This is a genomic window from Streptomyces sp. NPDC006368 (assembly GCF_040612535.1).
Classification (GTDB): domain Bacteria; phylum Actinomycetota; class Actinomycetes; order Streptomycetales; family Streptomycetaceae; genus Streptomyces.
The window spans coordinates 1-56,450 of record NZ_JBEXQK010000014.1; the positions used below are offsets into that span (position 1 = coordinate 1).

At 72.3% G+C, this 56,450-nt stretch carries 53 protein-coding genes; 36 read left to right on the forward strand and 17 right to left on the reverse strand.

Translation table 11 applies throughout. The features are described 5' to 3' along the window. Positions 1-312: 312 nt before the first annotated feature. The 4 genes from ABZZ38_RS13420 to ABZZ38_RS13435 all read left to right on the forward strand — a co-directional run bounded on the left by ABZZ38_RS13420 (position 313) and on the right by ABZZ38_RS13435 (position 4,682). Positions 313-2,163: a hypothetical protein gene (locus tag ABZZ38_RS13420; protein WP_356738945.1), complete on the forward strand. Its 1,851-nt coding sequence runs from the start codon at positions 313-315 to the stop codon at positions 2,161-2,163. Beyond that, positions 2,160-3,452: an MFS transporter gene (locus ABZZ38_RS13425; protein WP_356738947.1), complete on the forward strand. Its 1,293-nt coding sequence runs from the start codon at positions 2,160-2,162 to the stop codon at positions 3,450-3,452. Before ABZZ38_RS13420 ends, ABZZ38_RS13425 begins: the two co-directional genes overlap by 4 nt. A gap of 14 nt (positions 3,453-3,466) precedes the next feature. Continuing rightward, positions 3,467-4,324 (forward strand): class I SAM-dependent methyltransferase, encoded by an 858-nt coding sequence (locus tag ABZZ38_RS13430; RefSeq protein WP_356738949.1) that lies wholly within the window; start codon positions 3,467-3,469, stop codon positions 4,322-4,324. A gap of 79 nt (positions 4,325-4,403) precedes the next feature. After that, positions 4,404-4,682: a hypothetical protein gene (locus tag ABZZ38_RS13435; RefSeq protein ID WP_356738951.1), complete on the forward strand. Its 279-nt coding sequence runs from the start codon at positions 4,404-4,406 to the stop codon at positions 4,680-4,682. A 327-nt stretch (positions 4,683-5,009) separates the two neighbouring features. Here ABZZ38_RS13435 and ABZZ38_RS13440 read toward each other — a convergent pair whose 3' ends face one another. Both ABZZ38_RS13440 and ABZZ38_RS13445 read right to left on the reverse strand, forming a co-directional pair. Next, positions 5,010-6,107 (reverse strand): lactonase family protein, encoded by a 1,098-nt coding sequence (locus tag ABZZ38_RS13440; protein ID WP_356738953.1) that lies wholly within the window; start codon positions 6,105-6,107, stop codon positions 5,010-5,012. Between the two features lie 220 nt (positions 6,108-6,327). Next, positions 6,328-7,041: a GAF and ANTAR domain-containing protein gene (locus tag ABZZ38_RS13445; protein WP_356738956.1), complete on the reverse strand. Its 714-nt coding sequence runs from the start codon at positions 7,039-7,041 to the stop codon at positions 6,328-6,330. A 572-nt stretch (positions 7,042-7,613) separates the two neighbouring features. Here ABZZ38_RS13445 and ABZZ38_RS13450 point away from each other — a divergent pair. From ABZZ38_RS13450 to ABZZ38_RS13480, 7 genes are all read left to right on the forward strand, one after another. Beyond that, a complete protein-coding gene (locus ABZZ38_RS13450; RefSeq protein WP_356738958.1) occupies positions 7,614-8,036 on the forward strand; it encodes a hypothetical protein in 423 nt (140 codons plus the stop codon). A gap of 256 nt (positions 8,037-8,292) precedes the next feature. Then, positions 8,293-10,020 (forward strand): cytochrome c oxidase subunit I, encoded by a 1,728-nt coding sequence (gene ctaD / locus ABZZ38_RS13455; protein WP_356738960.1) that lies wholly within the window; start codon positions 8,293-8,295, stop codon positions 10,018-10,020. A 17-nt stretch (positions 10,021-10,037) separates the two neighbouring features. Next, on the forward strand, positions 10,038-10,373 hold the full coding sequence (locus ABZZ38_RS13460; RefSeq protein ID WP_356738962.1) for a hypothetical protein: 336 nt from the start codon (positions 10,038-10,040) through the stop codon (positions 10,371-10,373). A 604-nt stretch (positions 10,374-10,977) separates the two neighbouring features. Continuing rightward, the gene (locus ABZZ38_RS13465; protein WP_356738964.1) at positions 10,978-11,475 is read left to right on the forward strand and encodes a DUF2975 domain-containing protein; all 498 of its coding nucleotides are present in this window, start codon (positions 10,978-10,980) and stop codon (positions 11,473-11,475) included. Beyond that, a complete protein-coding gene (locus ABZZ38_RS13470) occupies positions 11,475-11,723 on the forward strand; it encodes a helix-turn-helix transcriptional regulator (RefSeq protein WP_356738966.1) in 249 nt (82 codons plus the stop codon). Before ABZZ38_RS13465 ends, ABZZ38_RS13470 begins: the two co-directional genes overlap by 1 nt. A 350-nt stretch (positions 11,724-12,073) precedes the next feature. After that, a complete protein-coding gene (locus ABZZ38_RS13475; protein WP_356738968.1) occupies positions 12,074-13,132 on the forward strand; it encodes a hypothetical protein in 1,059 nt (352 codons plus the stop codon). Positions 13,133-13,358: 226 nt separating this feature from the next. Then, positions 13,359-13,625: a hypothetical protein gene (locus ABZZ38_RS13480; RefSeq protein WP_356738970.1), complete on the forward strand. Its 267-nt coding sequence runs from the start codon at positions 13,359-13,361 to the stop codon at positions 13,623-13,625. Between the two features lie 26 nt (positions 13,626-13,651). Here ABZZ38_RS13480 and ABZZ38_RS13485 read toward each other — a convergent pair whose 3' ends face one another. Further along, positions 13,652-13,885, reverse strand: a complete 234-nt coding sequence (locus ABZZ38_RS13485) for a hypothetical protein (protein ID WP_356738972.1) — start codon at positions 13,883-13,885, stop codon at positions 13,652-13,654. A 397-nt stretch (positions 13,886-14,282) separates the two neighbouring features. Continuing rightward, positions 14,283-14,834 carry an EF-hand domain-containing protein gene (locus tag ABZZ38_RS13490; protein WP_356738974.1) on the reverse strand — a complete coding sequence of 184 codons (552 nt, stop codon included), beginning with the start codon at positions 14,832-14,834 and terminating at the stop codon, positions 14,283-14,285. A gap of 184 nt (positions 14,835-15,018) precedes the next feature. On the opposite strand from ABZZ38_RS13490, the gene ABZZ38_RS13495 reads away from it, so the two are divergent. Further along, positions 15,019-15,171, forward strand: a complete 153-nt coding sequence (locus tag ABZZ38_RS13495) for a hypothetical protein (protein ID WP_356738976.1) — start codon at positions 15,019-15,021, stop codon at positions 15,169-15,171. A 189-nt stretch (positions 15,172-15,360) separates the two neighbouring features. On the opposite strand, the gene ABZZ38_RS13500 is transcribed toward ABZZ38_RS13495, so the two are convergent. Then, on the reverse strand, positions 15,361-16,170 hold the full coding sequence (locus ABZZ38_RS13500; RefSeq protein WP_356738978.1) for a shikimate dehydrogenase: 810 nt from the start codon (positions 16,168-16,170) through the stop codon (positions 15,361-15,363). A 157-nt stretch (positions 16,171-16,327) separates the two neighbouring features. Between ABZZ38_RS13500 and ABZZ38_RS13505 the strand changes: the two genes are divergently transcribed. From ABZZ38_RS13505 to ABZZ38_RS13515, 3 genes are read left to right on the forward strand one after another with little or no spacing between them, the layout of a single operon-like run. Continuing rightward, positions 16,328-17,080: a siderophore-interacting protein gene (locus ABZZ38_RS13505; protein ID WP_356738980.1), complete on the forward strand. Its 753-nt coding sequence runs from the start codon at positions 16,328-16,330 to the stop codon at positions 17,078-17,080. A 60-nt stretch (positions 17,081-17,140) separates the two neighbouring features. Further along, positions 17,141-18,202 carry a 3-dehydroquinate synthase family protein gene (locus ABZZ38_RS13510; RefSeq protein WP_356738982.1) on the forward strand — a complete coding sequence of 354 codons (1,062 nt, stop codon included), beginning with the start codon at positions 17,141-17,143 and terminating at the stop codon, positions 18,200-18,202. A gap of 34 nt (positions 18,203-18,236) precedes the next feature. Next, positions 18,237-19,286 carry an aldo/keto reductase gene (locus ABZZ38_RS13515; RefSeq protein ID WP_356738985.1) on the forward strand — a complete coding sequence of 350 codons (1,050 nt, stop codon included), beginning with the start codon at positions 18,237-18,239 and terminating at the stop codon, positions 19,284-19,286. A gap of 58 nt (positions 19,287-19,344) precedes the next feature. Here ABZZ38_RS13515 and ABZZ38_RS13520 read toward each other — a convergent pair whose 3' ends face one another. The 7 genes from ABZZ38_RS13520 to ABZZ38_RS13550 all read right to left on the reverse strand — a co-directional run bounded on the left by ABZZ38_RS13520 (position 19,345) and on the right by ABZZ38_RS13550 (position 28,059). Continuing rightward, the gene (locus tag ABZZ38_RS13520; protein ID WP_356738987.1) at positions 19,345-20,373 is read right to left on the reverse strand and encodes a methyltransferase; all 1,029 of its coding nucleotides are present in this window, start codon (positions 20,371-20,373) and stop codon (positions 19,345-19,347) included. Positions 20,374-20,522: 149 nt separating this feature from the next. Beyond that, positions 20,523-21,947, reverse strand: coding sequence for an FAD-binding oxidoreductase (locus ABZZ38_RS13525; protein WP_356738989.1), 1,425 nt, complete (start codon positions 21,945-21,947; stop codon positions 20,523-20,525). Further along, positions 21,944-23,293: a GTP-binding protein gene (locus ABZZ38_RS13530; RefSeq protein ID WP_356738991.1), complete on the reverse strand. Its 1,350-nt coding sequence runs from the start codon at positions 23,291-23,293 to the stop codon at positions 21,944-21,946. Before ABZZ38_RS13530 ends, ABZZ38_RS13525 begins: the two co-directional genes overlap by 4 nt. A gap of 2 nt (positions 23,294-23,295) precedes the next feature. Then, positions 23,296-24,183, reverse strand: coding sequence for a sulfate adenylyltransferase subunit CysD (gene cysD, locus ABZZ38_RS13535; protein ID WP_356738993.1), 888 nt, complete (start codon positions 24,181-24,183; stop codon positions 23,296-23,298). Next, entirely contained in the window at positions 24,180-24,743 is a 564-nt protein-coding gene (gene cysC, locus ABZZ38_RS13540; protein WP_356738995.1) for an adenylyl-sulfate kinase, read from the reverse strand. The genes cysD and cysC overlap by 4 nt, the downstream gene beginning before the upstream one ends. Then, positions 24,740-26,401 carry an FAD-dependent oxidoreductase gene (locus tag ABZZ38_RS13545; protein ID WP_356738997.1) on the reverse strand — a complete coding sequence of 554 codons (1,662 nt, stop codon included), beginning with the start codon at positions 26,399-26,401 and terminating at the stop codon, positions 24,740-24,742. Before ABZZ38_RS13545 ends, cysC begins: the two co-directional genes overlap by 4 nt. A gap of 17 nt (positions 26,402-26,418) precedes the next feature. Continuing rightward, positions 26,419-28,059, reverse strand: coding sequence for a carbamoyltransferase C-terminal domain-containing protein (locus tag ABZZ38_RS13550; protein WP_356738999.1), 1,641 nt, complete (start codon positions 28,057-28,059; stop codon positions 26,419-26,421). A gap of 635 nt (positions 28,060-28,694) precedes the next feature. On the opposite strand from ABZZ38_RS13550, the gene ABZZ38_RS13555 reads away from it, so the two are divergent. The 9 genes from ABZZ38_RS13555 to ABZZ38_RS13595 all read left to right on the forward strand — a co-directional run bounded on the left by ABZZ38_RS13555 (position 28,695) and on the right by ABZZ38_RS13595 (position 37,668). After that, on the forward strand, positions 28,695-30,011 hold the full coding sequence (locus tag ABZZ38_RS13555; RefSeq protein ID WP_356739001.1) for an alkaline phosphatase family protein: 1,317 nt from the start codon (positions 28,695-28,697) through the stop codon (positions 30,009-30,011). A 75-nt stretch (positions 30,012-30,086) separates the two neighbouring features. Next, complete coding sequence (locus ABZZ38_RS13560; protein ID WP_356739003.1) at positions 30,087-30,440, forward strand: hypothetical protein; 354 nt, start codon at positions 30,087-30,089, stop codon at positions 30,438-30,440. Then, on the forward strand, positions 30,437-31,879 hold the full coding sequence (locus ABZZ38_RS13565; RefSeq protein ID WP_356739005.1) for a hypothetical protein: 1,443 nt from the start codon (positions 30,437-30,439) through the stop codon (positions 31,877-31,879). Before ABZZ38_RS13560 ends, ABZZ38_RS13565 begins: the two co-directional genes overlap by 4 nt. Next, positions 31,876-33,108: a cytochrome P450 gene (locus ABZZ38_RS13570; protein WP_356739007.1), complete on the forward strand. Its 1,233-nt coding sequence runs from the start codon at positions 31,876-31,878 to the stop codon at positions 33,106-33,108. Before ABZZ38_RS13565 ends, ABZZ38_RS13570 begins: the two co-directional genes overlap by 4 nt. Continuing rightward, positions 33,105-33,863 (forward strand): 4'-phosphopantetheinyl transferase superfamily protein, encoded by a 759-nt coding sequence (locus ABZZ38_RS13575; RefSeq protein WP_356739009.1) that lies wholly within the window; start codon positions 33,105-33,107, stop codon positions 33,861-33,863. Before ABZZ38_RS13570 ends, ABZZ38_RS13575 begins: the two co-directional genes overlap by 4 nt. A 41-nt stretch (positions 33,864-33,904) precedes the next feature. Further along, positions 33,905-35,461 carry an aldehyde dehydrogenase family protein gene (locus ABZZ38_RS13580; RefSeq protein WP_356739011.1) on the forward strand — a complete coding sequence of 519 codons (1,557 nt, stop codon included), beginning with the start codon at positions 33,905-33,907 and terminating at the stop codon, positions 35,459-35,461. Beyond that, the gene (locus tag ABZZ38_RS13585; RefSeq protein ID WP_356739013.1) at positions 35,458-36,297 is read left to right on the forward strand and encodes an LLM class flavin-dependent oxidoreductase; all 840 of its coding nucleotides are present in this window, start codon (positions 35,458-35,460) and stop codon (positions 36,295-36,297) included. Before ABZZ38_RS13580 ends, ABZZ38_RS13585 begins: the two co-directional genes overlap by 4 nt. A 52-nt stretch (positions 36,298-36,349) precedes the next feature. Beyond that, a complete protein-coding gene (locus ABZZ38_RS13590) occupies positions 36,350-37,114 on the forward strand; it encodes a phytanoyl-CoA dioxygenase family protein (protein WP_356739015.1) in 765 nt (254 codons plus the stop codon). Further along, positions 37,111-37,668, forward strand: coding sequence for a hypothetical protein (locus tag ABZZ38_RS13595; RefSeq protein WP_356739017.1), 558 nt, complete (start codon positions 37,111-37,113; stop codon positions 37,666-37,668). Before ABZZ38_RS13590 ends, ABZZ38_RS13595 begins: the two co-directional genes overlap by 4 nt. 159 nt (positions 37,669-37,827) lie before the next feature. Here ABZZ38_RS13595 and ABZZ38_RS13600 read toward each other — a convergent pair whose 3' ends face one another. Genes ABZZ38_RS13600 through ABZZ38_RS13615 form a run of 4 tightly spaced genes read right to left on the reverse strand, consistent with a single transcriptional unit; the run spans position 37,828 to position 42,654 of the window. Further along, positions 37,828-38,943, reverse strand: a complete 1,116-nt coding sequence (locus ABZZ38_RS13600; RefSeq protein ID WP_356739019.1) for a hypothetical protein — start codon at positions 38,941-38,943, stop codon at positions 37,828-37,830. Then, on the reverse strand, positions 38,930-40,771 hold the full coding sequence (locus tag ABZZ38_RS13605) for a radical SAM protein (protein ID WP_356739021.1): 1,842 nt from the start codon (positions 40,769-40,771) through the stop codon (positions 38,930-38,932). Before ABZZ38_RS13605 ends, ABZZ38_RS13600 begins: the two co-directional genes overlap by 14 nt. A 30-nt stretch (positions 40,772-40,801) precedes the next feature. Continuing rightward, complete coding sequence (locus tag ABZZ38_RS13610) at positions 40,802-41,080, reverse strand: phosphopantetheine-binding protein (RefSeq protein WP_356739023.1); 279 nt, start codon at positions 41,078-41,080, stop codon at positions 40,802-40,804. A 29-nt stretch (positions 41,081-41,109) separates the two neighbouring features. Beyond that, positions 41,110-42,654, reverse strand: coding sequence for an alkaline phosphatase family protein (locus ABZZ38_RS13615; RefSeq protein WP_356739025.1), 1,545 nt, complete (start codon positions 42,652-42,654; stop codon positions 41,110-41,112). A gap of 505 nt (positions 42,655-43,159) precedes the next feature. Here ABZZ38_RS13615 and ABZZ38_RS13620 point away from each other — a divergent pair. The 12 genes from ABZZ38_RS13620 (at position 43,160) to ABZZ38_RS13675 (ending at position 55,022) form a co-directional block, all read left to right on the forward strand. Beyond that, positions 43,160-44,098: a glycosyltransferase family 2 protein gene (locus tag ABZZ38_RS13620; RefSeq protein ID WP_356739027.1), complete on the forward strand. Its 939-nt coding sequence runs from the start codon at positions 43,160-43,162 to the stop codon at positions 44,096-44,098. Continuing rightward, a complete protein-coding gene (locus ABZZ38_RS13625) occupies positions 44,095-45,066 on the forward strand; it encodes a PIG-L family deacetylase (RefSeq protein ID WP_356739029.1) in 972 nt (323 codons plus the stop codon). The genes ABZZ38_RS13620 and ABZZ38_RS13625 overlap by 4 nt, the downstream gene beginning before the upstream one ends. Before the next feature lie 79 nt (positions 45,067-45,145). Next, positions 45,146-46,258 (forward strand): radical SAM protein, encoded by a 1,113-nt coding sequence (locus ABZZ38_RS13630; RefSeq protein ID WP_356739031.1) that lies wholly within the window; start codon positions 45,146-45,148, stop codon positions 46,256-46,258. Further along, entirely contained in the window at positions 46,251-48,581 is a 2,331-nt protein-coding gene (locus ABZZ38_RS13635; RefSeq protein WP_356739033.1) for an AMP-binding protein, read from the forward strand. The genes ABZZ38_RS13630 and ABZZ38_RS13635 overlap by 8 nt, the downstream gene beginning before the upstream one ends. Beyond that, positions 48,581-49,354 (forward strand): SDR family oxidoreductase, encoded by a 774-nt coding sequence (locus ABZZ38_RS13640; protein WP_356739035.1) that lies wholly within the window; start codon positions 48,581-48,583, stop codon positions 49,352-49,354. Before ABZZ38_RS13635 ends, ABZZ38_RS13640 begins: the two co-directional genes overlap by 1 nt. After that, positions 49,354-50,586: a Gfo/Idh/MocA family oxidoreductase gene (locus ABZZ38_RS13645; RefSeq protein WP_356739037.1), complete on the forward strand. Its 1,233-nt coding sequence runs from the start codon at positions 49,354-49,356 to the stop codon at positions 50,584-50,586. The genes ABZZ38_RS13640 and ABZZ38_RS13645 overlap by 1 nt, the downstream gene beginning before the upstream one ends. Next, a complete protein-coding gene (locus ABZZ38_RS13650; protein ID WP_356739039.1) occupies positions 50,583-51,686 on the forward strand; it encodes an LLM class flavin-dependent oxidoreductase in 1,104 nt (367 codons plus the stop codon). Before ABZZ38_RS13645 ends, ABZZ38_RS13650 begins: the two co-directional genes overlap by 4 nt. A gap of 27 nt (positions 51,687-51,713) precedes the next feature. Then, a complete protein-coding gene (locus ABZZ38_RS13655; protein ID WP_356739041.1) occupies positions 51,714-52,067 on the forward strand; it encodes a hypothetical protein in 354 nt (117 codons plus the stop codon). A gap of 13 nt (positions 52,068-52,080) precedes the next feature. Then, positions 52,081-53,013, forward strand: coding sequence for a transglutaminase domain-containing protein (locus tag ABZZ38_RS13660; RefSeq protein ID WP_356739043.1), 933 nt, complete (start codon positions 52,081-52,083; stop codon positions 53,011-53,013). A 210-nt stretch (positions 53,014-53,223) separates the two neighbouring features. Beyond that, on the forward strand, positions 53,224-53,592 hold the full coding sequence (locus tag ABZZ38_RS13665) for an MmcQ/YjbR family DNA-binding protein (RefSeq protein ID WP_356739045.1): 369 nt from the start codon (positions 53,224-53,226) through the stop codon (positions 53,590-53,592). Positions 53,593-53,653: 61 nt separating this feature from the next. After that, entirely contained in the window at positions 53,654-54,052 is a 399-nt protein-coding gene (locus tag ABZZ38_RS13670; protein ID WP_356739047.1) for a VOC family protein, read from the forward strand. A 28-nt stretch (positions 54,053-54,080) separates the two neighbouring features. Further along, entirely contained in the window at positions 54,081-55,022 is a 942-nt protein-coding gene (locus ABZZ38_RS13675; protein WP_356739049.1) for an ROK family protein, read from the forward strand. A 27-nt stretch (positions 55,023-55,049) separates the two neighbouring features. Here the strand turns inward: ABZZ38_RS13675 and ABZZ38_RS13680 are convergent, their stop codons facing one another. After that, positions 55,050-56,423 (reverse strand): alkaline phosphatase family protein, encoded by a 1,374-nt coding sequence (locus tag ABZZ38_RS13680; protein ID WP_356739051.1) that lies wholly within the window; start codon positions 56,421-56,423, stop codon positions 55,050-55,052. Positions 56,424-56,450 lie beyond the last annotated feature (27 nt).

Here is a 56,450-nt window from a genome sequence, read left to right on the forward strand (position 1 = left end):
TTGTTAGGTTTGTTCTAAGGTTTTAAATAACGCTGGGGCCGGGGCCGGGCCCCGGCGGCCCGGCCGGCCACGCCGTCGAAAGACCCGAGAGGAACCGAGAGGAGGGACAGCACATGGAGCTCACCGTTGAGGAGATGCAGGAACTCGAGGACATCGTCGTGCGCACTGAAGAGGCCGCCGACGGTATCCGCCCGGGTGTGGTCGAGTAATCCGGGCCCAACCCACCGGTGGTGGCGGAAGGCTTCCGGCCCTCCGCCACCACCCCCCTCGTGCGCAGGCAGCGGAATCCAACACCTACGGAGAATCATGAGGTTGCGACGAACTGTTCCCCTGCTGGGACGGAGCACGTCGGACGGGCGTCCGGTGCTGCTGCTGGACAGGGTCGAGGCGAGACTCGAAGCCGCCGGCAACTCCGCCTTCTTCGACAAGGTCCGGTCGAGCCTCGTGGTGGGCGCCCCCGGTGACTGCCTGACCGCCGCGCAGGTGGAGGAGCTGGTCCAGCGGCAGTACGAGGCGTGCCTGGAGTACGTGTACTCGCACCCGGTGTGGCGGAAGGTCCGCAAGGACGGCGACGGCCGGTTCATCCGGGCCTACCTGCTGGAGACCCGGCACTATCTGTCCGCCGCGCCGTTCCGCATGGCCAGTGGGGTCGGCTGTGGACCGCGGCCCGCCAGGCTCATCGAGCTTCAGGCCCGCCACGTCGTCGAGGAGGCGGACCACGACACCTTCTTCGAGAACGCGCTGGCGGAACTGGGCTGCGACCGGGACCTGGTCCGCGCCACCCGCCCCGCGCCGGCCACGGTCGAGTGGATCCACCTGATGCGGACGGTGGCCGAATCCGGTCCCCTGACGGCCGCGATATGTTCCGGACTGCTGGAGTTCACCGCCGGCAACCGCGACGCGGTGGTCGGCTGGCACGACCACCTGGCCGCCAGTGACCAGCTCGCGCCCGAGGCCGTCGAGGCCATCTTCGAACATGTGAAGACCGATCTCGGGCTGGGGCACGGCTCCAACTGGCGCCACGCGTTGGAAGCCGCGGTCGTGATCCCGGCCGAACACGTCGCGGACATGCTCAACGAGGTCACCACCGTCGCCGAGATGATCGTGCGCTGGATCGACTCCCTGGCCCAGGGGCCGCAGGGCGAGCTCGTCGCCCGTCTGCCTGTTCTGACGCCGGGCCCGGGCCTGTCACGACCGCGCCTGGGCGGGGAGACCGACGGTCTGCCGGTATGGCCGGCCACGGTGTACGACATCGTGACGCACGGCTCCGACAGCGGGGGCGAGGCGCTGCGCACCGCGCTGGCCGAGGCGTACGCCTTCCGCCCCGGCAGCACCCCCGCGCAGATGCGGAAGGGCGCGGCCCCCGAAGGGTCCCCCGAAAAGGCCGCCGCGGAGCTCACGGCGCGGCTGACGGAACCGGTCGGCAGGCCGGCTGACGCGGACGCACTGGAGTCCCTGGTGCGCGGCTGGATGCGCGCCATCGACGGCCACAGCCTGTGGGACGACATGAGGGAACGCCCGACCTATGCCCTTGTGTACGGCTGGCTCGTCGAGAACCAGCACTATGTGGCCGCCATCTGGCAGCACTGCGGCGCCGCCGTCGCCTCCTGCCCGGATCCGCGGCTGCGCCTGGAGCTGGTCCGCCACCTGGAGGAGGAGTTCGACCACGGCGCGATGTTCCGCAAGGGCATCGAAGAGGGGCGGGCCCACCACTACGCGCACCTCCCGGTGGACCGCATGCGTCCGCTGCCCACCACCCGCGCGTTCGTCGGGGCGCTGCGGGGGCTGGCGCAACGCGACTGGAAGGCGTACGTCCTGGCGGTCGCCTTCCTGCAGCTGACCCTCGGCGCGGGCGAGTCCGGCGTGGCGGAACGGCATGTGTCCTTCTACCGGCGGGTGGCCGAGCGGCTGAGCGACGCCGCCCCGCTGCTGGACGTCATGCGCCGGCACGACGCCGAGGACAGCGAGCTGGGCCACGCCGACGACGTGGCCACGATGCTCGGCCTGCTGGCCGAGCACGCCGTTGGGGAGGAGTCGATCGCCGCCGCGGCGCTCATTCCCCAGCTCACCTGGAGCTTCCTCGACGGTGTCCGTGAGCACTACGCGCACGGGGACGCCGCCGTCCTGCAGCGGGTCGGCTGGCACGTCGAGGGCGCCCGGTGACGAGCTTGTCGAAGACGGCGAGCGGGCACCCGGCACCGCGCGGAGAGGCCACGGTCCGCGGTCGGCCGTTCCGGCTGCTGTGGGGCGGGCAGACCGTGTCCGTACTCGGGGACGGCATCGCGCTGCTCGCCTTGCCGCTGCTGGTCCTGGACCACTCCGGAGGACCGGTGCTGGTCGCCCTCGCCGCGGCTCCCCAGCCCGTCGCCTACGCCCTGGCGGGGCTGTTGGCGGGACCCCTCGTCGACCGGCTCGACGTCCGGCGGACCATGGTGGTCTGCGACTGCGCGCGGGCCGCGTTGTTCGCCCTGCTGACCTGGCTGGTGTGGACGGGGCAGGGTCAGATCTGGTCCGTACTCGGTCTGGCCGTGCTGGCCGCCGTCTTCGGGGTCATCTTCGATACGGCGCACGCCGCCCTCGTCCAGGAACTCCTGGACGAGGACAACCTGGTGGCGGGTAGTTCACGTCTGGAGGTGAGCAGCCAGACGGGACTCCTCCTGGGGCCGGTCCTCGCCGGTCTGCTGACGGCTCTGGTCGGTCTCGAAGCCTGCCTGCTCGCCAATACGGTCTCGTACGCGGCCTCGATCGCCGCCGTCGTGGCCATCTCGGGGAGACGGCGTGGGACGGCGCAGGCCGTGGGCCTGAGCTGGGAGACGGTCCGCACCGACCTGAAACAGGGGCTGCGCCACCTCTGGTCGCACCGTCTGATCCGGTCCGTCTCCGGCCTGCAGATGATCATCAACTTCGCCGTGGCGGTCGAGGCGCTCATCGTCTTCTTCGCCGCGCGGACCCTGCACGGCAGCTCGTCGGCGGTCAGCTTCGTGGTCTGCACGGCAGCGGTCGGTGGGATCGCGGGGGCCGCGGTGGCGGAGATGGCCGGCCGCCGATGGGACTCCCTGAAAATCATCCCCGCGGCGGTCCTGGCCCTCGGCTGCGCGCTGGTGCTGGCCGCCACGGCGACGCGTATCGCCTGGCTGGCGGCAGCCAACCTGGCTGTCGGGCTCGCGACGGTGCTGTGCACCGTACACATCCGGGCGCTACGGCTGCGAATCGTCCCCCCCGAGTTCATCGGCAGGGTGACGAGCGCGGCCCGGACAGCCGCTGTCATCGCCTACCCGCTCGGTGTCCTGCTCGCGGGCGCGCTCACCGAGGCCCTGCACAACGATCCCCGCTACGCCTTCGCCGCGGCGGGCGTGCTGATGGCCGGGTGCGCGCTCACGGCGCACCGGGTGCTCGGCCGCACCGCCGCCCGGGGTTCGTCCGCATCGCCGATCCCGGGGCAACCGTCATGACGGAAGGAAGCACCGTGAGCACCGTGGTCGGACCGGACGGGACGACGCAGACCGAGAGCCTCCGCTTCTTCGGCGTGTTCGAACTGCTGCGGACGATGAATCTGCCGCGCACGCGCGTCCTGCCCGTGTACTCCGGTTATTTCGCGGCGCTCTACGACGCCCTGTCGCAGGAGTACGTCTGGGACTTTCCCCTGGTACGGGAGCTCACCTCCGACGGGCCGAAGGACATCCTGGAGCTGGGCTGTGGCAGCGGACGGATCGCCCTGCCGCTGGCCCGGGCCGGTCACCGCGTGGTCGGTGTGGACCGTTCCACCGACATGCTCACCCTGTTCCGGCGCAAACTGTCCGCGGAGGACCAGCGGGTGGCCGACAGGGTGGAGCTGCTCCAGCAGGACATGCGAGCTGTCACGGCCGGCCGTACCTTCGACCTCGTCCTGTTGCCGGCCAACAACGTGAGCCTGCTCGCCTCGGCGGCCGACCGCCTCGCCGTCTTCACCAAGGCCCGTGAACACCTGGCGCCGCACGGCCGGTTCGTGTTCGACAACGCGCTCCTGGAGCCCGAGAGGCTGTTGCGGCAGAACCAGGACCTGTCGGTCGTCCCCGCGTCGACGGCCTCCGCCCAGCAGTTCGTCATCTCCGCGCACCGGTACTTCCCCGACGAGCGCGCGCAGGTGATGAACTTCTACGCCGAGTCGGTCGCGCCGGACGGCATGACCGAGCGGCACCTCGGCAGTTGGACGAAGGCCGTGCTCGACGAGGAGCAGGTACTCGACCTCGTCGGTGCTGCGGGAATGCGCGTGGTCGACTGCCGGGTGTGCGAGGTGGACCACGACCACCGGCGCATGAAGCTCTACGTGTGCGCACCTGCTTGACACGACGGAAACCTTCCCCGCCCCCCCCACGCTCGCGGGCCCACCGGTGAGCGACCTCGTGAACGCAAGGAGGAATACCGTGCAGTCAGGTCCCCGCCCTCCCCGGCTGTCCCCGCACGCCGCCGAACTGCGGGAGCGCGTCCGCCGACTACTCGGCCTCGACGACGACATCGCCGTGGTGATCCGAGAGTTCGCCGGCGTGAACAGGGCGGAACCGGGCCGCTCGTCGGCGGAGACGAGCGTGACCATCATGCCCATGGACGGCCCGGCCCGGCGCTGGGTCGTCCACAGACGTCCGGACCAGATCACGGAGAAGGACCTGCACACCGCGTTCGCGACCCACTCGGACGGAGCCTGACTCACCTCGCCCCCGGATACCGGCACCGGCAGACACCGCTCGGGCCGCTCACGAGGCTCCCAGGTGACGGGGAGCCCAGGAGGAGCCTGTGCCCCGCAGGGAAAATGGCCGCCGCCTTCTCGACGAAGTCCTTCTCCGCGTGCCCGCCCCACCGCGGGTCGCTCGCGATCTTGTACAGGCGACTCGCGATCGTGTAGAGCTGACACGTTGTGAGCGGGGGTGAGGGGCGGTCGGCGGGGCCGAGCGCCCCGCAGTGCCCGTCACACGCGACTGCTTGTGCCCGCACGCCGTCGGGGCGCAGGATGCCGACCGAGTTGTGTACGCCCCTTACTTCACGCGTGTCGCGGATCGGGAGAAGACCACACAGGCGGCGGCCGGCACCGGCACCGCGCCGGCGCGGCGCAGTTGCCCGCTCTCCGGGTCCACGTCGAACCACGTCACGTCCCCGGACCACTCGTTGGCGACGTACAGGCGGCGCCCCGTGGGATCGGACACGAGATCGCGCGGCCAGCTGCCACCGCACTCCACGCTGTCCGTGAGCCGCGGCTTGTCGGGTCCGTCGGCGAGGGAGAACGTGAGGAGCGTGTTGCTGCCGCGCACCGCCGCCCAGACGAACCGTCCCTGGGGTGCGACGCAGACGACCGAGGGGTAGAGCCGTACGCCGTCCGGAACACCGTCGGAGCCGATCGCGATTTCCGAGAGGGGGTCGAGACGACCGGACGCCGGGTCCCAGCGGCAGACGGTCAGCTGCGGTTCCAGCTCGTGCAGTACGTAGACCGTCTCGCCGTCCGGGTGGAAGGCGAGATGACGAGGCCCGGACCCGGCACGCAGCACGGTCTCGGCGTGGCCCCGCAGCTCCCCGGTGGCCCCGTCCGGAGCGCAGACCCGCACCGAATCGGTACCCAGGTCCACGCTGAGCACCCACTGGCCGCTGGGGTCGGGCAGCACCTGATGGGCGTGCGGACCTTCCTGCCTGTCGGCATCGGGACCGGAACCCCGGTGCGCGAAGACGGTCGCGGGCCCCGCCGGGCTGCCGTCGGCTGCCACCCGCAGGCTGCCGACGCTGCCCGAGGTGTAGTTGGCGGTCAGCAGCAGGTTCCCGGCGACGCTGAGGTGGGTGGGGCCGGAAGCACCCACCTCGACGACCGGGCCGAGAGCGGTCAGGCCCTCGTCGCCGTGCCGGAACGCACCGACCGCACCCTGTTCCGTCTCGCTCACCGCGTAGAGCACCCCGGTGTCCGGGGCGAGGGTGAGACATGAAGGGTTCACGAGCGGATCGATGGCTGAGTCCGGCACCAGTGCTCCGGTCACCGGGTCCACGGCCGCGACAGTGATGCCGCGGCCGCCGCCCGAGGTGAACGAGCCGATGTACGCCCACTGACCGCCGCTCCGGTCCGTCCGGTTACCACGCTGCGTGCCGCTCACAGGATGCCCTCTTCGCCGTCTGATGCGCTGGATTCATCGGGTCGGGTTCGATGCGCTGGTTGCATTGATTGCATTGGATGCGTTGGATGCTGGGACGCACAACGATCGGCTGGGCCCTGCGGTCACCGTCCCCTTACGCCACTCGGCGCCCGGCTCCGCGCGAAGCGGACGGGCGGCGGTGGTCGTTCCGGCCGGTCAGTGGGTGACGCGTCCGGTGCCGTTATGACGCCTCACGCGGATGGCCGAGGATGTCGGCGGTGATGTCGGCCAGGGTCCGCCCCGTGCCGAAGGCCCGGGCGCGCATGAGCGCCAGGGCGTCCTCGGCATTGACGCCCTGGCGCGAGGCCACGATTCCGATGGCGCGGTGGGTGTCGAACCAGTGGGCGCGGGTTTCGTCCGCCGGCTCCCAAGTGGGCGCCTCCTTCCCCGTGAGCAGGTGTTCCCGGGCCGGTACGAGGGCGGCCGCGACGGCGTCGGTCACCTCCGGCGCCTGCTGCAGGGCGTCCTCGGACAGGGCGTCGTGCCGCAGACCGAGGAGGTCCATCGACCCGAGCACGTAGTCACCGAAGTACACCGGGAAGGCGTACACGGCTTTGACGCGGGGCAGCTTCTCCCGCATGCTCGCGCCGAACAGAGGCCATGGCGTGGGCGTACGGTCCAGGTCCTCCACGATCACGGGCTCGCCGTCGGCCGCCGCACTGATGCAGGGCCCCTCCAACACGGTGAACTGGATTTCCTCCAGCAGCAGCGCGGTGGAGTCCGAGGCTGCCAGAAGCTGGCGGGAGGGGGTGTCGGTCAGCAGCGACAGCGTTGCCCCGTCCGCCCCGAGCGCATCGCGGGCCGCGGCGCACAGGCGTCGCGGAAGCTCCTCCGGCGCGGCACCCGCGGCGGCCTCCGCCACCAGGCGCGCGGCCCGCACCTCGTCGGCCGTCACCGGATGCTCCCGGGCTGCGCTGGCACAGCCCTGGACGGGCTGCGGGGGGCGGCGGCTGAGCGCGCGTTCACGTTGGACCTCTCCCGGTGGTGCCGGGGCGGGAGCAACGCGATGTTGTGATCGTCTGCCATGCGTTGCGGATACCCGTCAGAAGCGACGCGAGTCGTCGGTTCGGCACCCGTCCGTCACGAAGGGGGCGGTGGTGCGCCGCGGTGTGTGAGCGCCCGGAGGCGGGCTGCTGCGGTGCCGGTGTCCGCCGGTGGCACAGTCGTGCAGGGCCCGGCCGTCCGGTAGCTCGAGCCCCGCCGGCTGCCCACCGACGTCGAGGACGGCGACGGGTCCGCGGAGTGGGCGCGGTACGGGCTTCGCCGCCATGGGAAACGCCGCACGGGTCGTACTTCGGCGTTTCCCCGTAGCCGGTAGGGCTACTCGCTGCTCCAGGGGCGCGGACCGCGTCCGGCATCCGGTCGATGTCACGACCACGGCGCTGCGACGTCGGCGTCCGCGCACCGGAGCAGGGAAGGGAGCGGATCGGCATGGTTGGCAAAGCGATGTCGAGGTGGCAGGCCCCCGTGGCCCCCGAGACACGTCGGATACTGCGGGAGGGGCAGCGGGACCAGATCATCAGCCTGCTGATGCTGCTCACGGCGATCGCCCTGTTCGTCGCGCCGTGGATCAACGGTGAACCGGACAGCGCCAAGGACGGTCACCGCAATGAGCTGGGCGTGGGCATGATCGTGTTGTTCGTGGCGATGGCCAGGTTCAAGTGGCACCTGGGCAGGTGGTCGGATCTCACTGTCCTGGCGGCCGGCGCCTGGCTCGTCGCCGCGCCCTGGCTGCTGGGGCTCCGTGACACCGTCGTCTTCGCCGACGGGTCCCACGTGTTCCACGTGGCGGCGGGGAGCGTCCTGATCGTCCTCTCCATCGCCTCCCTGCTGCTGTACAACGCCTCCCTGCAGGAGGGCACCAGCAGAGGGCAACACCGCAAACAGTGAGTCCCGGTACCGCGTAGGGCACGCGAGTGCGGCCGTTCGGCCGGGCTGAAATCGCGACGGGCGCGGACCGGGCCGAGTGGTCGCAGGCGTGCGGCCGGGACGGTCCGGTCGGTCAGAGAAGTCGCATGAGATGTCTGTTCCCGAAACGCCTCATTAACCGCGTCATCGCGTGCGTCTCTCTGTAGCGTTGGCCATGTCGCGACGGGGGTGCGCAGTCGCGCGTGTTCACCTGCCCATCGCCCGGATGAGGTTTCCCATGGCCATCACCACCGAGCCGACCACAATCGTCCCTGTGAAAGGGCGAGGCTTGGGGCGGATTGCCGTCGACTGGCTGACCACTACGGACCACAAGAAGATCGGGCACCTGTACCTGATCACGTCATTCGCGTTCTTCCTCTTCGGCGGTGCGCTGGCTCTGATGCTCCGCGCGGAGCTCGCCCGGCCCGGTATCCAGCTCATCTCGAATGAGCAGTACAACCAGACCTTCACGCTGCACGGCACCATCATGCTGCTCCTGTTCGCCACGCCGACGTTCGCCGGCTTCGCGAACGCGATCATGCCGCTGCAGATCGGCGCCCCGGATGTGGCTTTCCCGCGGCTGAACATGTTCTCGTACTGGCTGTTCCTCTTCGGCGGCCTCATCGTCGTCAGCGGCCTGCTGACCACCCAGGGGACGGCGGACTTCGGCTGGACCGCCTATACGCCGCTCAGCGGCGGTGAACGCACACCGTACCTGGGCGGCGATATGTGGATCATGGGCCTCGCCCTCTCCGGTTTCGGCACCATCCTCGGCGCGGTGAACTTCATGACGACGATCATCTGCATGCGCGCCCCGGGTATGACGATGTTCCGGATGCCGATCTTCACCTGGAACGTCCTGCTCACCTCCGTCCTGGTCCTGCTCGCGTTTCCCGTCCTCGCCGCCGCTCTCTTCGCCCTGGAGGCGGACCGCCGCTTCGGCGCGCAGGTGTTCGCGCCAGAAAACGGTGGGGCGATGCTGTGGCAGCACCTGTTCTGGTTCTTCGGCCATCCCGAGGTGTACATCCTGGCGCTGCCGTTCTTCGGGGTGGTCACCGAAATCCTGCCGGTCTTTTCCCGGAAGCCGCTCTTCGGCTATATCGGCCTTGTGGGTGCCACCATCGCCATCACCGGCCTCTCGGTAACCGTGTGGGCGCACCACATGTTCGCCACCGGTGGTGTCCTGCTGCCGTTCTTCTCCTTCATGACTTTCCTCATCGCCGTGCCGACGGGAGTCAAGTTCTTCAACTGGATCGGCACCATGTGGAAAGGGTCCCTCAGCTTCGAGACCCCGATGCTGTGGGCGGTGGGATTCCTCGTCACCTTCCTCTTCGGGGGGCTGACCGGGGTGATCCTCGGCTCACCGCCCCTGGATTTCCACGTCACCGATACGTACTTCGTCGTCGCCCATTTCCACTACGTTCTGTTCGGGACGATCGTGTTCGCGATGTTCGCGGGCTTCCATTTCTGGTGGCCAAAGATGACCGGCACCATGCTCGACGAACGCCTGGGGAAGATCCACTTCTGGACGCTGTTCGTCGGCTTCCACATGACCTTCCTCGTGCAGCACTGGCTGGGCGCGGAAGGCATGCCCCGCCGTTACGCCGACTACCTCGCCGCCGACGGGTTCACCGCACTCAACACCCTGTCGTCCGTCGGTTCCTTCGTCCTCGGCCTGTCCACCCTGCCGTTCCTCTACAACGTGTGGAAGACCGCCAAGGTCGGCAAGCGGATCGACGTCGACGACCCGTGGGGTTACGGCCGCTCCCTGGAGTGGGCAACGTCCTGCCCGCCGCCGCGGCACAACTTCCTCACCATGCCGCAGATCCGCTCCGAATCCCCCGCCTTCGACCTGCACCACCCGGTGATCGCCGCCTTGACGGAGTCCGAGACGGGCGGCCGCCGGGACGTCGTCGAACCGGGTAAGGGCGTGGCCCCCATGTCGGGCGGCGAGGACGACCGGTGACGAGGGCCCACTCCGCCATGGACAGCCAAACGGCCGCCGACATCAATCGCGTCGAGGGCTATCTCCTCCGCCAGGCGGAACTGCGCAACGCCCGCGAGGAGGGCGAGGCGTTCGCCGGCCGTATGCCATGGCTTACCACCGCCCAGCACGAGGAGGTCGCGCGCCTCTACGCACAGGACCGTGTCGAGCTGTCGAAGAAGGTGCTGAGGGCGATCGCGCACCGCTGCGAGGAGCTGCGCGGCGAGTACACCGCGCGCTACGCCCACCTGCGGCAGCGGCTCCTCTGTATGAGCGTCGCCTCGCTCATCAGCTCGGTCTCCCTGTGCGTGGTGGCCTGGCTCGTCCTCCGGTGACGGGCCAGCCTCCGCGAGAGTGTCGATGACGCGGCTCAGCGGCCCCGTCGGCGACCAGGCCGGCCCGAATGGCCACGGACGTGGCTCGCTCTTCCATCCCCGGGCCGGGCCGGCAACCGGTCATGGCCGAGCATCCCCAGCCGTTGCACACCGTATTGGACACAACCGGGCCCAGGGAGCTCGCCGAGTCCTACCGCGTTTCCCGGGATGTCGTACCGGCCCGGTGACGAACCGCCCGCGGACGGGGCTCCTGGCGACCGGCCGGACCGGCTCGTACTCCCGAGCTCCGATGGCGTCAACACGCTGGATTCGAGCAGGTCGACCGGCTGCCTCGTGCGACGTGGCCCACGCATGGCATCCCGATGCGATCGCGCGTCGATTCCGCGGCTCCGAGCGAAGTCACGGGGCGCCGAGCTCCTTCCCGACCGGCACGACGACGCCGGCAAACCGTTGTACGTGCTCGCGGATCCTTCAGGTCGCCCCTCCCGCCTCTTCGTCGCCTGACGAACCCCGGCGGTCCACGTCTTCCACCCAGGCCTCTCCTTCTTGCCGTACCTATCGAATCTCGATAGGTTTCCATCGTGGCTCGATCGAAGGAGAGGCAATGGGAAAGCTGACCGTTAATGCGTTGCGCGCCGTGCTGGTCGCACTGCTCGCCGGCTCGCTGTTCGTGCAGGCGGTGATGGTGCCGCTGCTGGCCGCCGACCTGAAGGGGCTCGACCCGGACTTCGCGTACCTGCGCACCCCGTTCCTCGTGATCACCGTCCTGGGCATCGTGACAGTGCAGGTCGTGCTGGTCTGCGTGTGGCGGCTGGTGACCATGGTGCGACGCGGAACCGTCTTCTCCCACGCCGCCTTCCGGTACGTGCACATCGTGATCGGCGCGATGGTGGCAGCCGCCCTCCTGGTGTTCGCGCTCGGGGTCGTCCTGGCTCCGGGCGAAGCCGTCGCCCCGGGCGTGGTCCTCCTGCTGGGCGGGGTTGGTCTGGCGATCCTGGGGGTCGCGCTCATCGTGCTCGTGCTGCGGATGCTGCTCGCTCAGGCTGTCGCGCGCGACGTCGAGGCGGCGCGGATGCGGGCCGAGCTCGAAGAGGTGATCTGATGCCGATCGTCGTCGACATCGACGTGATGCTGGCCAGGCGGAAGATGTCCGTGGGTGAGCTCGCGGACCGCGTCGGGATCACGCCCGCCAACCTGGCGGTGCTCAAGAACGGCCGTGCCAAGGCGGTGCGCTTCGCGACGCTCGCCGCGCTCTGTGAAGCGCTCGCATGCCAGCCGGGGGACCTGCTGCGCTGGGAGCCCGAGGGTGCTGCGGCGCCGTCGGCCCCGGCCGCCGTCGCCGAGAGCTGACGCCACCCGTTCACGCCCGTGGGGGACAGGGTGATGTCGGGCAGCGGTGGCGGCTGGGAGATCACTGCCCGGGTGTACGGCGCAAGGGGGTCGTCTCGGCCACCGTGTCTCAGCCGCACGCGGGTCCGGCGCCCGGACATCGGGTGCCGTCCGCCGTCACCGTCGGCGCCGGGCCCGGCCGGCTTGGGCGCGAGTCCCGCGAGCCGGGGTGTCGGTCAGGGGAATGCGGGCATCCGGATCAAGCCGTCATGCTTCCCTCGACAGAGCGTTATGGGTGATGTTTGGCCAATGATCCATTATGTGAAGTGTGTCCTACTGGCCAGTAGGCCTTGCGGCTAACTTCTGGGGCCATGACCAAAGCCAAGAAGACAACAGCGGGCACACGTCGGGTGCTGGTCGCGGCGGCCGCGGCCATCGGTGTGGCCACGATGGTTCCGGGCGCGGGCGAGGCGCACGCCGCGGCGGCTCAGCGCCTCGTGGTCGACAGCGTGATTGATGCGCCGGACGCGTCCACCCGGGATGGGAAGTGCCTGTCGACCAAGGGGGGATGCACCCTGCGTGCGGCAGTCATGGAGGCCAACGCGCACCCGGGTTCGACGATCACCCTCCCCGCGGGCCGCTACAGCCTCGGCATCCCGCCCCTCCTCGGCCGGGCCTTCACCGACTACACGGCGGCCGATACGGCGCACGGCAACCTGAAGATCTTCGCGCCCACCACGATCACCGGGGCCGGGGCGGACACCACCGTCATCGACGGACGCGGGATCGACCGGGTGTTCACCGTCATGCGACCGGCGACGATCTCGGACCTCACCATCACCCGCGGCCGCTCCGAACCCACGGCGTCCCTCTACAACTACTACGGCGGCGGTGCCGCGCTGAACTCCTCGCAGCTGACCATGGAGCGGGTGCACCTCACCAGGAACACCGGCAGGATCGGCGGCGCCGTACAGAACATCCCCTTCAGCTCCTTCACCCTGCGCGACAGCCTCGTCGACCACAACGAGGCCGGCGAAGCCGGCGGCATCCGGTTCGACTCGGCGGGCCTGGTCGAACGGTCCACGATCACCGGCAACCGGGTCGTCGACCCTTACGACCCCACCCGGCCGGGCGAACTCGCGGGCTACGGCGGCGGTATCGACGTACGAGGAGTCAGGGACGTCACCCTCGTGGACACGAAGGTGACCGGCAACTACGCCGAGAAGGGCGGGGGTGGCATCAACATCACCCTCGGCTACACCCCCGCCCCTCCGGTTCGGATCGGCCCCGGCAGCGTCCGGCTGAAGAACTCCACCGTCACCGACAACTCCCGCCTGGAGGGCGCGGACAACTGCCGTGCCGTCCTCGCGAGGTTCGTCGACCTCGGCGGCAACACCGACTCCGACGGCACCTGCGGGCTGAACCCCTGACCGTCGCCACTCGGCTCGGTGCGGTCGTCGCGCTCGATGTCCATGTGCAGCAGCCTCGCGCTGTCCGGACGATCGGTGCGGGTGCGGGTGCGGGTGCGGGTGCGGGTGCGGGCCAGGGCGCTGTGGGCGTGGTCCGGCGTCCGCCCCGTACCCCTTGCTGTAAAGGCGTGCGAGGGTGCGACGGCCGCGTTCGGTGAACCTCATGGGATCCGCTGCCGTCCCGAGTATGCCGTCGAGTTCCTTCACGACGGAGGCCGCGGTGCTGGTCGTCGACGAGACCGGGGGCATGAAGGACGCCGGGACGGTCGGGGTTGAGCGCCGGTCCGCCGGCGCCCGGGGACACGCGGCGGTGGACGGAAGCGGCGAGCAAGGCATGCGCATGATCAGGGTGCCAGATGAGACGGGCACCAAGTCCACTTCTCTCGCCGCCCTCCGCGACCTTTTGGACGGTGGCTCCTCGGCTCACAGGGTGATCAACGGAACCGAGCCGTAACGTTTCCTTCTTGGCCTTACGGCTGCTTATTTCTCGGGCGGATGCCAGATGCCCAGCCGTTGAAGACGCTGCTGTCGAACACGTTCCCCGTAAGCCGTCAGACCGAAAGCGAAGTACACGGCGACGCATGTGGCGAGCACGAAGAAGAAATCGCCGATTGTGTTGATGGTTCGCCAACTCGCAAGAAGGACGATGAGTCCGACAGGTGTCCCTGAGAACAGAGCCAGGAGGACGGGGTGACGAGCGGCGAACTGCTGCACGGAAGTGGGTGGTTTCCTGCCCCTGGCCCCATTCATGGTCTGATATGTCCGGGCTATGAGTTCAAGGGCCTGCCCAGCCGTGTGACGTAAGGAAGCCATGCCCACACTCTAGTGGCGCGGGTAACGCAATTCTGGATGTCCTCGGCGCCCATGTATCCGATGTCGGCCATGCGCAGGCAGTCCCGAATGGAGATGGGCAATGCCAGCAGTACCAGCCGTCGGGTGACAGTCGGGTCGTGGGCAAGATGGCCGGTCAACTCGCCCTGCAGAGCGGACTCCAGCAGCCGCTTCGTCAGCTGCTGGAGTCCCCCCGCCCTCGCCCGTCAGCCGCAGGCCCTCGGCTGAGCCCGGGTCACGAGCTCGTGCACGAACTGGTCATCGACAGCCGGCGGCGGTCTTAGAGGGGGCCGAGGAGCTTGGATCCGGCGGCGCTGTTGTCGCTGGAGTGGTAGTACTCGCGGATGGCCCGGAGGAACTCCTGCCGGGAGATGGACCCGTCTCCGTCCGTGTCCAGCTGTGTGAAGGAGTCCATGGCGTCGGGGGCGGTGACCTGCCAGATGTCCTTGATGTAGCGGGCGTACTCGTCCTTGCTGATCTCGTCGTCCCCGTCGGTGTCGATGCAGTCGAAGACCGCGTGGGCGGAGCCCTCGACGATGTTGAGCCTGCTGGTGTCGATAGTGGTCAGGCGCGCGGCCACGATGTACTGCTCGCGGTTGAGGCGGTCACCTTCGACGCCCGCGTGACGGAGCAGCTCGAGCCACTGCATCTGGTAGATGGCCTGCAGCGCCCGGGCGCGGCGGTCGTCTTTGCTCAAGTTGTAGACGTTGAGGAAACGGTCGATCAGGGCCTGGAGGTCGGCCCACTCCAGGCTGCCGTTGCCATTGCTGTCCAGGCCGTCGAAGGCCTGTCCGAACTTTTCGCTGATGAGGTCGTTCGCTGCGTTGGCCATGCCGGACTCTCTTTCAACGTGCATACCGGATCGGTCAGAAGCATGCTCGTCGATCTTCACGTCGAAGAAAAGCTAATCTCCTTGAAACCGCCCGTTAGGGTGGTCTGCAGTACGTCACTGAGCCACAGGATGCAGTTGAGGTTTTCCCGTAATTCCTTATCGCCATGTGCTGTTGAGGACGAGGGTGGCTTCGCTGATCGCGCCGATGCGGCTGAAAATGAGCGTGATGTGCCGGAGGGGTGCGGCAGTGGCCTTTCGGTTCGGCCATGGCGCGCTCGCCGCGGCAGCGGATTCCGCGCCGAAGTTTGTTGTGGGCGCGGTTGTCGTCCGCCAGTGACTGCGACAGGTCGGGATGTCTCCTGAAGGGGATGTGGACGCCTTCGCTTCACGATCTGACCGGCAACCGTCGTCACCCACTGCCCGCGCTCTAGGCGGCAGCCCGCCAGGGCCTGCCCACCCTTGCTGACATCGGATACGTCGGCGCCGAGGCACCGTCCTCCAAGCGGGGCGCACCCCTGTACCCGGGTCAGGCAAGCCGCGTGCCGAGGCCGAAAAAGTCCACGTACAGGTCCAGTTGGTGGGCCAACATCGCGGCACCATGGTGCACGACGAGGCCGTGCTTCTCGGCCCTTCGGAGGAGCGCGGTGCGCCGGGGCTTCATCACGATGTCGACCACCACCGTGCTGCTGGGAAGGAGCGCGGGATCGAAGGGCAGGGGATCCTCGGGGCGCATGCCCAGCGGGGTCGCGTTCACCACCAGATCCGCCGCCCCGGGGCCCGCGGCGCTGTGGAGACGCCCCGGGAAGTGCGGTGACAGCCGCTCGATGAGAGTGCGCACCCGGCGCTCGTCCCGGTCGGTGACCGTGAGTTCGGCACCGGCCGACAACAGGGAAACGGCGATGGCGCTGCCCGCCCCGCCCGCGCCGACAAGCCGGACGTGCCGGCCCGCCGGTTCGTGTCCGGCCGCGCGCAACCCCCGCACGAAGCCCTCACCATCGAAGTTGTCGGCCCGCCACCGGCCGCCCGGGGCCCGGCGCATCGCATTCGCGCCGTTGCTGAGCGCCGCCGTGGGACTCACCTCGTCGGCCAGGTCCAGGACGGCCCTCTTGTGCGGCACGGTGACGAGCAGTCCGTCGACGTTTCCGGTGCTCTGCAGTCCCCGGACCACGGCGGCGAGGCGTGCTGGTGTGGCGTGCGCCGGCACCAGCACCGCGTCGATGCCGAGCCGGGCGAACAGCGGGTTCATCATCGAGGGCGCCTGCACCTGCTCGACCGGATCTCCGATCACGGCGAACAATCGGGTACTGCCGGTGATGCGCTGCTGTTCCGTTGTCATACCGAACTCTCCGACATCCTTGGCCAGGTTCCGGTGCACCCCGAAGCCCGGAAACCATAACCGTGAGTGGTGGAGGGATCAACGGGGCCTCGTCCACGGGCATACTGAACGGCGGCGGGTGTCCGACCGGTCGAGGGAACCAAGGAGGGCAGGACGGGTGAGTCTCTCTGACGAGCCCCGGCGCGGCGCGGGGCAGGGCCGGCGGTTCCATGACACCCGGATGCTGGATGTGAAGGTCGCCGGCGTGCGCGACGTCACCCCGGGCATGCGGGAGCTGACTCTCACGGGGCCCGCGCTCGCGGTCGTGCGCAGCAAACCGGGCGCGCACCTGCCCCTGGAGGTGCCGGACGCGGACGGCGTGCCGCGGCTGCGGACGTACTCCGTGTGGGCGCACAGTCCGTCGCGCGCCACGCTGACGCTGCGGATCGCACTCCACCGGCCGGGCGGGCCGGGCAGCCGGTGGGCGGGTTCCGCGGTGACGGGGGACCGGACGCGCGTAGGTGTGCCGCGCAATCGGATCACGCTGGACCCCCGGGCCCGCCACCACGTCTTCATCGGTGAGGAGACCGGCGCCGTACCGCTGCTGACCATGCTGGCCGCGCTGCCCGCCGGGGCGGCGGCCTGCGGGGTACTGGAGACGACCGGGCCGGACGGTGAGTTCTCCGCCCCGTACGGTCCGCGCGGTCTTCCCTGGGTGCACCGGGGCCGGACCTCCGCCGTGGGGTCGCGGGTGCTGCTGGAGGCCGTACGGCGGCTGAGGTTGCCGCCCGAGCCGGGCATCGCCTATGTCGCGGGTGAGGCGACGACCTGCCGGGCCGTGGTGCGTCATCTGTGCGGTGAGCGGGCCTGGCCGCGTTACGCGGTGAAGACCCAGGTCCACTGGGCGGCGGGGCGGACCGGCATCCTCTGAGCCGGCGGTGCCGGAAGGCGCTCTCGCGCGGGGCGCACGGGGCGCGTTATAAAGAGACGCATGACGCGTACACGGCACGCAGCTGAGGTACAGCGCATCGACGTGGCACTGGGAGCGCGCTCCTACTCCGTGCACATCGGCCCCGGAGCCCGCGCCCTGCTCGCGGGGCTCGTCCGGGACCTCGGAGCACGCCGGGCCGCCGTCGTCACCGCCCGGCCCGCGGGCGAGGCGCCCGATCCGGGCGTTCCGGCGCTGCGGCTGCGGCTGCCCGACGGCGAGGACAACAAGACACTGGCCACGGTGGAACGGCTCTGCGGCGCGTTCGCCGACTTCGGGCTGACCCGGACCGATGTCGTGGTCTCCTGCGGGGGCGGGACCACCACCGACACCGTGGGCCTCGCGGCTGCCCTGTACCACCGCGGCGTTCCCGTGATCCATCTGCCCACCACCCTGCTCGCCCAGGTCGACGCGAGCGTCGGCGGCAAGACGGCGGTGAACCTCCCCCAGGGCAAGAACCTCGTCGGCGCCTACTGGCAGCCCGCCGCGGTGCTCTGCGACACCGACAGTCTGCGCACCCTGCCCGAGCGCGAGTGGCGCAACGGTTACGGCGAGATCGCCCGCTGCCACTTCATCGGCGCCGGCGACCTGCGCGGGCTGCCGCTCGCCGAGCAGATCGCCGCGAGCGTACGGCTGAAGGCCTCCGTGGTGGCCGCGGACGAACGCGACGCGGGCCTGCGGCACACGCTCAACTACGGCCACACGCTCGGCCACGCGCTGGAGCGCGCCACCGACTACGCGCTGCGGCACGGTGAGTGCGTGGCGATCGGCACCGTGTTCGCGGGTCGCCTCGCCGGTGTCCTCGGGCGGATCGGGCCCGACCGGGTCGCGGAGCACGAGGAGGTGGTACGCGCCTACGGGCTGCCTGACGCGCTGCCCCCGGACGTCGACCCCGCGACCCTGATCCCGCTGATGCGGCTCGACAAGAAGGCGACGCGCGGCCTGAGTTTCGTGCTCGACGGGCCGGGCGGCGTGGAACTGGTGCAGGACGTACCGGAGGCCGAGGTGGCCCGCACGCTCGCCGGCATGCCCCGCGCCGGGCGGCCGTGGCGAGCCGTGCCCTGATCAGCAGTCGAGACGACCGGAGGGCGAAAGACGCATGGAACGACGCATCCTCGGCGGCACCGGGATGTCGGTCAGCGAACTGGCCCTGGGCACCATGATGTTCGGTTCCTGGGGCAACCCCGACCGGCAGGAGGCGCACAGGGTGATCGGCACGGCCCTGGACGCCGGGATCAACCTGGTCGACACCGCCGACATCTACGGCGAGGGCGGCACCGAGGAGATCGTCGGCGAGGCGCTCAAGGGCCGGCGCGACGATGTCGTCCTCGCCACCAAGTTCCACGGCCCCATGGGACCGGACCCCAACCACCGCGGAAACTCGCGGCGTTGGATCATGCGGGCCGTCGAGGACAGCCTGCGCCGGCTCGGCACCGACCACATCGACCTCTACCAGGTGCACGGAACCGACCCCGACACCGACATCGACGAGACGCTCTCCGCGCTGTCGGACCTGGTGCGGGCCGGCAAGGTCCGGGCGATCGGCACCTCCAACTTCCCCGCCGACCAGCTGGTCGAGGCCCGCTGGACCGCCGAGCGCCGCGGCCACATACACTTCCGCTCCGAACAGCCCGCGTACTCCGTCCTCAGCCGGAGCGTGGAGACGCACATCCTGCCGACCGCCCAGCGGCACGGCATGGGCGTCCTCGCCTGGGGGCCGCTGAGCGCGGGCTGGCTCTCGGACCGCGACGCCACGCCCGGGCAGGGCCGTACGGTCCTGGAACCGCAGCGGTTCGACCCCACCGTGCCCGCGAACGCGGCCAAGGCCCGGGCGGTGAGCCGGCTGCGCGCGCTGGCGGCCGAGGCCGGGATGCCGCTCACCCATCTCGCCGTGGGCTTCGTCCAGGCCCACCCCGCCGTGACCTCGGTGATCATCGGGCCCCGGACCATGGACCAGCTCACCGACCTGCTCGCCGGTGCCGGGACGGTCCTGGACGACGAGATCCTCGACCGGATCGACGAGATCGTGCCGCCCGGCAGTGACCTCAACCCCGCCGACAACCACGCCGTGCGGCGGCTGCTCGCCGACACGGCGCGGCGCCGGCGGCCGGGCCCCCGCGGGGTCGTACGGCAGACGGCCCGTCACTGAACGAGGGGGCCCCGCACGGAAACCCGGGGTCCGTGCGGGGCTCCGGCCGCTCGGGCTCTCAGGCCCGGACCGTCTCCAGAATCCGCAGATCGCCGCCGACCGGGATGCTGCGCCGCACCGTGAGGCCCGCCCGCTCGGCCAGTGCCCGGTAGTCCGACTCGGGCCGGTCCTGGCCGCCGACCAGCACGGTCAGCAACAGCCCCCGGAAGAGCGCCTCCTGGTCGGAGTCCTCGTCCACCATGCTCTCCATGATCAGCAGCGGTACGCCCGGGCGCATCGACTCCCGGATCCGGGCCAGGATGCGCACGATGGTGTCGTCGTCCCAGTCGTGCAGCGCGCGCTTGATCGTGTACACGTCCCCGCCCGCCGGTACCTCCTCGAAGAAGTCCCCGGCGACCGTCTCGTACCGCCCGTCGACGCCCGCCTTCGCGAGGAGTTCCTCGGCCAGCGGCACGATCTCCGGACGCTCCAGGACCGTGCCGCGGACCGTCGGGTGCTCGGTGAGGATCCCGGCCAGCAGACTGCCGAGCCCGCCGGCGACGTCCACCACGTGCGCCCCGGCCGGGAAGTCGTAGGCGCGGGCTATGCCGGCGCTCTCCGCCTCCGAGACCGTGCTCATCGCCGCGTTGAACCGCTGCTTGGCGTCGGGGTCGCTCTTGGTCAGCTCCCAGAAGGAGATCCCGTTCGCCTTCTCGAAGGACGACTCACCGGTGCGCACCGTGTGCAGCAGGTCTCCCCACGCCGCCCAGTGCCAGTTCGCCGCCATGAACCGGGCGTCGGTCGACTCCGGACTGCGCGGCTCGGTGACCAGCACGGCCGACAGCGGCGTCTGGGCGTAGGTCTGCCCATCCGGCAGCCGCCGGAACACCCCGAACGTGCTCAGCGCCCGCAGCAGCCGGCCCAGGGTCGGTGCGTGCGTGCCGGTGTGCTCGGCCAGGTCGGCCACCGTCCGCTCACCCTGGGCCAGCAGGTCGGGGATGCCCAGTTCGGAGGCGACATGGACGGCCCGCGCCCGCCACGCCCCTTGAAGCAGCTCCACCATCCGCCGGTTGGCGCCCTGGTCCACGGTCTTGACGTGCTCGGTCATGGAAACCTCCGCAATCGCTCGTCGGGTGGGATCGGCTGGGCAGAGCGGGGCGCGCCGTCGCGCCGGGAAGGCCGAGGCCTGGGTCGTGTCTTCAAAGTCCCGTCTGCCCGTCGCCTCACGGGCGGACGACGCCACTTTGAAGACCCTCCCTAGTTCCCGGACGCCCGCGGCGGGATGTTGTGGTTGAAGCGGAACATGTTGCCCGGGTCCCAGACGGTCTTCAGGTCGACCAGACGCTCATACGCCTCAGCCGCGTACGCCTCCCGCACATCCGCCGGGTCGGTGTGGGCGATGCCCGCCATGAAGTTGAGCAGGCGGGTGCCGGTCGCCCACGGCGCGAGGGTCGCCACGACCCGGTCGTGGCCCTCGTACACCGCCTCGTCCTCGCCGACGCCGAGGACCCCGGCCGAGTACACCTGGAACCGCGCCTCGGGGAAGTGCGGGACCGCGTTGGGCACCCGCGGCGGGCGGGCCAGGGCGCCGCCGAGGTTGCGGATCTCCAGGCTGACCGCGCTCTTCGTGCCGGGTCCCACCAGCCCCAGGATCGCCTCGACCGTGTCCTCGTCCAGCGTGCTGAGCTGGAAGTTGTTGATGTGGTACGAGCCCGGGACCGGCGGGTCGTTGTGGATGGTGCCGACCTGCGTGTACGGAATGTCGGTGACCGTGTCGAGCAGGACCGGCGCCACCTGTCGCAGCGGCCGGATCAGCCGCTCGCCCTCCGCCGGGTCTCCGAGGTAGCTCAGCCGCAGGTGCAGGGCGAAGCGTCCGCGCAGCTCCTCGGGTACGCCGTCGACGTCCGGCCAGTCCAACATGAAGAAGGACGAGGCCATCTCCTCCGGCATCTCGGTGACCCAGGTGCGGTACAGGTGCAGCGCGTCCCGCACCGACTCGGCCGGGTACCACAGGCCGCCGCCGTACAGCCGGGTGACCTCCATCAGCTCGACCTCGAGCGCGGTCACCACACCGAAGTTGCCCTTGCCGCCGCGCAGCGCCCAGAACAGGTCCGGGTTCTCGTCCTGGTCGGCGACGCGGAGTTCGCCGTCGGCGGTGACCACCTCGATGCGCCGGACGTGGTCGGCGGCGTAGCCGTAGCGCCGGGAGAGGACACCGATGCCGCCGCCCAGCACATAGGAGACGGCACCGATGAAGGGGGCCGAGCCGTTCAGCGGGGCGAGCCCGTGCTCGGCGGTGAGCGGGATGACGTCCTGCCACAGCACACCGGCCTCCAGCCGTGCGGTGCGCCGCTCGGGGTCCACCCGGACGCCGTCCATCGCTCGGGTGGACAGGTACACCGAGTGCTCGTCGGCGGGCAGGCAGGCGCCGTGCCCGGTGGCCTGGACGGCGACGCCCAGCCCGTGGTCGCGGGCGAAGCGGACCGAGGTCACCACGTCGTCGGCGTTCGCCACGGCCACGACCAGCGCGGGCCGGTGCTCGACGGCCCGGTCGAAGCCGTCGATGTGCTCGGCGTAGCCGGACTCGCCCGGCAGGAACACGGGGCCCATGACGTTCTCGGTGAGTCTCCGGAGGTCTTCCGGGGTCGGGGCCGTTCCGTTCGCCGGGTTCAACTTGCTCACTGGCCTTCCTCTTCCTCGTCGGCTGACGCTGTGCTGGTGCCGGGGGCACCCGTGCGGTACACCGGCCCGGGGCCCGCCATGCAGGCGGCGAGCGTACTGCCGTCGGCCGGGTCGATGAGCAGTAATGAGCCAGTGCGCCGGGAGTCCCGGTAGGCGTCCGGAGCGAGGGGTTCGGCCGTGTGCAGCACCACGCGTCCGATGCCGCCCGCGTCGAGCCGGTCAGGTGCCGGCTCCTCGTCGAGCAGGCTCGGGCCGAGCCGAGCGGGGATGTCGGCGACCACGGCGCGCACGGTTCTCGTGGTGTGCTTGACCAGGACCCGGTCGCCCGGGCGCAGCGGGCGTTCGTGCAGATGGCACACGGTGGCCTCGACGGTGCGGGTGAGCGGTGGCTCCTGCCCGGCGGGCACGATCAGGTCGCCGCGCGCCACATCGAGGCTGTCGGCGAGCAGCAGCGTGACCGACTGCGGCGCCGAGGCCCGCTCCACCGGCACCCCGAGGGCGTCGATGCCGCTGATGGTGGTGGCCGACCCGGAGGGCAGGACGGTCACCCGGTCGCCGACGCGGAACGTGCCCGCGGCGATCCGGCCCGCGTAGCCCCGGTAGTCGGGGTGTCGGGCGGTGCGCGGCTGGATGACGTACTGGACCGGGAACCGGGCCGCCGCCCCGGCCGCTTCGCGGGCCGGCGGCACGGCCTCCAGGTGGTGCAGCAACGTGGGGCCGCCGTACCAGGACAGCCGTCCGGAAGGGGTGACGACCTGGTCGCCGAGGAGCGCCGACATCGGGATCGCGGTCGTCTCCGGGATGCCCAACCCGCGTGCCAGCGCGGTGAACTCCCGCGCGACCACGGTGAATTCGCTTTTCCCGTAGCCCACCAGGTCCATCTTGTTGACGGCGAGGACGACGTGCGGGATCCGCAGCAGCGCGGCCACCGCGGCGTGCCGGCGGGTCTGCTCCACGACGCCGTTGCGGACGTCGACGAGGATCACCATGAGGTCGGCGGTGGACGCGCCGGTGACCGTGTTGGGGATGTACTGCGCGTGCCCCGGGGTGTCGGCCATGATGAACCGGCGCCGGGGCGTGGCGAAGTAGCGGTGCGCCACGTCGAGGGTGATGCCCTGCTCGCGCTCGGCGCGCAGCCCGTCGGTGAGCAGCGCCAGGTCGGGGCCGGCACCGGAGGCCCGCCCGATCGCCGTCAGCTGGTCGGCGAGGACGTTCGCGGAGTCGTACAACAGGCGCCCGGCGAGCGTGGACTTGCCGTCGTCCACGCTGCCGGCGAGGGCGAACCGCAGCAGCGCGGTGTCCGCGGGGAGAGGCTCCGCGTCCGCGGGCCCCGTCGTGATCGGCATGGCTAGAAGTACCCCTCCCGCTTGCGGTCCTCCATGGCGGCGTCGGAGACCTTGTCGTCGGCGCGGGAGGCGCCGCGTTCGGTCAGGGGGGAGGCCGCGATCTCCCGGAGGACCTCCGCGACCGTGGTCGCCGCGGAGTCGACGGCCCCGGTGCACGACATGTCGCCGACCGTGCGGTAGCGCACCTGCCGCTTCTCCACGCGCTCGCCGCGCCCGGGCCCGCCCCACTCGCCGGCGGTGAGCCACATGCCGTCGCGCCGGAAAACCTCCCGGCGGTGGGCGAAGTAGATCTCCGGCAGCTCGATGCGCTCGCCGCCGATGTACTGCCAGACGTCCAGCTCCGTCCAGTTGGACAGGGGGAACACCCGGACGTGCTCGCCCGGGGCGTGTCGGCTGTTGTACAGCTCCCACAGCTCGGGGCGCTGCCGCCGGGGATCCCAGCCGCCCCGCTCGTCGCGCAGGCTGAACACCCGTTCCTTCGCACGGGACTTCTCCTCGTCGCGCCGAGCGCCGCCGAACACCGCGTCGAAGCGGTGCGCCTCGATGGCGCGCCGCAGGCACGGGCTCTGCAGGGCGTTGCGGCTGCCGTCGGGGCGTTCCGCCAGCTCCCCGCTGTCGATGCGCTCCTGCACCGAGGCCACGTGCAGCCGCAGCCCGTAGCCGGCCACCGTCCGGTCGCGGTAGGCGATCACCTCGGGGAAGTTGTGCCCGGTGTCCACGTGCAGCAGAGGGAACGGCAGCGGCGCGGGGGCGAAGGCCTTCAGCGCGAGATGCAGCACGACGGCGGAGTCCTTGCCGCCGGAGAACAGCAGCACCGGCCGCTCGCACTCGCCGACCGCCTCCCGGATGATGTGGACGGCCTCCGACTCCAGCTGGGCGGTGTGGTTCACGCGAGCCCCCGCTCCCTGAGCAGACCCAGCAGCAGGGCGGCCGACTCCTCCGGGCGCTGCAGATGGGCCGGGAGGGCGAGGTCGGGTGCGCCGGGTGCCTCGTACGGGTCGTCGACGCCGGTCAGCCCGGCCAGGTCGCCCGCCGCCTGGCGGGCGTACAGCCCCTTCACGTCCCGCTCGGCGCACACCTGGACCGGGGTGGCGACATGAATCTCCAGGTAGGGGGTGCCGGACTGCTCGTGGCGCTTGCGAACGGCCTCCCGGGCGTCGGTGTAGGGGGCGATCACCGGGACCAGGGCGAGGATGCCGTTGCGGGCCAGGATCTCCGCGATCAGGCCGATGCGCTGGACGTTGGCGAACCGGTCCTCCCGGCTGAACCCCAGGTCGGCGGTGAGCAGGGACCGGTTCTCGTCACCGTCGAGGACCTCCACCCTGCGGCCCTGAGACGTCAGCCGGCGGGCCAACTCCGTGGCAATGGTCGACTTGCCGGCACTCGGCAGCCCGGTCAGCCACACGGTCGCACCGGGCCAGCAGGTGCAGTAGGAGCTTGAGTGCTTCATCGGCCACTCCGCAGCGTCAGGGGATGGGTGCCGGTGCGGACCGCGACCGGGCGGAGGATACTCCGGACGGCCGTGGCCAGCAGATGGTGTCGCCGGGCCCCGGTCGGGGGCGCGGCGGCGGTGCAGCGCCAGGCCACGAAGCCGTCCGGCCGCACCAGCAGGGCGCCGCCCGGGCCGGTGCCGCAGGCCTCGGCGAGGGGCACCGGGGGGCGCAGGACCCGTCCGGTGACCGGGACCGCCAGCTCCCGGGCGACCTCGTCCGCCGTCTGCCGCCAGCCGTCGTCGCCGGCGAGCAGGAGCAGCCGGGGGCCGCCGGCGGGCGGCGCGCACAGATCGAGGGTGGAGCCCTGCCCGGGCCCGCCGTCCGGCCCCGGGGAGAGCGGCAGATGCGGCAGCCGGGTGCCGGGCGCGCCGGACAGGTCGAAGGTGTCGGGAAAGGGGCCGCCGGACCCGGCCGGGCAGCCGATCACGGCGCCCGAGCGGTACCGGTAGCCCATGGTGATGGTGCGCGGGTCGCGCACCTCGGCGCCGAGCTCGCCCGGGACGCCGTCGAGCAGCAGGGCCTGTTCGGCGGTCGCGAGGCCGACCGGGCGGCGTTCGGCGTCGTAGCTGTCGAGCAGCGGGGAACCGGCCCAGCCGTGCAGCACCGCGGCGAGTTTCCAGGCGAGGTTGTGCGCGTCCTGGATACCCGCGTTGGAGCCGTAGCCGCCGGCGGGCGGGTGCAGATGGGCGGCGTCGCCGACGAGGAAGACGGGCCCCTCGGAAAAGCGCTCCGCGATTCGGTGCCGGGCCCGCCAGTGGAAGATCGCCGTCAGCTCCACCGGGATGTCGTCGGTCCCGAGCGCGGCCCGCACCAGCTCCAGGCAGCGCCCGGGGTCCGGCTCCCGGCCGGGGCCGCCGACGGCCTCGCTCTCCACGGCAGCCGCCCACCGGTGGTCCGCGTCGAGCTGCATGACCGCGCCCGAGAACCCCGGGTTCTCAATCATGCTCATGAAGAACCGGCGGCCCTTCAGAAGCGGGGTGAGGTCGGCGCGGAACAGGATGCTGGTGCGGCGCGCGATCGTGCCCAGGCCGCCGCGCCTGATGCCGGCGGCCTCGGGTATCCGGCCGTGCGCGCCGTCCGCGGCGACCAGATACCGCGCCGTCACGGTCTCCGTACGTCCGTCCGCGCGGCGGATCCGAGCCACCACACCGTCGTCGCGCACCGACAGCCCGGTCAGCTCCTCCCCGAACCGGACGTCCGCGCCCGCCCGTACGGCGGCCTCGCGCAGCAGCGGTTCCGTGCGGTCCTGCCCGCACCAGAACGGCGGACACGGTCCCGGCACCGCGAGTTCCTCCTCCCCGGTCTCCAGCACCTCGGCGGCGTCGAGACCGGACAGCGAGGGAACGCCGACCACCGTGCGGGGCAGCACCCGGTCCGGCTCGGCGAGCGCGCGCGGATCGTCGCCGGCGACCACCTCGAAACCGGCCGCCGCCATCGCCTCCTGGAGCCCGGCCTCGCGCAGCAACTCCATGGTCCGCCGGGTGACATGGGTGGCGCGGGGCAGGGTGGAGGTGCGGGGCCGGCGTTCCACGAGCCGCACCGCGACCCCGGCGCGAGCCAGGAAGAGCGCGGTCGCCAGTCCGGTCGGCCCGCCCCCGACGACCAGTACGGTCATGGCCGCAGCCCCTCCGCTCAGGCCTTGCTCACCAACTGGTCGCCGACGACGAGATGATCCAGGTTCATGGACGCGAAGGCCTCGACGGCCTCCTCGGGGGTCTCCACGATGGGCTGCCCCGCCACGTTGAAGGAGGTGTTGAGCAGCACCGGACAACCGGTCAGCCGCTCGAACTCGCCCAGCAGCCGGTACACCGCCGGGTTCTGGTGTTCCTCCAGCGTCTGGTGCCGGGCCGTGCCGTCCACATGGGCCGCCGCCGGGATGGCGTCGGGACGGGTGACCTTCGTGACGATCAGCATGTAGGGCGAGGGCTGCCCGAGGTCGAAGAACTCGTCGCTGCGCTCGGCGCGGATGATCGGCGCGTACGGCCGGAACCACTCGCGGAACTTGACGTTCTCGTTGAGGTGGTCGCGCACGGACGCCGGGAACGGGGCGGCGAAGATGCTGCGGTGCCCGAGCGCCCGCGGACCGAACTCGCTGCGCCCGTCCCACCAGCCCACGATCCGGCCCTCGGCCAGCAGCGCGGCGACCTCACCCGGCAGGTCCTCGGGGGTGCGGGCGGGCAGCCCCGAGGCGGCGACGGCCTCCCTGGCCCGGGAGCGCGGGTACTCGGGACCCAGGTAGGCGTTGCGCAGGGCGGGCAGATCCGCCATCGGCACGCCCTCCAACTCGTGCAGCCCGTAGTAGGCGCAGCCGAGGCTGATGCCGTTGTCCCCGGCGGCGGGCACCACGAAGAGCCGCCGGAACGGGGTCTCCTTCAGGATCCGGCCGTTGGCGACGCTGTTGAGGCCGACACCGCCCGCGATGCACAGGTCGGTCAGCCCGGTCCGCTCGTGCAGGGCGCGGGCGCAGTGCACCAGGGCCCGCTCCAGCACCTCCTGGGCGGCGCGGGCGATGGCCGCCCGGGTGTCGAAGTCGGCGTCCTGCGCCAGCCGCCCCAGCAGATGCGAGACCTTGCTCGCGGAGATGCTGACGCCGCCCCCGGGCAGCAGGGTGACCAGCTCCGCCAGGTCGTCCACGAATCGCTCGTCGCCGTACGGCGCGAGGCCCATGGTCTTGCCGTCCTCGCTGACCGGGAAGCGGGTCTTCGGCCCGGTGTAGGCGAGCCCGACGGCGAGGCTCGCGGTGCGGTACAGGTGCCCGAGCGAGTTGTCGGTCTCGCCGGGCTGGTAGTAGGCGCTCTCCGAGTCGGCGTCCACCACATGCGCCCCGCTGACCCGGTCGAGCAGGCGTACGCCCTGCTCGTCGGCGACGAAGGAGCTGATGGTCTCCGCTTCACGGGCGGCGGACCCCGACTTGTCGCCGACGGCGAGACTGCCGGAGTTGTCGCACACCAGCACCGCGGCCCGGGACATGCCGGAGGCGCCGAACGCACTGTAGGCATGGGCCAGATGATGGTTGATCACCGTCACCCGCCGCCGGAAGGAGTGGTAGAAGGGCCGGGGCACCAGCTCGCAGGCGACCACGTGCTCCACCTCGGCCGCGGTGGTGCCCAGCTGCCCCAGGCACGCCTGCCGGCTGACGCCCGCCAGCAGATCCGCGCCCAGGCCGTACTTGCTGCGCATGAGCCGCTCCTCGTCCACCGCGACGAGCCGGCTGCCGTCGGTGGCGCAGGAGGCCCAGTCGTGCCCGGATCCACCCAAGCCCAACACGGTCATATCGTGTCCTTTCCGGTGTGAGGGACATCGATCGGGACATGAGACGGCTGACGCCCCGGCGGAGATCCGCCATGGACGGCCGGACGGTGGTCGAACGGTCCGGCCCCGCGCCGAAAAGGGGTCGACGTGCCGCCGGTCCGCGACGCGTGCGCCGGCCCCGCTGGGAACGCGAAGGGCGTGAGCGAGGTACGGACAGCCTGCGGACGGCGAAAGGCACGCTCCGCGGGAACGGCGGCGAACGGGAAAACGGGAAAGTGAACGGACAGCCCGCACTGTAGTCAACCGGCGTCGAGCACTGTCAAGGAGGCGTCCGCTCCGCCATCCGCAGTTGACCGAAACCCCCATCCTCAGCAGCCGGTTGAGGACCGATTCCGTGCCACCGCCGCCCGGTTGCGGCCTTGTACCAGCGGTAGGGGGAATTCCTTTCGGCCATCATCATCCGTAGGGCATACGCCACACGGATCCGCATGTACCGTGCAGTTCTGTCGGCATGGCATCTGGACGTGCGACCCGCCCCGTCCCCCTTGGCCCGCCAGGTGCCCGAAGCGCAGTCCACCACCGTTCCCACTCCGCAAGCGCGATCCCTGTTCGGCTGGACGAGGGAGTACTGGGTGACGAAGCAGCATCGAACGATAGTGATCATCACAGAGGGCGCGGCTCCCGCCCTGCTGGACCGCTGGTGTCAGGCGGGCGCACTCCCCGGCTTCGCCCGGCTGCGCCGCGAGGGCGCGCACGGCCCCCTCTCCGCCGAGGGCACCCCCTACGAACCACCCGGCCTGCTCAGCGTGCTCACCGGCAGACGAGCCGCCGACCACGGCTTCTTCTCGTACTGGACCTGCCACGACCCCGAGTATCGCCCGCAGGTTCTCGGCTCCAAGGACCGCCGCCACCCGCTGCTCTGGCAGCACCAGGCGTTCGCGGGGCTCAGGTTCGCCAGTATCGGGGTGTTCGGCACCCATCCGGTCGAGCCGATGGACGGCGCGCTGATCAGCTATCCGATGTACGCCACCCTGCACGCCTGCCACCCGCGCGATCTGCAGCGCCGGCTGGCGAAGCAGGGCATCCGGCCCGTGCACGACGTCTCCATCTTCTGGACCGGCCAGCCGCGCGAGCAACTGCTGCCCCGGCTGCTGGAGGCCGACCGCCAGCGCGGCAAGGCCGCCCTCGCGCTGTTGCCCGAGTCCGACGTCGTCATCGTCAACCTGACCAGCATCGACCGCACCTCGCACATCTACTGGCAGGAACTGGACCACGGCCCCGAACACGACGGGGAGAGCGCGGTGTTCGCCGCGTACCGCACCTGTGACCAGGTGATCCAGGACGCCCTCGCCGTCGCCGGCGATCACACCGACGTGCTGGCCTTCTCCGAGATCGGCTTCGGACCACTGCGCGCCTACTGCTCGATCAACGACCACCTGGCCGAGGCCGGCCTCCTCGCCACCGGCGCGGAAGGCCGCGTCGACTGGTCCGGCACCCGGGCCTTCGAGGCCGTCCAGGGCACCCACGGCATCAACATCAACGTCCGCGACCGGTACAAGAACGGCACGGTCGGCCAGGGCGAGTACGAGCAGGTCCGCGACGAGGTGCGCGGCGTGCTGCTGGACACGGTCAACCCCCGTACCGGGCGGCCGTACTTCGCCGCCGTGCGGACCCGGGAGGAGGTGTACCCCGGGACCGCGACCGCGGGGGCGCCCGACCTGGTCCTGGAACCCGCCGACTGGCGCTACCTCCCGCTCGGCGACCCGCAGTGGGCCGGCCACGTCCACCGGACCTGGCAGAGCGGCTGGCACCGCAGAGAGTCCTACTGGGCCGGGCTCGGCCCCGGTTTCGCCCCCGCGCACACCGACGACACCCCCGCCGCCCCGGTCGACATCCCGGCCACCCTCGCCACCCTCCACGGCCGCCCGGTCCCGGCCGACTGGCCGGGCCGCCCACTGGGTGCCTCCGCCTGAACGTCCGACGGGGCTCATCCGCCCGGCTGTCCGTCGTCCCGTCTGTTTCGTCCCTCTTCCCCTGGAGGTCCGCGCATGCGCGACATTCGACCACCCGAACGGCGGCGCGAACGGCGCCGGACCGTGACCGAACCCCCGGCCGGGGTGGACCGGGACGCGCTGGCCCGCAAGGCGGCGTACGTCGCGTGGGACCCGCACTCGGCCGACACCCTCCCCTGGGCGGTGCCCGCCGGCCGGACGCCGGAGGATCTGCTGCGCGCCGCGCTCACGGACGGGGCGCTCGGCGGGCCCTGGGAGCGCGACTTCCCGCGGTACGCCTGGTACCGCACCGGCGACGTCGTCCAGGAGTTCCGGCTGGCCGGCGCGGACCCGGGCCGCTACACCGGCTACACCCTGCACCCGAGCGAATGGCCGGAGGGGCTCGCATGAGCACACTGCCCGAGTTCTCGCTCAGCTGGAAATGGCACGAGCCCATTACGGACGTCCGCGACGAACGGACCGTGACCTGGGCCGATGTCGAGATGAGCATCGGCACCCACACCCCGCTGACCACCGTGGAGGACCCGGCCACCGGCACGGTACGGCCGTACACGACCGGCTCGCTGTACCCGCTCGCCGAGTGGATCGCCTTCAACTGGTGGTCGCTGACGGCGGACGCCCGCCCCGGCACCCAGATCTCCCAGCTGCGCTTCGCCTACAAGAACGGCGTCGGCGACCAGCGCGGCTCCTGGTGGCAGCGGTCACGGCGGCACGTCATGCGGGCCGCCTGTGACGGATTCCGCTGGCCGGACGTGCTGTTGGTGCCCGAGGGACGGCAGACCCGGATCGTGTGGATGCCGGACGGCGGCCCCGATCCCCGGCCCGGCCCCCGCTACCTCGCGCGCGGCAACCTCGTCGTCGGTTCCGAGGCACTCACCGAGACCCTGCGCGGCCTCGTGGACGCGGTCGTCGCCCGGCTGACCGAGTGGGGCTTCGACGACACGCCGCTCCAGCAGGAGTGGACCGCGCTGCGCGGCACCGGTGAGGACGAGGCCGCCTTCTGCCGCGCTGCGGCCCGACTCGGACTGGACCCCTACACGGAGGCCGAACCCTACGCCGACGCCATCCGGCGGGTGGTACGGGAGCTGCCCGAGTCGCACGCCTTCGACTTCCTCAACGGCGTGCGCCCCGAGCGCATCACCGACCAGCTCGCCTGGCTCGAACGCGCCCGTGAGGTGGCGGGTACCGCACCGGCCGGCCGGCCGGCCGACCCCGCCGTCGCCGAACTCCGCGAGGTGTGCGCCGACGTCCGCGAGACGTTCCTCGACCCGGGCCGCCTCGACAACGCCTGGCACCTCGGCTACGAACTCGCCCGCCGGGTCCGTGCCTGGGCGGGGGTGGGGGACACCGAGCGGTTCGAGACCGACGCGCTGCTCACCTACGTCACCGAGCCGACGCCGTACGTCGACCGGGGACTGGTCGCCTTCGGCCGCCGCGAGGGCGCCCAGGGACCTGTGCTGGTCTCCAGCCGGCGCTACACCGAGCGGCCCCGCCGCTTCCTCCAGGCCCGCGCCATCTGCCACTTCATCTGCGACAACGACCCGGACTTCCTCATCGTCGCCGCGCACACCCACCGCCAGCACCTGGCCCGCGGCTTCGCCCTCGAACTGCTCGCTCCCGCCCGGGGCGTGGCCGAGCTGCTGGGCCGGCCGGACGGGCTGGTCACGGCGGAGGACGTCGAGCAGATCTCGGAGGACTACGGCGCCGGCACCATCGTGGTGGAACACCAGCTGGACAACCAGGTGCTGGCCCAGGACTTCCCCTTCACGCCGGTGGAACCGACCGTACGGCGCGCCGCGCCCGGATACCCGCTGGGGACGGCCCGGTGAGCACCACCGCCGACGGCCCGGTGAACACCGCCGCGGACGAGGTCTTCCCCTATCCGGCGGGCCCCGGCGGCACCGTTCCACCGCGGTACGCCCGGCTGCTCGCCGAGGAGCCGGTCTCCCGGGTGCGGCTCGCCGACGGCACCGCCATCTGGCTCGTCACCAGGGACGCCGACGTCCGGACCGTCCTGACCGACCCGGTGTTCAGCCGGGCCCGGGCCGCCGCCCTGCCGGGCACCGGCTTCGGGCGGAGCCAGGGGGCCGGGATCGTGGACCTCGACCCGCCCCGGCACACCGCCTTCCGTACCCCGGTCGCCGCGGCCTTCTCCGCCGCGCGCACGGCCCGGTGGCGGGCGCGCATCGAGGAGATCGCCGGGCACCTGGCCGCGTCCCTCGGGGAGATCCCGGAGCCCGTCGACCTGGTGGGCTCCTACACCGCCCCGTTCGCCGGCCGGGTCGTCTGCGAGCTGCTGGGGTTCGACGGCGACCGGTGGCGGGAGATCACCGGTGACGTCGAGAGCCTGCTGATGTCCGGCGACGCCGACGGACCGGAGCAGGAGGCCTGCCGGACCCGGCTGGCGAAGGCGTTCACCGGCCTCCTCGACGAGCGCCGCTCCCGCGACGGCGACGACGTCGCCGGAGTCCTGCTGGGGCAGGACGACCCGGACGCCGGGGGCGGGAAACTGACCGACGAGGAGCGGGTCGTCCTGCTCCACGGGCTGGTCATCTCCGGCTTCATCGGGGTGCGCGACCTGCTCGCCCGCCATCTTTACGGCGTGCTGGCCGACCCCGGCGTCCGGGACCGGCTGGTGCGGCGGCCGGAGCTGATCCCGGGCGCCGTGGCCGAGCTGCTGCGGTTCTACCCGTCCAGCAACGACGGCCTGCTGCGGATGGCCACCGAGGACGTCGAGCTCTCCGGGGTGCGCGTCCCGGCCGGCGCCGCGGTGCTGCCCCTGGTCTCGGCCGCCTGCCGGGACCCGCGCGTGCTCGACCGGCCCGGCGAACTCGACATCGAGCGGCCCGAGACGCCCACGCTCTCCTTCGGCGCCGGACCCCATCGGTGCCCCGCCACCGACCTGGTCCTGGTCCAGCACGCCGCCGGAATCGGCGAGTTGCTCGCCGCCCACCCCCGTATCGGGCTGGCGGTGGCGCCCGGCGACGTGGCGCACACCTCCCAGTTGCTGCCGCTCGGGGTGGCGGCGCTCCCGGCACGGCTCGACACACCACCGTGAGCACGCAGGCCGCGCCCGTGCTGCTGTGGTGCGTCTCCACCCGGGCGCCGGACCGGGTGGTGCGCACCGCACGGATGCTGCTGCCCGCGGCCGACCGCGAGCGGATGGCGCAGCTGAGGTCCCGGGCGGACCAGGACGCCTTCGCCCTCAACCAGGCCCTGCTGCGCCGGTGCCTGGGCGCCCTCACCGGCGAGGCCCCCGCGGCGCTGCGGTTCACCCGGCGGAAGAACGGCAAACCCGAGGTGGCCGGCGTCGGGCGGGGCTCGGGCCTGGCCTTCAACCTCTCGCACACGGCGGGCCTGACGTTGCTGGCGGTCACCTGGGGCGAACCGGTCGGCACCGACATCGAACGCGTACGGCGGGTCGCCGCCGCGCGGATCGCCGCTCGATTCTTCCCCGCCGACGAGGCCGCCGCCGTCGCGGCCCGGGCCGGGCACGAGGCCTGGGACCTGTTCTTCCGGCTGTGGGTGCGCAAGGAGGCCTGCGTCAAGGCCTGGGGCGGCCGGCTGCGGGAGGGCATGCGAACGCCCGTACACCTGGCGGACCCCGGCCCGGCGACCGTGCGGGGCCCGGACGGGCGGCCGTGGCGGGTGTGGGACCTGGAGTGCGTGCCCGCCCCCTACCGCGCCGCAGTCGCCCTGTCCCGGTGCACCCGCCCCGGCGCACTGACGGTGCGCCGGGTGACCGTCACCGAACTGCTGGAGAGCGGGCCGACCGCCGGGCGGGGCCTGCGCTGCGACCTGGCCGCACCCTGACCGCACCAAGCGAGTGGACCGACCCGACGAGGAGGAGGCAGATGGCAGAGCACTTCCCGAGGTACGTGGACGGCGGTCCGGCCCCGGCCCGGGACGGCGCGACCTTCCGCACGTTCGAGCCGGCCACCCGCCGGCACCTCGCCGACGTGCCACGGTGCGGCCCGGCGGACGTCGAGACGGCGGTGGCGGCGGCCCGCCGCGCCTTCGACCGGGGCCCCTGGCCCCGGATGACGCCCGGCGAACGCGCCGCGGTGCTCCGCCGGATCGCCGATCGGCTCTCCGCGGAGTCCGGCCGCCTCGCCGAGCTGGAGGTCCGCGACAACGGCACCACCCTGCGCAAGGCCCTCGGCGCCGACGTCCCCGGAGCGCGTGCCGCGTTCGCCTGGAGCGCCTGGTGGGCCGAGCGGCTGCCCGCACGGCTCGGCCGGCCCGGCGCCACCGAGGACCGGCCGCCGCACTATCTGTGCTGGCACCCGCTCGGCGTGGTCGCCGCGATCATCCCCTGGAACCTGCCGCTGCTGCTGGCGGCCTGGCGCATCGCCCCGGCCCTCGCGGCGGGCAACACGTGCGTGGTCAAACCGGCGTCCTTCACCTCGCTCACGGCCCTGGAACTGGTCCGGCTGATGCACGAGTGCGGCCTGCCCCCCGGCGTCGTCAACGTCGTCACCGGACCCGGCGGCACCACCGGGGACAGCCTGGTACGGGCCCCCGGCGTCGATCTGGTGGCGTTCACCGGCTCGGACGCCGTGGGGGAGAGCGTGCGCGTCGGCGCCGCGGGGACCGGGGTGAGCACCCGACTGGACCTCGGCGGCAAGTCACCGAACGTGGTCCTCGCCGACGCCGACCTCGACCGGGCCGCCGCCGGCGTGGCCTGGGGCATCTTCCTGCACAACGGGCAGGTGTGCATGGCCGGTTCCCGGGCCGTGGTGCACACCGACGTGTACGACGAGTTCGTCGACCGGGTACGGGAACGGGCCGGCGCCCTGCGCCTCGGCAACCCGCTGGACCCGGACACCGACCTCGGCCCGCTGGTCTCCCGCAACCAGGCCCGCACCGCCCGGCACTTCACCGAGCGCGGTCTCGCGGAGGGCGCGCGGCTGGTGTGCGGGGGCCGGATGCCCGAGCCGGGGGAACTGCCCGGGGGACTGGACCCGGGCGCCTACTTCCTGCCGACGGTGCTCGCGGACGTGTCGCCCGAGGACACCGTGGCCCAGGAGGAGATCTTCGGCCCCGTGCTGTCCGTCCTTCGGGCCCGCGACGACGCCGACGCCGTCCGCGTCGCCAACGCCTCCCGGTACGGGCTCAGCGCCGGAGTCTGGTCGGCGGACGCCGGGCACGCGCGTACGGTCGCCGAGGCACTGCACGCCGAACGGGTGTGGGTGAACGACTACCGGCTGGTCGACCTCGAGCTGCCGCCCGAGGCGAGCGGCTCGGCCGGGACGGCCTGGGACCGGGTGACCAACGAACTCGACGCCTACCGCCGCCGCCAGGTCGTCGTCGACAGCACCGACGGACCGCCCGGCCTCGCCCCGACCCCCTACCACCTGCTCGGTTCCGACCGGCCGTCGGCCGTGTCCCGTCAGCGGAGCACACCATGAAGATCGGCATCGCGTTCCCCAACACCGTCCCAGGCGCCTCCGGGGCACTCCAGACCCGGTGGGCGGTGCGGGCCGAGGAGCGCGGCTTCTCGTCCGTCGCCGCGACCCACCGGCTGTGCTACCCCGGTCACGAGCCGCTCGCCGTGCTGGCCGCCGCGGCCGGGGTCACCTCGCGCATCGGGTTGTCCACCAACATCCTCGTCGCCCCGCTGACCACCGCCGCGGTGCTCGCCAAAGAGGCCGCCACCGTCGCCTCCCTCGCCGGGGACCGGCTCACGCTCGGACTGGGGCCCGGGGTGCGCGCCGACGACTTCCGGGCGGCCGGGCGGGACTTCACGAGCAGGGCCGCGGTGTTCGACGCCCAGCTCGCCGAACTGGCCCGGCTCCGCGCGAAGGGCGACACCGGCGAACTGCCGGGCACCGTACCGCCGCTGCTGGTCGGCGGGGTCAGCCGGGCCGCCGTACGGCGAACGGTGCGCTGGGCCGACGGCTGGACCGCGCCCGGTCTGGAGCCCGAACGCGTGGCGCCCTGGGCCGAGGAGGTCCGCGCCGCCTGGGACCGCGCGGGCCGTACCGGGCGGCCCCGGCTCGTCGCGCTCTCCCGGTTCTGGCTCGGCGAGGACGTGGCCGAGGAGGCCGCCGCGTTCGTCCGGCAGTACTTCGGGGTGCTCGGGGACGAGGCCGAATCGTTTGTCGCGAAAACCCCGCGCACACCGGAAGGCGTCCGCGAACAGGTGGACCGGCTGACCGCCGCGGGATTCGACGAGGTGATCTTCCATCCGACCGCGGCACGGCTCACGCAGGTGGACCGGCTCGCCGAGGTCCTGCTGTCCTGAACTCCGTTTCCGTCTCTTCCGCGCGCCCCGTCCCGCTGATAAATTCGCTTTTATGTCTGCCAACCTGACGAGCAGCAAACTCAAGGCTGCGGAGGATCTTCAGGAATACGGCTACTGCCTCCTTGAATGCCCGCTCACCGAGCGGGAGTTCAAACAACTGCGAAAACGCCTCCTCGACGTGGCGGAAAAGGAACGGGAAGACGGCAGCGCCTTTCTCTACGACGGCGGAAACCAGCGGGTGTTCAGTCTGCTCAACAAGGGCGAGGAATTCGAGCGCAGCGTCCGGGAACCCTTGGTTCTGGAGCTGATGGAGGAGGTGCTGGGGTTCAACTTCCTGCTGTCCAGCACCCATGCGAACATAGCGGGCCCCGGCGGCGTCTCCATGAACGTCCACGCGGACCAGACGTTCGCCCGGCCGCCCTGGCCGCCGTACGCGCTCGTCGCCAACAGCATGTGGATGCTGGACGACTTCACCGAGGACAACGGCGCCACCCGGCTGGTCCCGGGCAGCCATCTGCTCGGCCGGCAGCCGGACTACGACCGCGGCGAGGGGGACGTGGAGACGATCCCGGTCTGCGCCCCCGCGGGCAGCATCATGATCTTCGACGGGCGGCTGTGGCACCAGACCGGCGCCAACGTCACCGACCGGCCTCGGCACGGCATCCTGAACTACTACTGCCGCGGCTACGTCCGGCAGCAGCAGAACTTCTTCGCCGGGCTGAAACCGGAGGTCGTCGAGCGCTGCGACGCCCGGATGCGGCGGCTGCTGGGCTTCGAGAACTACTTCGCCCTCGGACTCGCGGACGGACTCGAATGAGCACGGCGGCCATGGACGTCAGCCGGTTCCTCCAGGTGCCGGGCCCGGATCCGGTGCTGCGGCTGGTGGTGCTGGACCCGGCCGGCGCCCTCGGGCCGGCGCTGCGCGGGGCACTGCGGCCGGAGACCGCGGTGCTGTCGGCCACCCCGGGACACCCGCTCCCGCCCCGGTCCGGGACGGCCGAGGGCCTGCCCTGGGCGCTGCTCGCCGTGGCGGGCGCGGGCCCCGCCGGCGAGACCCTGCCGGCCGCCGTGGTCCGGGCGGTAAGGGCGGCGCGGGCGGCCGGAGCGCCACCGGCCCGGGTGCTGGTCTGGCCGGGGCCGGCGCCGGCCTACGGCCCCGGTGACGCGGCGGCGCCGTCCGGCGACCCATTGCCGTGTCCGGTCACCCTGCTGCTGACCGGCCCGGACACGGGGGCCGTGGGCGCCTGGCAGCGGCTCTCCCCGGACGGCTTCACCGTCCGCCTTCTCGGCCCCGACGCCTGGACCCCGGCCGGGGGCCTGCCGGTCACGGCCCGGCTCCTCAAGGAGGAACTGCGCATCTGGCCGGCGTGAGCGCTTCGCCGGGTGCCGCGAGGTGCTGGGTGGTGCCGCGAGTGCCGTCGTCCGTCCGCGGCGGCGCCGTGGCCGGTCGCGCCCACCCGGTGGCAGCCGGATGCCGGACGCGGGCCGGCGCCCCTGCGGGGGGCTGCCCATGGGCCGGTGTCTCGGCCGTCAGGCCGTCAGGACCCCGTACAGCTCCTGTGGGCTGCATTTGCGGAGATCCAGGTCGGGCGGGAGGTCCAGGCCGAGTTCCTCCTCCAGGAGGATGGCCAGTTCGATCATGCGTACGGACTCCACGGAGACCTGGGTGCCCAGCGGTACATCCGGGTCGAGTTCCGTACCCTCCAGCCCGAGTCCCGTCACGACGGCGGTCAGGAACTCCGCCATGCTCGGCTGGCCGGGCGATTCGTCGGTCACGGCCGGGGTCTCCTCTCGCTCGTGGACCGGCAACACCGCGTCCCCGGGGCGGCCCGGTGCGCGCAGCGGCACGTCCTGGACATAGGAAAGGCCGAGGCGCAGGGCGGTCTCGGCCTTGGTCAGCTCGCCGCCGAGGTAGCCGGCGTGGGCCGGGTCGGTGATCACCCCGGCGCGCAACAGCCCCAGCAGCATGGATTCCGCCCGGACGCCGGTCATCTCGTGCCGGGGCGTCAGATCGTTGTCGTAGTGCCGCAGGACGATCCGCCGAGCACGCCGGTCCAGGCTGATCACGACGAACCCCTCCAGCACCTGGCTGAGCCCCACGCGCCTGCCGCCCGCCCGCAGCCGCCGAAAGCCCGGCACCGGGCCGTAGGGGCCGTCCTGCGAAGCCGCCGGGCCGCCCGAAACCGCCCGGCCGCCCGAGGCCGGCGGGGGAGCGGCGCAGACGCGGGCCCGCAGCTTCTGCACGATCTCGCCGAGCACCAGCGGATCGCACTCCCCGCGCGCGTCCACGACCTCCACCCGGGCCCGCAGCCGCTCCACCTCGTGCAGCGGGACGGAGCGGAGCAGCGGCAGGTAGCCCGCCGCTCCGACGATGCTGCGGCACTCGGGGTCGACCCCGTCCCGGAAGAGGGCGAGCAGGCTCTGTCCGGCGAGGAAGCGCGGCGAGTCCCGGCCGCAGACGATCAGCCCCCGGATCGCGGGCCGGCGCGCGAGGGTGCGCAGCAGCTCCTCGATCCCGAGGTTGGCCGTCATCAGCGTGCCGGCCAGCGCCACGCCCGGCAGTGCGGAGAGGGGAGCGACCAGCTCCCGGCTGCTCAGGCTGCAGACCGCGACCTGGCCCTCTCCGGCCCGTTCACCACGTGGCACCGGTGCCCTCGCCGGTGTACGTGCGCGGCAGGCCACCCGGACGCACCGGCGGCAGCGTGGAGCTGACCTCGGTCACCCGCGCTCCGAGCCGGGTGAGCCGCTTGCCCACCCGCAGCTGCTCGGAGCGCAGTTGGTCGAGCCGGTCGCGGAAGTACTGTTCGACCTCGACGACCTGGCGCTCCTGCTTGTCGGCGTCCAGCGAGTCGTTCAGCACCGCTTCGAGGTTCGCCATGAAGAAGGCGTAGTTGAACTGCCCCATCTCCTGGCGGACGGCGTGCACCTGCTCCTTGAACTCCTCCATCACCTCGTCCACGCCGGGCAGCGCGCGGAAGCGGCGCTGCAGCCGGGAGATGAAGGTCTGCAGGACCACGTTGTACGTCTCGAACTCGAACACCGCGGACTGCTCGGTGATGACCCCGCGCCGGTGGTAGTCCTCGTTGTTGTAGAGCCGCGCGAAGTGCTTGGCCAGCAGCCCGACCTTCTCGTCCGCGTAGGAGTAGCCGTACGGGTCGAGACTGTCGTGGAAGCTGTGATCGAGCAGGTCGTCGGACTCCAGGCGGCGCACGATCGTCGTACCCGGGTAGATCTCCAGCCGTTCGGTCATCCGGCGCAGGTTGTGCCCGGAGTTGTCCCGGAGGAACCGGGCGTTGGCCGTCAGAGTGTCGACGGTGGCGTACGGATGGAACGGGATGAACCCCATCGCCAGGTAGATGCCGTGCTCGCGCAGCATCCGGATGATGGTGACGTTGTCCTCGACCGTAGCGCGCTTCTCCCACAGCAGGAGTTCCTCGGCGGTGCCGGCCTCGATGCCGACGTTCACCTTCTCCAGGCCGGAGGCGGTGAGCAGGTCGAGCAGCGCGTGGTCCTCGGGGGTGTCGTGCCAGTTCTCGGCCCGCATGCAGACGTTGTAGTAGATGTCCAGCCCGCGGTCGAGGAGGCCCTGGGCGATGGCGGCGACCCGCTTCTTGCCGACCCGGCCGCCGTCGGGGTCCTCGAAGGTGGAGTCCACGAAGTCGAACGTGCGGAACTTGTGCCGCTCGACGATCTGCGCGACCTCCTCGACGATCTGCTCGGGCCCGCGCCCGCGCCACGCCTTGCCGGCCTGCACGCGGTTCTTGAGATGGGGTGCCGAGCAGAAGGCGCAGTTGGCGACGCAGCCGCGGCTGGTGCTGACCCGTACGTACTCCAGCTTGTCGCCGTGCTGGCTGAGCTGGTCCCGGGCCGGGAAGGGCAGCACCTCCAGGTCGTGGATCAGGGGCCGGGCCGGGTTCTGGTGGATGCCGCCCTCCTCGTCCCGGTAGCAGACGCCGGGGCAGTCGGTCAGCGGTTCCTTCAGATACAGCCGCTGGGCGAGGTCGAGGATGGTGGGCTCGCCCTCGCCGACGGCGACGATGTCCGCGTACGGGTTGTTGCGCAGCACGTCCTGGCCGGCGAACGTACCGGCCGGGCCGCCGCAGGCGATCGGGGTGTCCGGCAGGGCCTCGCGCAGCTGCCGGCACAGGCTGACGCAGCTGGTCACATTGAGGCTCATCAGCGTGAAGCACACCAGGTCCGGCCGGAACTCCCGCAGATGGGCGACCGCCGCCGCATGGTGCTCCTCGCCGTGCTCCACCTCCCGGATCTCGGCGGTGAAGCCGACGTGCCGCAGGGCGCTGGCCATGTAGGCGACGCCGAGGTGCTCCGGCGACATCACGAGATCGCCGTCCAGCAGGATGAGGAAGCTGACCTTGAACGAGGCGGGATCGGTGACACGAGGGTCCAGGGAGAGCTCGAACTCTCCCGGTTTCCGGCGGGGGCTGCGCGTTTCGAGGTTGATGTCCTGAATCATCGACTCTCCCAGGAGGCGGGGCCCGGGCGCTCAGGCCGGCTCGTTGGCGGGCTCGCCCTTCCGCACCCGGTTGTTGACGTACTCGGCGAGCAGGTCGAGGTCGTCGATCAGCTTGATCGAGAGGTCTTCGTCGGCGATCTCCACGCCGAACTCGCTCTCCACCCAGATCAGGAACTCGATGGTGTTGATCGAATCCAGTCCCAGCGTCTGGACGAGTCCTCTGTCCGGGACCTCGGACGGGTCGATGGACAGTTCGAGGGAGTCGACGAGCACCTTGCGCAGCCGGGCCTTCGTCTCCTCTGGTTCCATGTCGCGCATCCCTTCGTGTCGGTGATCGCTCACAGGTAGCCCATCTCGCGCAGCCGGCTGCTGGTGTAGTCGTCCTCGCCCGAGTCCTCCGTCGCGTCCGCCGGGCCGGGCGCGGACGGCCCCGCGGACGGCAGGGCCAGGCGCCCGTCCGGTCCGGGGACGGGCACGTCCTCGGCGAACACCTCGGTGCGCGGGCGGCCGTCGACGTCCTCCGGCCAGGCGGCCCCGAGGTCCGTCAGCAGCGTTGGCATCGCGTCGGTCAGCGGGATCGTGCCGGGCAGCCGGCCGGGGCGGACGCGCGGAGAGCGCTGGGCCCAGATGCCCTCGTGCCGGTGGAGTCCGGTCTGAGCGCTGGGAGTCCACAGCGTTCCGGTCAGCGAGGTGACCGGAAGCACGGACTCGTCCGCCGGGACCAGCAGCAGATCGGGGGCGCGCTCGCCGTTGCCGCCCGGATAGGCCTCCTGCCGGGGCAGGACCGCCTGGAACACAGGGTCTCCGGTGGGGCCCTTCAGCCCGCCGAGCAGGTCGGTCACCTCCGCGGTGACCCGGTCCCGGTCCCGGGGGGCCACCGTGCCCCGGGCCTGCCGTGCCTTGAGATTGATGTTGAGGCCGTATGAGCCGGGGACCGGCATGTAGACGGCCGTCCGGGAGAAGTCGACCCGCCGTCCGCCGTCGGCGAACCAGCTGGCGGTGCCGTCGGCGGGCCCCTCACCGGGCTCGGTGGCGAGCAGGCCCGCCTCTTCGAGTACCTGGTGCACGGAGAACGCGTACCGGCCCCGGCCGAGACCGTGGTCGGAGACGAGCGTCACCACGGTGTCCTCGTCCACCAGGGCCAGCAGCTCGCCCACCGCGGTGTCCAAGGCCTGGTGGACCCGGGTGAGGGCGCGCTCCCAGCCCGTGTCCGCCGGGGCGCCCTCGTGCCGGGGGTGCCCTGCGTCCTCGTAGTGCCAGTAGTGGTGTCCGACCCGGTCGGCTTCGGTCAGGACGACCATGACGACGTCCGTGGGCCGGGTGGTCATCAGATGCCGTACGGACCGGATCCGGGCCTTGACATTGCGCTCGGCCTGGTCCAGATAGCCCATGTCGCCGCGGAACATCGTGGCGAGGTCGGACTGGAAGTGCGCCCGGGCCGTGGCGAGTTCGCGCAGCAGCCCGTCGGGGCGGCAGTGCCGCAGAGTGCGCTCCAGGGGCCAGGTGATCTGGTAACCGGGCAGTTCCGCCGGCGGATGGGACATCGGGATGTTGACGAGCCCGAGCGTGTACGACTGTCTCGCCAGCCAGTCCCATGCCGAGGACCGCCCCAGGTCGCCGGCCTGGGTGACCCGGGCGCCGTAGTCGGGGTCCTGGGTGTCGTAGAACTGGTAGATGCCGTGGTTGCCGGGGTCCGCCGCGCTGACGAAGGTGGACCAGCCCGGAGCGGTGTGGGCCGGCCAGGTGCAGGTGGTCCTGCTGCTGGCCGAGGCGGTCAAGAGACTTTTGATGTTCGGGAGCAGTCCCCGCTCCATCATGGGGTCGATGAGATCGAACGTGCCCCCGTCGATCCCGATGACGAGGGCGAGCGGCGAGGGTGGCACGTGATTGCCTCCAGCTGTGTCCGCCGGTGATCGGACCTGACCGTAACACTGAAGCAATCCGACATTATGCGAAAGGCCATTGTCAGAGCATCTTGACCGAAAATCGAGGCTCGGGTGGCCCCGGGCGCCGATCGGTTCGTGCTCCGCCGTTCGGTTCCGGTCGACCGCAGACGCGCATGACGAGCTCCGTCCGGACGCGCCGGACGCGGATCGGCTTCCGCGTTGTTATGGCCTGAAGGAATCGCCCGGCGGGACCGCTCCGGCGTCCGCGCGTGCTTTCCGATCATGCGGCCTTTCCGAATTCCGCATGCCCGGTTGACTTCCCCGGCTCCGTCGGTGGAGCCTTCCCAGGCGGGCTATTCGCGGACGGTCCCACGTCATCCCGTGTCTTCCTCAGTCGTTCACGCCGGTTTCCGCAGCGCACCCGCATGGTTTCCCGCGTTCCGGAGCGCGCCGGGACTTCGCCGGGTGGTGCGGATTCCCCTGTCGACGGAAAGGCCGATGCATGTCTCCGCCCCTGCCATCCGCTCCGATCACCCTGGCCGTGGTGGTCCCCACCCGGGGCGACCATCAGCGGCTGCGCGTCACGCTCGCCTGTCTCGCCGCCCAAACCGACGCACCCGCCCACGAGGTGATCGTGGTCGACGACAACGCCCCCGACGGCCGTCCGGCACTCGCCGAGGTCCTCGCCGAGGCGCGCGACCGGCTGCCGTTGCGCGTGGTGCCCGGTCCCGGACAAGGGCGCGCGGCCGCCCGGAACGCCGGTGCCGGCGTGGCCGAGGCCGCCTGGGTGGTCTTCCTCGACGCCGACGTCGTCGTCGGCCCCCGCTTCCTGCGGGCGTACGCCGACGCCGCCCGGCCCGGGTTCTTCCTGCATGGCCGGATGCGTGAACTCCCCACAGCGGCGCGCCTGCTGACGGCGCTGGAGGACGCGCCCCGGTCGGAAATCCAGCGGGTCGCCGCCGAGTTGGACGGATCCGTAGCGGAAGCCCGCAGCCGGGATCCCCTGCGCCGCACGATGGCGAACGCCCTGGAGCGCGCCGTCGAGGCGATGGACGCGGGGTCCCTGCCGGACGTCGCCCCCTGGCTCGGCTTGGTCGGCGCCAACTCGGCTGTCGAGAAGGCAGCCTGGCGCTCCGTGGGCGGCTTCGACGAGGAGTTCGGGCGCGACTGGGGCTGTGAGGACATCGAGTTCGGGCTGCGGCTGCACACCGCGGGGCTGCGGCGTTCCCTGGTTCCCGAGGCGTACGGCATCCATCTCAGCCACGCCCGGACGGGCCGCTGGGACCAGCACGGACGGAACATGGAGCGGTTCGCGATGCTGCATCCCCTGCCCGCGGTACGCGCCCTGACCGCCCTGCTCGGCCCCGATGGGACTCCCGAGCGCTATGTGGCCGCCGTCCAGGCCGAGGCGGCCCGGGTCCGGCCGACCGGCACCCGATGAGCGCGCAGCGCGAGGCTCGCGCCCAGGTGGTGGTCTCCCCGCACCCGGACGATGCGGTCTGGTCCCTCGGCGGCCGGCTCGCCCACTGGGTCGCGCGGGGGGTGCCGGTCACGGTGGTCACGGTCTTCGACGGGCCGGCGCAGGAGGTCGATCCGGCCGTCGAGCCGGCATCCGGGTCCGCGCTGGAGGAGGCGGCACCGGCCACCGCCGGAGCACCGGCCCCCGACGCGCGCCGCCCCGACGGCCTCGACACCCGGCGGCACACCTCGAACCCGGTACGTCTCCGCCCGGCCCCGGCCTCCGGCGCCCTCGACCCACCCGGCGCCCGGCGGCAAGCCGCCCAGCCCCTGCTGTGCCGCCACCCCCACGCCCCCGCTCCGTCCGACGCCTGGCGGCACGTCGCCCACTCCGCGGTCCGGCGTCGTGAGGACCGTGCCGCGCTCGGCGAACTCGGTGTCGCGCACGTCTCGCTCGGCTTCACCGACGCCGCGCTGCGTACGACGGACGGCCGGTACCGCTACCGCTCGGCACCCCGGGTCTTCGCCGCGCGCCACCCGGACGACGACGACCTGCCCGGCGCGATCCGGGACGCCCTGCGTCCGCTGTGCCCGCCGGGCACCCAGGTGCACGGCCCCCTGGCCGCCGGCCGGCATGTCGACCACGTGGTGTCCCGGATCGCCGTGGAGCACCTCGCCGCGCCCGGCACCGCCTGGTACGAGGACTTCCCCTACCCCTTGCGCGGGCGGGACCACGACGGCCTCGCTGCCCGCTGCCAGCCCCTCACCGACGCCGAGGTCGAGCGCTGGCTGGCCGCCGCCCTGCACTACGCCAGCCAGGCCGAGACCCTGTTCGGTGGCGCGGACGGGCTGCGCCGGGCCCTCCTCGCCCGGGCCCGCGCCCATGGAGCCGAGGCGGGGACGCCGCACGCCGACCGTCACTGGCTGCGCGCCGAGCCGGACGGCCCCTAGCAGGCCACTGGTTCGGAGCCGGCCCCGCGTACGACCGCGCGTCACGTGCCCCGTCGGACGACCGTGAAAGGACCCCCAGATGCCTCCCCTCCCCCCGCTGCCGCTGATCGGCAACGACCTGGTCATCAACGAGGACTCCTGCAACCTCAGTTGCACTTACTGCCTGACCGGGCAGAGCAACCTCAAGGAGGGCCACTCCCTCAAGCTCATCTTCGACCCGCCCAAGCGCGACGACTACTCCCCGGCCTCGGGCCTCGGCCAACGCATCAACACCGTCGCCGACCGGCTCGGCGACCGCTTCGACCTGCCGCTGCTGAAAGTCACCGGCGGCGAGGTCTTCCTGGTCCGCGGCATCATGGACTTCCTGGAGGAGCAGTCCTCCCGGTACGAGGTCCTCGTCGTCCAGACCAACGGCGTGCTCGTCACCGAGGAGCACCTCGCACGCATGCGGTCCTGGGGCAACGTCGTCCTGCAGGTCTCCCTGGACAGCCACCTCTACCCGGGCAACAGCTACCGCGTGCAGTCGCAGTCGCTGCACACCAAGGTGATCCGGGCCATCAGCCGGATCCTCGACTCCGGCCTGCCGGTGGAGATCTACGGCGTCCTCAACGACCGCAGCGTCGGCGAGCTGGCCGACTTCGCCGGCTGGCTCGCGGCCTTCGACACCGCGCCCACCTTCTTCCCCTTCCCGGTCCGCGGCCCGGACGCCGAGAAGTTCGCCGTCCGGCGCGACCAGATCGGGCACATCGAGGAACTCGCGAGGCGCTACGACGAGTTCAGCCGAGTGCTGCCGCCCCGCGCCTACTTCGACCGGCTGCTCAGCTTCTACCACGAGGGCAGGCGCACCTTCCGCTGCCATCTGCCCCGGCTGGTCGTCTCCAGCTTCAGCGACGGCGTTGTCACCCCCTGCCCCAACATCTGGTTCTCCGACATGGGCAACATCCTCGGCGACGAGGCCGAGCACCTCCTCGACCGGCTCGGCACCAGCGGCCTCTACCAGGCCCTCCTCGCGCCCAAACCGAGGCTGAGCGCCTGCCACGGCTGCTTCACCCCCTGGGACACGCTCTCCATGTACTTCGAGGACGAGATCACCCTCGACGAGCTGTGCGCCGCCCCCACCTACGCCCCGCCCCGGATCCGCGACATGATCGAGCGCGCCAAGGCCGACTACCTTGCGAGCAGCGATGGCTGAGGGCACCGAACGGGCCGAGGACACGCTTCCGCGAACGCTCCCGGACACCCTCCTGGACGCCGTCGGGCGCCTCGCCCCGGACACCGGGATCCTGCCCGGTCGCACCGCGGCCGAGCTGTCGGCCGAGGCGCACCGGGTCGCCGACGCCCTCAAGGCCCAGGGAGCCGAGGGCGAGGTGGTGGTACTCCGGCTGCCCAACGGGCCCGGCTGGGTGGTGCACTTCCTGGGCCTGCTCGCCGCGGGCGCCCGGCCGCTGCCCGTGGCACCCGACACCCCCGACCCCGAGGTCCGCAGACTGCTGGGGCTGGCGGGCGGCGGCCGGGTGCTGACGCCCGCCGACCGGCCCGGCCGGGCGCCCCGGCTCGACGGCACCCCGGGAACCCCCGCCGACGACGGCCCCGGCGTCCTGCTGCCCACCTCGGGCTCCACGGGCGCCCCCAAACTGGTCTGGCGCCCCGAAGCGAGCTGGCTGTCCGAGGCCCGCCGCTACCGCGACGGCGTCGGCCTCACCGCCGAGGACGTACTGCTGCTGCCCATACCGCTCTCGCACGCGTACGCCCTCGGCTGGATGTGCGGCGCGCTGCTCACCGGGGCCGCCCTCAACCCCGTACCTCCCACCGGACTCGGCGAGGCGGCCCGGGCACTCGCGGCCGGGGCCACCGTCGTCGCCCTGGTGCCCGCCACCGCACGGCTGCTGGCCACCCGGCAGCGGCTGCGCGCCCGCCGCGCCGGGCCCGGAGCGGCCCCGCCGGCCCCCCGGCTGCGGATCGCCATGACGGGCGCGGGACCGGTCGACCACCTGCTCGACGCGCTGTTCCGCGAGACCTACGGCGTGGGGCTCGCCCGGAACTACGGCTCCACCGAACTCGGCGCGGTCCTCTCCGGCCCGGCCGGGCTGCCGCCGCTGAGCGTGGGCGCGCCCCTGCCCGGAGTCGGCATCCGCCTCCTGGACCGCACCACCCGCGCCGAGACGGCGGACGGCCCCGGAATCCTCCAGATCCGCACCGACGTGCTGCCCGACTGGCACGACACCGGCGACCTGGCCGTGTCCGAGCAGGGTTTCTGGCGCATCCTCGGCCGCGAGGGCACCGCCGTCCGGCGCGGCGCCCGCTGGGTGGCGCCGCTGGAGATCGAGTCGGTGCTGCGCGCCCACGACGGCGTGCGGGACGTACGGGTCGCCGCCCGGCGCCGGCCCCACGAGGGTGAGGACGGACTGGTCGCCGAGGTCGTCGTGGCCGACGAGGGAACCGGCGAGGAGGAGCTGCGCGCCCACGCGGCCCGGCACCTCGCCCCCTACAAGGTCCCCGACACCTTCCTGCTGCGCACCGCCCTGCCGAAGACCGCCGTCGGCAAGACCGCCGCCCCGGTCCGCTACCGCCTCACCCCGCGGGCACTGCGGGCCGCCCGCGCCTACAAGGAGTCCGAGTTGCTCTTCGCGCTCCACGACCTCGGCGCCCTGACCGCCCTGGCCCAGGGCGCCGACCTCGCCGAGATCAGCGCCGGACTCGGCTGCGACACCCGGGCGCTGGAGCTGCTGCTGGACACCGCGTCGGCCCTCGGTCTGGTCTCGACCGCGCCCGAACCCAGCGGCCCCGCGGTCCCCGCCGACGAACTCGCCGCCTTCGTGGAGCTGGAGAAACGCCTCTCCCGCGATCTGGTGAGCCGGGAGGCGCTGGCCGCCGTGGCGCGTACGGGCATACGGGACCGGCCGTTCGAACAGCGCCCGTACGACGCCGAGTTGGCGCGTGTCTACCAGGGCGCCATGAGCGGCCCCTCCGCCCGCGCCCGCACCGCCCTCGGGCTGCGACTGGTCCGGCCGCGCCCCGGCACCCGGCTGGTGGAGGTCACCGCCGGACCCGGCCGCTACCTGGAGCGGCTGCTCGCCGGCGACCCCACGGCCACCGGCCATCTGTGGCAGACCGGCCGGCTCGCGGGCCCGGTGAGCGAACCGGTGCGCGCGGCCGTCGCCGCCGGCCGGATCACCACCGGGCCGGAGCTGCCGCACGGCTCCGCCGACGTCTGCGTCGTCGCCAACAGCGTCCACGACCCCGCCGGCGGCGCCCCCCTCGCACCGCTGCTGCGGACCCTGAAGCCCGGCGGCCGGCTGCTGGTCGACGACGTCTTCCTGCCCTGCGGCACCCCGGGAGGGGAGCCCGGCGAGGGCGCCGAGCTGGCGCTGGACTGGCTCACGCACGGCGGCACCCGCTGGCCCACCCTCGCGGCGCTCACCGCCGGCCTGGCCGAGGCGGGCGCGGACCTCGTCCGCGACCTGCGATTCGAAGGCTCCCCCTGTCATCTCGTCCTAGCCAAGGAGGCCGACTGATGGGTGATCCCATCGTCCGTATCGCCGAAACCATGGGACAGCGCGGCCGAGTCGTCGTGGTCTCCGGAGCGTCCGGGACCATCGGCAGCGCCTGCGCCCGCCATCTGGCCGAACTCGGCGCCACCGTGGTCGCCGGCTACCACAGCGGCGAGGACCGGGTGGGCAAGCTCGCCGCCCAGGTCGAGGAGGCCGGCGGCACGCTCGTGCCCGTCCGGGCCGACCTGTCGGCGCCGGACGGCCCGGCCCGGCTCGTCTCGGCCGCCCTCGACCGCTTCGGCCGGATCGACGGCCTGGTCGCCGCCGCCGGACTGCGCACCCGGCGCCTCGCCATGGCCACCGACACCGATACCCTCGCCGAACTGCTCGACGTCAACCTGGCCGGCTCGGTCAACCTCGCCAAGGCCTGCCTGAAGCCGATGATGCGGGCCCGCTACGGCCGTATCGTCCTCTTCGGCTCCCGGGCCGGCACCAGCGGCCTGCCCGGCCACAGCGCGTACGCGGCGACCAAGGGTGCCCTGCAGCCGTGGGCCGCCTCGCTCGCCGGCGAGGTCGGCAAGCACGGCATCACGGTCAACGTGGTGGCACCGGGCGCCATCCGGGCCGAAATCATGGACTTCTCGCCCGAGGAGCGTGACCTCGTGCTGAAGTTCATCGGCGCCGGGCGGCTCGGCGAACCGGAGGAGGTCGCCGCGGCGGTCTCGTTCCTGCTCTCCCCGGCGGCCTCGTACGTGAACGGCAACACCCTCGTCGTGGACGGCGGTGCACGTTTTTGATGGCCGGCACATCCAACGCACCCTCCGACCCCGGCGCGACCACCGCGCCTTCCCAGCCCCGTGCAGCCGACGCGCCGCCCCTGCGCACGGCCGTCCTCGGCGCGGGCTGGGTCTCGCGCACGGTCTGGGTGCCGCTGCTCGAGGCGCACCCCGCCTTCGAGGTGACGGCGCTCGTGGACGCCGACCCGGCCGCGGCCCGTGCCCTGGCGCCGCCCGGACGCGAGGTCGTCGTCGGCACCAGCCCGGACGACCTCGCCGGCCTGCCCATGGACCTCGCCGTCGTCGCACTGCCCAACCACCTCCATGTGCCCGTCGCCCGCACCCTGCTCGGCCGCGGGATCCCGGTGTTCGTGGAGAAGCCGGTCTGTCGCACCGCCGCCGAGGCCCGGGCCCTGGCCGAGGCCGCCGGGGGCGGCGCGGGCGTGTACGCCGGGAGCGCGGCCCGTCATCGCGCCGACGTCCAGGCCCTCGCCGCGCTGCTGCCCTCGCTCGGCGATCTGCGCGCCCTCGGCCTCGACTGGACCCGGGCGTCCGGGATCCCGCAGCGCGACGGCTGGTTCACCGACCGCCGGCTGGCCGGCGGCGGCGCCCTGCTCGACCTCGGCTGGCATCTGCTGGACGTCGGTCTCGACCTGCTCGGCTGGCCCGGGGTGACGGCCGCCCTGGGTGCCGTCTCCGGCGATTGGCTCGGGGACGCCGGCGCCACCGCCGACTGGAGCCCGCGCGACCGGGACGGCGACACCCCGGCCCGCACGGCAGGCGACCCGGTGGAGGACACCGCGCGCGGATTCCTGCTCACCGACACCGGCGTCGCCATCTCCGTGCAGGCGCGCTGGGCCTCGCACCAGGCGGTGGACAGCACCACCCTCACCGTCGAGGGCACCAAGGGCGTCGCCGTCCTGCGCGGCACCTTCGGCTTCAGCCCGCACCGCGTCCCGCGCTCCTCGCTGACCGTGCTGCGGCGCGGCGAGCGCACTGAGGTACCGCTGCCCGACGAACCCGTCGGCATCGAGTACGAACGCCTCGTCGAGCACCTCGCCCGGCGGCTCACCGGCCCGGCGAGGGCGGCCGCACCCGGCGCGGACGGCGGCTCGCTCGCCGAGATCGGCGTACTCGCCTCCTGCGTCGACCGGCTCTACACGGCGGCCGGCCGCCCCGGCCCTTCCCCGAAGACCCCGCAAACCCAGGCATCCCCGGAACCCGCCCGCTCTCAGGCCCGGAGTGCACCATGAAATTCGCGTACTTCACCCATGTATGGGGACGGGAGAACCTCACCGTCCGCCAGCGGTACGAGGAGCTGTGGCAGGAGGTCGAGGCGGCGGACCGGCTCGGCTTCGACTACGCCTTCTCCGTCGAACACCACTGCACCCCCGAGGAGAGCTGGATGTCCTCGCCCGCGGTGTTCTGCACCGGCGCGGCGCTGCGCACCGAGCGCATCCGGGTGGGGCCGATGGGCTGGGTGCCGCCGCTGCACCACCCGCTGCACATCGTGGAGCAGGCCGCCACGCTCGACCGGCTCCTCGGCGGCCGGCTGGAGGTGGGCCTCGCCTCCGGGGTCAGCGACCAGCCGTTCCGGCCTTTCGGCGCCGACTTCGCCGGCCGCAAGGAGCGCACCCGGGAGTGCGCCGACCTGCTGCGCACCGCGTTCACGAGCAAGGGCCCCTTCGACTTCGACGGGCCCGTGCACCGACTGCGTGACATCACCCTGTCGTTCGGCGCTGAGCAGAGCCCGCACCCACCGCTGTGGATCCCCACCACGGACCGCGCGACCCTGCGCTACCTCGCGAGGACCGGCGGCCACACCTGCTCGACCATGATCGTGCCACGGGCGGCCATGGGCGTCGTCTACCGCCACTACGTCGACTGGTGGCGCAAGGAGGGGCAGCCGGGCGTGCCGAACATCGGCTACTGGAGCCTCGTGCACGTGGCCGAGACGGACACCGAGGCCGAAGCCCGGGCGGCGGAGCAGGCGACCCGCACCTTCGTCGAGACCCTGCGCTACGGCTCGGTGCGCCGCTCGGCCGACCGGCCCGCCCCGGCGAGCGGCCTGAACACCGCCGACATCCTCGCAGGCTGCCACGACTTCCGGTTCCTGATGGACCACAACCTGATCTTCGTCGGCTCCCCGCGTACCGTCGCCGACCGCATCGCCGAAGCCGCCCGCGAGGGGCACTTCAACACCCTCTTCGGCGAGTTCGTCTTCGGTGACATCACCGGCGACGAGGCGATCGGCTCCATGGAGCTGTTCGCCCGGGACGTCGTCCCGCTGCTGGCCCCGTTCTCCCCCTACCAGCCGCCCGAGATGGCCGAGCCGAGCGTCGCCGTCTCCTGAACCCCCAGGGATCCAGCCTTGACCTCCATGACCGAACGCGACGGCGTGCTGATCGGATTCGCCGACGACGACACCGCCGCCCGCCAGGAGCTCGCCCGGCGCCTCACCGACGCCGTCGCGCGGCGCGGCGCCCGGACGACCGTCCTGACCGGCCCGGCGGTGCCCGCCGAACTGCGCGCCGTCGGCCTCGTCGTCGAGGTGACCGGCGGACCGCGCGGCGCCGAGCCGATCGTCGTCCCGCCCGGCGAGCCCGATCCGCTGCACCTCCTCCTGCGGGAGCTGGAGCGGCACGGGCTGCCGCCGGCACCCGCCGCGCCCTACAGCCCCGACGAGGAGGACGAGGTGGCCCGCCGTCTCGAAGCCCTCGGCTACATCGACTGACCGGGGTCGCCCCATGGTGACGCCCGTCAGCAGCAAGCCGGGCGAGCGGCAGCTCCCCGAGCCCGAGCGCATCGAAGACCTCGTGCGGCGCCTGCGCCAGGTGCCCGACCGGCAGCGGCGCTTTTCGGTCACGCCCGCGCAGGCCCGCCGTGTGCACGGCATCCGCCACGACCTGCTGGCCGCGCTCACCGCCGCCGGCGTCCCGCACGTCGGCGCGGGCGACGAACGGCTCTACGACGCCTATGACCTCGGCAACGCGGCCCTGCACCTGGGCCGACTCTCGGTGCAGAGCCGGTCCATGCGCGCGTGGGCCAAGGCCTGGCAGACCGCGCTGGACCAGGCGCCGGGCCACCGCGTCCAGGTGGTCTCCGCCTGCCCGGCCCCGGGCCACCCCGGCGCCTGCCGCTACGGCGTGCTGCTCGACGGCCGGCGGCGCCAGGTCGAGGGCCCCGCGACAGAGGCCCGCCTCGGGGAGCTGCGTGCGGCCCCCGCCGCTCGCGCCTGGCCCCCGCTTTCGCCTGCCTTGAGGGAGTTGCTCCGGGAGGTGGCGGACATCGGGTTCTTCCTGCTGCCCGAGGCGGTGCGCTGGGACCCGGAGTTCATGTGGCGCACCCGCATGTCGGACTGCGGGGGCGCCGCGGCCTGGCTGGTCCACGAGGGCGGCCGGCGCGGCCTGGAGAGCCGGTTCTCCTTCGGGCTGCTGGTGGCCGCCCCGTATTCCACCCCGCACTGCTGGGCGGAGTTCCGCGTCGACGGGGTCTGGGTGCCGGTCGACCCGCTCCTCGTCCAGGCGCTGAACCAGTGGGGCGGACTGGACCCGAGCGCCTTCCCGCCCGACGGTACCCCCGGCGCCCTCTTTCACCGCCTCACCGACCGCTTCACCAAGGTGGTGAGCCACGGCGGCATCTGGGCGCAGGTGTCACTGCCGACGGAACGGACCGACTGAGCGGGCCGGGCGCGGCGGCGCACCGACGGCGGATCGCGGCACTTCCAGCGCGGTGCCAGCCTTTTTCGGCCATCGTGCCCCGAACCCGGGCGCGTTGGACGCCACGGCCGGAGGGACGGCCTAGGCTGGCGGGCGCCACCGGAGTGCCGGACTCCGTCGGCCGCGTGCGTCCCGGCACGTCGCCGACCCCTCAACGACGAGAGGACGGGCATGACCCCTGAGGAACTGTCGGACTTCGCCCTGGAGCTGCCGAGCACCACGGACGACGAGGCCTTCGGCCCCGGCGCCACGGTGTTCAAGGTCGAGGGCAAGGTGTTCGCCATCCTTCAGGACGCCACCGACGGGGGGCCCGCGCAGGTCACCCTGAAGTGCGAGCCCGATCTCGCGCTGCACCTGCGTGACCAGTACCCGGCGGTGGGGCCCGGCTACCACGTCAACAAGCGGCACTGGAACACGGTCCTGCTCGACTCCACCGTCCCGACGCCCGAGCTGCGGGAGATGGTGGAGCACTCCTACGACCGCGTGGTGTCCGGCCTGCCGAAGGCGGTGCGCGAGCGCCTGCGGCTCCAGCGCGGCTGATCCGCCGCGACCGCCCGCGCACACCCCGACTCGTCCACCGACAAAGGAAAGAGCACCACTCATGGCAGTCCCTCAGCTGTCCCTCTTCGGAATCGTCGTCGACGACATGTCCAAGGCCCTGGCGTTCTACCGCCGCCTCGGGCTGGACATCCCCGCCGAGGCCGACTCGCAGCCGCACGTCGAGACCGTGCTGCCCGGCGGCGTGCGGCTCGCCTGGGACACCGTGGAGACGGTCCGCAGCTACGACCCCGAATGGAAGGCGCCCACCGGCAGCCACCGGTTCGCCGTCGCCTTCGAGTTCCCCGACGCACAGGCCGTCGACGCGAAGTACTCCGAACTGGTCGACGCGGGCTACGTCGGCCACATCGCGCCCTGGGACGCCGTCTGGCGCCAGCGCTACGCCATCGTCCTCGACCCCGACGGCACCGCGATCGACCTGTTCGCACCGCTGGCCGACTGACCCGGCCGCCACCGCGGGAGCCGGTCCGTTGCCGTACCTCGGGATCGACATCGGCGGCACGAAGGTCGCGCTGCTCCTGGAGCGGTCCGGCTCCGCGCGCCCGGCACGGTTCAGGTTCACCTGGCCCCGGGGCGGCGGCGCCGACGACGATCTGGACGCGCTGGCCTCGGCGGTGTCCCGGATCGCGGCCGATGCCGGCCCCGACGGGCTCGCCGGGATACGGGCGGCCGGTCTCGCGCTGCCGGCCACCGTGCGGGAGGGCAGGATCACCACCTGGCCCTCCCGGCCGAGCTGGACCGGGCTGCGCCTCGACGCGCTGCTGGGGCGGGTACTGCCGGAGATACCCGTGGTCCACGAGGACGACGGCAACCTGGCCGCCCTCGCGGAGGCCGCCCGCACCGGCGTGCCCGACCTCGCCTATCTGGGCCTGGGCACCGGAGTGGGCGGCGGCATCGTCCTCGGCGGGCGGCTGCACACCGGCCCGTTCGGCGGCGCCGCCGAGATCGGGCACCTGCTGATCGATCCCGGTGGCGCCGCCTGCGTCTGCGGGCGGACCGGCTGCCTGCAGGCCGTGGCCTCCGGCACCGCGACGCTGGCCCGGGCCGCCGCCCTGCGCGGCACCCCGGTGGACGCGGCGGCCTTCCGCGCCGGGCTCGCCGAGGGACGCCCCTGGGCCACCGGCCCGCTGCGGCAGACGGCGGCGGCGCTGGCGGTCGCGGCCGTCAACCTCGGCGAACTCCTCCAGTGCCGCGAGGTCCGCATAGGCGGCGGCTTCGGCCACGGCACACCAGGCCTGCTCGGTCGGGTCCGCGCGGAGGTCCGGCGGCTGACCCGCCCCGGCGTCGACCCTCCCGCGATCCGCCGCGCCGCCCACGGCGCCGACGCCTCCCTGTACGGAGCCGTCCTGCTGGCCCGCACGGAAGGAACGGCGAAGCCGGCCGGCTCCCGCGCCGACCGGCCTTCGCCCTGACAGGCCCGGGTCCCGAGCCCTTCCGCCTCACCCGGGCAGCCGTCCGCCTCCCGGCAGGCCCAGCAGCTCCCGTAGCGCGGGAGCCACGTCGTACAGCGACAGGTCGTCCGCCCGGCCCGGGGTGATGCCGGGGGAGTCGAGGACGAAGACGCCGGTGTCGCCGTGGTTGGCGTGGTCGGGGCCGGTGTCGTTCTCGGTGGTGTACAGCCCCTGGCCCATGCCCAGGGTGGCCAGCGCGCGCCAGCGCAGGTTGCCCACGTAGACCAGCAGGTCGGGGGCGATGCCGTTGACCTCCGGGTAGAGCTGCTCGGGGCGCAGGGCCCGGGTGCCCATCGGGTTGCCCCGGTCGTCGGGCAGCCGTTCCAGCGCGCTCGCGATCCGATCCAGGGTGTCGTCGTACTCCCGCGCCGGTACGACGCCCTCGGGTTCGCGGCCCTCCACGTTGAGGAAGATCCGGCCGTAGTAGCCGCCCTCCGCCCACGCCGTGGTCCGTTTCCAGTCGACGTGCGCCCGCGCCATCGGCGTCGGCCCGTCCGGTTCCTTCGCCAGGACGAGCAGCCCCTCCCGCCGCAGCCACTCGTTGATGAACAGCCCGCCGACCATGGGCTGCGCCCCGTGATCGGAGACCACCAGGACGGAGGTGTTCTCCGGCAGGCACTCCAGGAAGTCGCCGATGTGCCGGTCCAGCGCACGGTAGTAGTCGCGGAACAGGTTCTCGTAGGGGTTGCCCGGCTCATGGCGCGGGTGCTCCGGGTCGCAGTACTTCCAGAAGCCGTGGTGCAGCCGGTCGGGGCCCATGTCGACGAAGGAGAGGAACTCCCAGTCCTGGCGGGTGGCCAGATGCCGGGCTACCTGGAAGCGCTGCTCGCTCATGTCGAAGATCTGCTGGGAGACCCGGTCCAGCTCGGGCGAGCGGAAGTTCTCCACGTCGAGCGCGTAGCCGCCGGTCAACTTCTCCAGCTCGTCACGCAGCGCGGGCGGCGAGGTGTACTCGGCGCGGGTCGAGGGAGCCAGGAAACAGGAGACCATCGCGCCGCGGATCGGCGTCGGCGGATAGGTGCCGGGCACGCCCAGCACCACGCTGTCCCGGCCCGCGGCCGTCATCTCGTCCCAGATTCGCGGCGCCCTGATGCTGTGCGAGGTGGCGAAGGCCAGCGGCCCGTAGTCGTGGGCCGCGCGGTCACGGAAGCCGTACACCCCGAGTTCGCCCGGCGTCCGGCCGGACATCATGCACGACCAGGCCGGCATGGTGATGGGCGGGTCGACGCTGCGCATCGGGCCCCACAGTGAGCGCTGCCGCAAGGCACTGAGGACGGGCATGTCCTCGGCGAACCGGTCGAACAGGAGCTGCGGCGTCGCCGAGTCGAGTCCGATCACGGCCACCCTGCCGGGCTGGGGCATCGATTCCTCCCTCTCTGGGGGACGGGG

Excerpts from the sequence above, each read along its gene's own strand:
- ctaD (WP_356738960.1), top strand. The coding sequence starts at position 8,293 with ATGGCCATCACCACCGAGCCGACCACAATCGTCCCTGTGAAAGGGCGA.
- ABZZ38_RS13460 (WP_356738962.1), top strand. The coding sequence starts at position 10,038 with ATGGACAGCCAAACGGCCGCCGACATCAATCGCGTCGAGGGCTATCTC.
- ABZZ38_RS13465 (WP_356738964.1), top strand. The coding sequence starts at position 10,978 with ATGGGAAAGCTGACCGTTAATGCGTTGCGCGCCGTGCTGGTCGCACTG.
- ABZZ38_RS13470 (WP_356738966.1), top strand. The coding sequence starts at position 11,475 with ATGCCGATCGTCGTCGACATCGACGTGATGCTGGCCAGGCGGAAGATG.
- ABZZ38_RS13475 (WP_356738968.1), top strand. The coding sequence starts at position 12,074 with ATGACCAAAGCCAAGAAGACAACAGCGGGCACACGTCGGGTGCTGGTC.
- ABZZ38_RS13480 (WP_356738970.1), top strand. The coding sequence starts at position 13,359 with ATGCCGTCGAGTTCCTTCACGACGGAGGCCGCGGTGCTGGTCGTCGAC.
- ABZZ38_RS13490 (WP_356738974.1), bottom strand. The coding sequence starts at position 14,834 with ATGGCCAACGCAGCGAACGACCTCATCAGCGAAAAGTTCGGACAGGCC.
- ABZZ38_RS13500 (WP_356738978.1), bottom strand. The coding sequence starts at position 16,170 with ATGACAACGGAACAGCAGCGCATCACCGGCAGTACCCGATTGTTCGCC.
- ABZZ38_RS13510 (WP_356738982.1), top strand. The coding sequence starts at position 17,141 with ATGACGCGTACACGGCACGCAGCTGAGGTACAGCGCATCGACGTGGCA.
- ABZZ38_RS13515 (WP_356738985.1), top strand. The coding sequence starts at position 18,237 with ATGGAACGACGCATCCTCGGCGGCACCGGGATGTCGGTCAGCGAACTG.
- ABZZ38_RS13520 (WP_356738987.1), bottom strand. The coding sequence starts at position 20,373 with ATGACCGAGCACGTCAAGACCGTGGACCAGGGCGCCAACCGGCGGATG.
- ABZZ38_RS13530 (WP_356738991.1), bottom strand. The coding sequence starts at position 23,293 with ATGCCGATCACGACGGGGCCCGCGGACGCGGAGCCTCTCCCCGCGGAC.
- cysC (WP_356738995.1), bottom strand. The coding sequence starts at position 24,743 with ATGAAGCACTCAAGCTCCTACTGCACCTGCTGGCCCGGTGCGACCGTG.
- ABZZ38_RS13545 (WP_356738997.1), bottom strand. The coding sequence starts at position 26,401 with ATGACCGTACTGGTCGTCGGGGGCGGGCCGACCGGACTGGCGACCGCG.
- ABZZ38_RS13550 (WP_356738999.1), bottom strand. The coding sequence starts at position 28,059 with ATGACCGTGTTGGGCTTGGGTGGATCCGGGCACGACTGGGCCTCCTGC.
- ABZZ38_RS13560 (WP_356739003.1), top strand. The coding sequence starts at position 30,087 with ATGCGCGACATTCGACCACCCGAACGGCGGCGCGAACGGCGCCGGACC.
- ABZZ38_RS13565 (WP_356739005.1), top strand. The coding sequence starts at position 30,437 with ATGAGCACACTGCCCGAGTTCTCGCTCAGCTGGAAATGGCACGAGCCC.
- ABZZ38_RS13580 (WP_356739011.1), top strand. The coding sequence starts at position 33,905 with ATGGCAGAGCACTTCCCGAGGTACGTGGACGGCGGTCCGGCCCCGGCC.
- ABZZ38_RS13585 (WP_356739013.1), top strand. The coding sequence starts at position 35,458 with ATGAAGATCGGCATCGCGTTCCCCAACACCGTCCCAGGCGCCTCCGGG.
- ABZZ38_RS13590 (WP_356739015.1), top strand. The coding sequence starts at position 36,350 with ATGTCTGCCAACCTGACGAGCAGCAAACTCAAGGCTGCGGAGGATCTT.
- ABZZ38_RS13595 (WP_356739017.1), top strand. The coding sequence starts at position 37,111 with ATGAGCACGGCGGCCATGGACGTCAGCCGGTTCCTCCAGGTGCCGGGC.
- ABZZ38_RS13605 (WP_356739021.1), bottom strand. The coding sequence starts at position 40,771 with ATGATTCAGGACATCAACCTCGAAACGCGCAGCCCCCGCCGGAAACCG.
- ABZZ38_RS13610 (WP_356739023.1), bottom strand. The coding sequence starts at position 41,080 with ATGGAACCAGAGGAGACGAAGGCCCGGCTGCGCAAGGTGCTCGTCGAC.
- ABZZ38_RS13620 (WP_356739027.1), top strand. The coding sequence starts at position 43,160 with ATGTCTCCGCCCCTGCCATCCGCTCCGATCACCCTGGCCGTGGTGGTC.
- ABZZ38_RS13625 (WP_356739029.1), top strand. The coding sequence starts at position 44,095 with ATGAGCGCGCAGCGCGAGGCTCGCGCCCAGGTGGTGGTCTCCCCGCAC.
- ABZZ38_RS13630 (WP_356739031.1), top strand. The coding sequence starts at position 45,146 with ATGCCTCCCCTCCCCCCGCTGCCGCTGATCGGCAACGACCTGGTCATC.
- ABZZ38_RS13635 (WP_356739033.1), top strand. The coding sequence starts at position 46,251 with ATGGCTGAGGGCACCGAACGGGCCGAGGACACGCTTCCGCGAACGCTC.
- ABZZ38_RS13640 (WP_356739035.1), top strand. The coding sequence starts at position 48,581 with ATGGGTGATCCCATCGTCCGTATCGCCGAAACCATGGGACAGCGCGGC.
- ABZZ38_RS13645 (WP_356739037.1), top strand. The coding sequence starts at position 49,354 with ATGGCCGGCACATCCAACGCACCCTCCGACCCCGGCGCGACCACCGCG.
- ABZZ38_RS13650 (WP_356739039.1), top strand. The coding sequence starts at position 50,583 with ATGAAATTCGCGTACTTCACCCATGTATGGGGACGGGAGAACCTCACC.
- ABZZ38_RS13655 (WP_356739041.1), top strand. The coding sequence starts at position 51,714 with ATGACCGAACGCGACGGCGTGCTGATCGGATTCGCCGACGACGACACC.
- ABZZ38_RS13660 (WP_356739043.1), top strand. The coding sequence starts at position 52,081 with ATGGTGACGCCCGTCAGCAGCAAGCCGGGCGAGCGGCAGCTCCCCGAG.
- ABZZ38_RS13665 (WP_356739045.1), top strand. The coding sequence starts at position 53,224 with ATGACCCCTGAGGAACTGTCGGACTTCGCCCTGGAGCTGCCGAGCACC.
- ABZZ38_RS13670 (WP_356739047.1), top strand. The coding sequence starts at position 53,654 with ATGGCAGTCCCTCAGCTGTCCCTCTTCGGAATCGTCGTCGACGACATG.
- ABZZ38_RS13680 (WP_356739051.1), bottom strand. The coding sequence starts at position 56,423 with ATGCCCCAGCCCGGCAGGGTGGCCGTGATCGGACTCGACTCGGCGACG.